This window comes from Streptomyces sp. NPDC046876 (genome assembly GCF_040645035.1).
GTDB lineage: Bacteria > Actinomycetota > Actinomycetes > Streptomycetales > Streptomycetaceae > Streptomyces.
In genome coordinates, this window is record NZ_JBEYXK010000003.1 from 152,270 (window position 1) to 209,940 (window position 57,671).

General features: G+C 74.3%; 42 protein-coding genes (2 of these 42 running past the window's edge). 20 read left to right on the forward strand and 22 right to left on the reverse strand.

Annotation, left to right across the window (positions count from 1 at the left end):
* The 15 genes from ABZ924_RS03365 to ABZ924_RS03435 form a co-directional block, all read left to right on the forward strand.
* Positions 1-1,304 carry the 3' portion of an AMP-binding protein gene (locus tag ABZ924_RS03365; protein ID WP_361903330.1) on the forward strand. The gene continues 310 nt to the left of window position 1, outside the view, so the window shows 1,304 of its 1,614 coding nt (coding positions 311-1,614); its start codon lies beyond the left edge, outside the window; the stop codon is at positions 1,302-1,304.
* 32 nt (positions 1,305-1,336) lie between these two features.
* The gene (locus ABZ924_RS03370; protein WP_361903333.1) at positions 1,337-1,636 is read left to right on the forward strand and encodes a phosphopantetheine-binding protein; all 300 of its coding nucleotides are present in this window, start codon (positions 1,337-1,339) and stop codon (positions 1,634-1,636) included.
* The gene (locus ABZ924_RS03375) at positions 1,633-3,219 is read left to right on the forward strand and encodes an amidohydrolase family protein (RefSeq protein WP_361903336.1); all 1,587 of its coding nucleotides are present in this window, start codon (positions 1,633-1,635) and stop codon (positions 3,217-3,219) included. The genes ABZ924_RS03370 and ABZ924_RS03375 overlap by 4 nt, the downstream gene beginning before the upstream one ends.
* Positions 3,216-4,022 (forward strand): 2,3-dihydro-2,3-dihydroxybenzoate dehydrogenase, encoded by an 807-nt coding sequence (locus tag ABZ924_RS03380; protein ID WP_361903339.1) that lies wholly within the window; start codon positions 3,216-3,218, stop codon positions 4,020-4,022. The genes ABZ924_RS03375 and ABZ924_RS03380 overlap by 4 nt, the downstream gene beginning before the upstream one ends.
* Before the next feature lie 20 nt (positions 4,023-4,042).
* Entirely contained in the window at positions 4,043-4,702 is a 660-nt protein-coding gene (locus ABZ924_RS03385; protein WP_361903342.1) for an isochorismatase family protein, read from the forward strand.
* Complete coding sequence (locus ABZ924_RS03390) at positions 4,699-6,672, forward strand: anthranilate synthase family protein (RefSeq protein ID WP_361903345.1); 1,974 nt, start codon at positions 4,699-4,701, stop codon at positions 6,670-6,672. The genes ABZ924_RS03385 and ABZ924_RS03390 overlap by 4 nt, the downstream gene beginning before the upstream one ends.
* A gap of 5 nt (positions 6,673-6,677) precedes the next feature.
* Positions 6,678-7,061 carry a chorismate mutase gene (locus ABZ924_RS03395; RefSeq protein WP_361903348.1) on the forward strand — a complete coding sequence of 128 codons (384 nt, stop codon included), beginning with the start codon at positions 6,678-6,680 and terminating at the stop codon, positions 7,059-7,061.
* Positions 7,062-7,560: 499 nt separating this feature from the next.
* The gene (locus ABZ924_RS03400) at positions 7,561-7,842 is read left to right on the forward strand and encodes an acyl carrier protein (protein ID WP_361903351.1); all 282 of its coding nucleotides are present in this window, start codon (positions 7,561-7,563) and stop codon (positions 7,840-7,842) included.
* Positions 7,826-8,704, forward strand: a complete 879-nt coding sequence (locus tag ABZ924_RS03405; protein WP_361903354.1) for an alpha/beta fold hydrolase — start codon at positions 7,826-7,828, stop codon at positions 8,702-8,704. The genes ABZ924_RS03400 and ABZ924_RS03405 overlap by 17 nt, the downstream gene beginning before the upstream one ends.
* A gap of 85 nt (positions 8,705-8,789) precedes the next feature.
* Positions 8,790-16,154 (forward strand): SDR family NAD(P)-dependent oxidoreductase, encoded by a 7,365-nt coding sequence (locus tag ABZ924_RS03410; protein ID WP_361903357.1) that lies wholly within the window; start codon positions 8,790-8,792, stop codon positions 16,152-16,154.
* Between the two features lie 107 nt (positions 16,155-16,261).
* On the forward strand, positions 16,262-23,953 hold the full coding sequence (locus ABZ924_RS03415; RefSeq protein WP_361903360.1) for a beta-ketoacyl synthase N-terminal-like domain-containing protein: 7,692 nt from the start codon (positions 16,262-16,264) through the stop codon (positions 23,951-23,953).
* A gap of 37 nt (positions 23,954-23,990) precedes the next feature.
* The gene (locus tag ABZ924_RS03420; protein ID WP_361903363.1) at positions 23,991-25,601 is read left to right on the forward strand and encodes a PfaD family polyunsaturated fatty acid/polyketide biosynthesis protein; all 1,611 of its coding nucleotides are present in this window, start codon (positions 23,991-23,993) and stop codon (positions 25,599-25,601) included.
* Complete coding sequence (locus ABZ924_RS03425) at positions 25,598-27,319, forward strand: acyl-CoA dehydrogenase family protein (protein WP_361903366.1); 1,722 nt, start codon at positions 25,598-25,600, stop codon at positions 27,317-27,319. Before ABZ924_RS03420 ends, ABZ924_RS03425 begins: the two co-directional genes overlap by 4 nt.
* Positions 27,319-29,115, forward strand: coding sequence for an acyl-CoA dehydrogenase family protein (locus ABZ924_RS03430; RefSeq protein WP_361903369.1), 1,797 nt, complete (start codon positions 27,319-27,321; stop codon positions 29,113-29,115). Before ABZ924_RS03425 ends, ABZ924_RS03430 begins: the two co-directional genes overlap by 1 nt.
* A gap of 36 nt (positions 29,116-29,151) precedes the next feature.
* The gene (locus ABZ924_RS03435; RefSeq protein ID WP_361903372.1) at positions 29,152-30,459 is read left to right on the forward strand and encodes an FAD-dependent oxidoreductase; all 1,308 of its coding nucleotides are present in this window, start codon (positions 29,152-29,154) and stop codon (positions 30,457-30,459) included.
* Here ABZ924_RS03435 and ABZ924_RS03440 read toward each other — a convergent pair.
* Positions 30,450-31,100 (reverse strand): MerR family transcriptional regulator, encoded by a 651-nt coding sequence (locus tag ABZ924_RS03440; protein WP_361903374.1) that lies wholly within the window; start codon positions 31,098-31,100, stop codon positions 30,450-30,452. The two genes, ABZ924_RS03435 and ABZ924_RS03440, sit on opposite strands and share 10 nt — an antisense overlap.
* Positions 31,101-31,262: 162 nt before the next feature.
* Between ABZ924_RS03440 and ABZ924_RS03445 the strand changes: the two genes are divergently transcribed.
* Positions 31,263-31,643 carry a DUF3291 domain-containing protein gene (locus ABZ924_RS03445; protein ID WP_361903525.1) on the forward strand — a complete coding sequence of 127 codons (381 nt, stop codon included), beginning with the start codon at positions 31,263-31,265 and terminating at the stop codon, positions 31,641-31,643.
* A 127-nt stretch (positions 31,644-31,770) separates the two neighbouring features.
* Positions 31,771-33,258 carry an MFS transporter gene (locus ABZ924_RS03450; RefSeq protein WP_361903377.1) on the forward strand — a complete coding sequence of 496 codons (1,488 nt, stop codon included), beginning with the start codon at positions 31,771-31,773 and terminating at the stop codon, positions 33,256-33,258.
* Between the two features lie 75 nt (positions 33,259-33,333).
* On the opposite strand, the gene ABZ924_RS03455 is transcribed toward ABZ924_RS03450, so the two are convergent.
* Positions 33,334-33,957: a hypothetical protein gene (locus ABZ924_RS03455; RefSeq protein ID WP_361903380.1), complete on the reverse strand. Its 624-nt coding sequence runs from the start codon at positions 33,955-33,957 to the stop codon at positions 33,334-33,336.
* Positions 33,950-34,486, reverse strand: coding sequence for a hypothetical protein (locus tag ABZ924_RS03460; RefSeq protein ID WP_361903383.1), 537 nt, complete (start codon positions 34,484-34,486; stop codon positions 33,950-33,952). The genes ABZ924_RS03455 and ABZ924_RS03460 overlap by 8 nt, the downstream gene beginning before the upstream one ends.
* Before the next feature lie 212 nt (positions 34,487-34,698).
* On the opposite strand from ABZ924_RS03460, the gene ABZ924_RS03465 reads away from it, so the two are divergent.
* On the forward strand, positions 34,699-35,061 hold the full coding sequence (locus ABZ924_RS03465) for a DUF1330 domain-containing protein (RefSeq protein ID WP_361903386.1): 363 nt from the start codon (positions 34,699-34,701) through the stop codon (positions 35,059-35,061).
* 63 nt (positions 35,062-35,124) lie between these two features.
* On the opposite strand, the gene ABZ924_RS03470 is transcribed toward ABZ924_RS03465, so the two are convergent.
* The 14 genes from ABZ924_RS03470 to ABZ924_RS03535 all read right to left on the reverse strand — a co-directional run bounded on the left by ABZ924_RS03470 (position 35,125) and on the right by ABZ924_RS03535 (position 48,397).
* The gene (locus ABZ924_RS03470) at positions 35,125-36,357 is read right to left on the reverse strand and encodes an MFS transporter (protein WP_361903389.1); all 1,233 of its coding nucleotides are present in this window, start codon (positions 36,355-36,357) and stop codon (positions 35,125-35,127) included.
* A 134-nt stretch (positions 36,358-36,491) separates the two neighbouring features.
* Positions 36,492-37,751, reverse strand: coding sequence for an Nramp family divalent metal transporter (locus ABZ924_RS03475; RefSeq protein ID WP_361903392.1), 1,260 nt, complete (start codon positions 37,749-37,751; stop codon positions 36,492-36,494).
* Between the two features lie 62 nt (positions 37,752-37,813).
* The gene (gene lhgO, locus ABZ924_RS03480) at positions 37,814-39,034 is read right to left on the reverse strand and encodes an L-2-hydroxyglutarate oxidase (RefSeq protein ID WP_361903395.1); all 1,221 of its coding nucleotides are present in this window, start codon (positions 39,032-39,034) and stop codon (positions 37,814-37,816) included.
* Positions 39,035-39,300: 266 nt separating this feature from the next.
* Positions 39,301-40,134, reverse strand: a complete 834-nt coding sequence (locus ABZ924_RS03485) for a class I SAM-dependent methyltransferase (RefSeq protein WP_361903398.1) — start codon at positions 40,132-40,134, stop codon at positions 39,301-39,303.
* Between the two features lie 111 nt (positions 40,135-40,245).
* Complete coding sequence (locus ABZ924_RS03490) at positions 40,246-40,641, reverse strand: VOC family protein (RefSeq protein WP_361903401.1); 396 nt, start codon at positions 40,639-40,641, stop codon at positions 40,246-40,248.
* A 67-nt stretch (positions 40,642-40,708) separates the two neighbouring features.
* Positions 40,709-41,824 carry an Ldh family oxidoreductase gene (locus ABZ924_RS03495; RefSeq protein WP_361903404.1) on the reverse strand — a complete coding sequence of 372 codons (1,116 nt, stop codon included), beginning with the start codon at positions 41,822-41,824 and terminating at the stop codon, positions 40,709-40,711.
* Positions 41,825-41,866: 42 nt separating this feature from the next.
* On the reverse strand, positions 41,867-43,213 hold the full coding sequence (locus tag ABZ924_RS03500) for an ATP-grasp domain-containing protein (protein WP_361903406.1): 1,347 nt from the start codon (positions 43,211-43,213) through the stop codon (positions 41,867-41,869).
* 51 nt (positions 43,214-43,264) lie between these two features.
* Entirely contained in the window at positions 43,265-44,677 is a 1,413-nt protein-coding gene (locus ABZ924_RS03505) for an aspartate aminotransferase family protein (RefSeq protein ID WP_361903409.1), read from the reverse strand.
* A 1-nt stretch (position 44,678) separates the two neighbouring features.
* Positions 44,679-45,110 carry a cupin domain-containing protein gene (locus ABZ924_RS03510; protein ID WP_361903412.1) on the reverse strand — a complete coding sequence of 144 codons (432 nt, stop codon included), beginning with the start codon at positions 45,108-45,110 and terminating at the stop codon, positions 44,679-44,681.
* A gap of 32 nt (positions 45,111-45,142) precedes the next feature.
* The gene (locus ABZ924_RS03515; protein ID WP_361903415.1) at positions 45,143-45,601 is read right to left on the reverse strand and encodes a discoidin domain-containing protein; all 459 of its coding nucleotides are present in this window, start codon (positions 45,599-45,601) and stop codon (positions 45,143-45,145) included.
* Positions 45,602-45,638: 37 nt separating this feature from the next.
* On the reverse strand, positions 45,639-46,331 hold the full coding sequence (locus ABZ924_RS03520) for an HAD family hydrolase (RefSeq protein WP_361903418.1): 693 nt from the start codon (positions 46,329-46,331) through the stop codon (positions 45,639-45,641).
* 119 nt (positions 46,332-46,450) lie between these two features.
* Entirely contained in the window at positions 46,451-47,767 is a 1,317-nt protein-coding gene (locus tag ABZ924_RS03525; RefSeq protein ID WP_361903421.1) for a hypothetical protein, read from the reverse strand.
* A 94-nt stretch (positions 47,768-47,861) separates the two neighbouring features.
* Positions 47,862-48,113 carry a hypothetical protein gene (locus ABZ924_RS03530; protein WP_361903424.1) on the reverse strand — a complete coding sequence of 84 codons (252 nt, stop codon included), beginning with the start codon at positions 48,111-48,113 and terminating at the stop codon, positions 47,862-47,864.
* 98 nt (positions 48,114-48,211) lie between these two features.
* Positions 48,212-48,397, reverse strand: a complete 186-nt coding sequence (locus ABZ924_RS03535) for a hypothetical protein (RefSeq protein WP_361903427.1) — start codon at positions 48,395-48,397, stop codon at positions 48,212-48,214.
* A 243-nt stretch (positions 48,398-48,640) separates the two neighbouring features.
* Between ABZ924_RS03535 and ABZ924_RS03540 the strand changes: the two genes are divergently transcribed.
* Complete coding sequence (locus ABZ924_RS03540; protein WP_361903429.1) at positions 48,641-49,675, forward strand: LuxR C-terminal-related transcriptional regulator; 1,035 nt, start codon at positions 48,641-48,643, stop codon at positions 49,673-49,675.
* Positions 49,676-49,737: 62 nt separating this feature from the next.
* Here the strand turns inward: ABZ924_RS03540 and ABZ924_RS03545 are convergent, their stop codons facing one another.
* Together ABZ924_RS03545 and ABZ924_RS03550 are read right to left on the reverse strand one after the other, a co-directional pair.
* A complete protein-coding gene (locus ABZ924_RS03545; protein WP_361903432.1) occupies positions 49,738-50,601 on the reverse strand; it encodes a 4'-phosphopantetheinyl transferase superfamily protein in 864 nt (287 codons plus the stop codon).
* 53 nt (positions 50,602-50,654) lie between these two features.
* A complete protein-coding gene (locus ABZ924_RS03550) occupies positions 50,655-52,508 on the reverse strand; it encodes an acyl-CoA dehydrogenase (protein ID WP_361903435.1) in 1,854 nt (617 codons plus the stop codon).
* Between the two features lie 228 nt (positions 52,509-52,736).
* Between ABZ924_RS03550 and ABZ924_RS03555 the strand changes: the two genes are divergently transcribed.
* Positions 52,737-53,504, forward strand: a complete 768-nt coding sequence (locus ABZ924_RS03555; RefSeq protein ID WP_361903438.1) for an alpha/beta fold hydrolase — start codon at positions 52,737-52,739, stop codon at positions 53,502-53,504.
* 524 nt (positions 53,505-54,028) lie between these two features.
* On the opposite strand, the gene ABZ924_RS03560 is transcribed toward ABZ924_RS03555, so the two are convergent.
* The 3 genes from ABZ924_RS03560 to ABZ924_RS03570 all read right to left on the reverse strand — a co-directional run.
* Entirely contained in the window at positions 54,029-56,173 is a 2,145-nt protein-coding gene (locus ABZ924_RS03560; protein ID WP_361903441.1) for a condensation domain-containing protein, read from the reverse strand.
* A 206-nt stretch (positions 56,174-56,379) separates the two neighbouring features.
* Positions 56,380-57,336: an aromatase/cyclase gene (locus tag ABZ924_RS03565; protein WP_361903444.1), complete on the reverse strand. Its 957-nt coding sequence runs from the start codon at positions 57,334-57,336 to the stop codon at positions 56,380-56,382.
* 103 nt (positions 57,337-57,439) lie between these two features.
* Positions 57,440-57,671: the 3' portion of an aromatase/cyclase gene (locus ABZ924_RS03570; protein WP_361903447.1), read on the reverse strand. 731 nt of this gene lie beyond the right edge of the window; only the last 232 of its 963 coding nucleotides appear in the window; the start codon falls outside the window, past its right edge; it ends in the stop codon at positions 57,440-57,442.

The window sequence follows — 57,671 nt, forward strand, 5'->3', positions numbered from 1 at the left end:
TCTCCCTGACCTCGCACCGCGCCAGCGAGATCCGCCACCTGCTGGAGATCTCCGGGGCCGCGGCGTACGTCCTGCCGGCGCGGTACCGGGGCTTCGACCACCTGGGGCTCGGGCTCGCGCTGCGGGAGGAGCTCGAGGCGCTGCGGCACCTGTTCGTCCTGGGCGAGGTGCCCGAGGGCTGCGGCGCGGTCCCGCTGGACACCGTCGACGCCGAGCCGGTGGAGCTGCCCGAGCCGGACCCGGCCGACGTGGCGTTCTTCCTGCTGTCGGGCGGTACGACCGCGCTGCCGAAGCTGATCCCGCGCACCCACGACGACTACGCGTACCAGACGCGGACCGCGGCCGCCGTCAACGGGCTGACCGGCGAGGACGTCTACCTGGCCGCGCTGCCGGTGGAGTTCAACTTCACCTGGGGCTGCCCCGGGGTGATCGGCACGCTGGGCTGCGGCGGCACCGTGGTCATCGCCGACGGCCCGACCGCCGAGGACTGCTTCAAGCTGATCGAGGAGGAGGGCGTCACCTTCACCTCGCTGGTGCCCACCGTCGCCCAGCTGTGGCTGGAGACCGCCGAGTGGTCCTCGTACGGGCTGCAGACCCTGCGGACGGTGCAGATCGGCGGCGCCCCGCTGTCCGCGGAGCTCGCCGCGCGCATCGGCCCGGGCCTCGGGGTGCGGCTGCAGCAGGTGTTCGGCATGGCGGAGGGGCTGCTGTCCTTCACCCGCGCCGACGACCCCGAGGAGGCCGTGCTCACCACGCAGGGCCGACCGATCTCGCCCGGCGACGAGGTGCGGATCGTCGGCGAGGACGGTACGGAGCTGCCGCTCGGCGCCACCGGCGAGCTCCACACCCGCGGCCCGTACACGCTGCACGGCTACTACCGGGCCGAGGAGCACAACCGGACGGCGTTCACCGCCGACGGCTACTACCGCACCGGCGACCTGGCCCGGCTCACGGCCGAGGGCCGCCTCGTCATCGAGGGCCGGATCAAGGACGTCATCGTCCGCGGCGGCGACAAGATCTCGGCCCCCGAGGTGGAGGCGCACCTGCTGACGCACCCGGCGGTCTCCCGCGCGGCCGTGATCGGCGTGCCCGACGAGTACCTGGGCGAACGGATCTGCGCGTTCGTCGTCGCCGACGGCGAGCCGCCGAGCCTGCCCGGGCTCAAGCAGGCGCTGCAGGAGCAGGGCCTGGCGGACTACAAGCTGCCCGACCGGCTCGAACTGGTCGAGGAGTTCCCGCTGACCGGGCTCGGCAAGGTCGACAAGAAGGCACTGGCGGCCGGCCTGGCCGCGGCGGCGCACTGACCCGTTCACGGCCACCAACGAGGAGAGCCCCGATGACATCCCACTCCATCGCCGCTGCGGCCGAGACGGCCACGCCCGAGGCGGTGACCGGCATCCTGCGCGGGATCGCCGCCCGGTTCATGAAGGTGGAGCCCGAGACCCTGGAAGCGGACACCAACCTGGTCCACCGCGGCCTCGGTTCGCTGGAGATCATGCGGATCGTCAGCGAGCTGCGCCGGGCCGGCATCACCGCCGACGTGCGGGAGCTGGCGACGGACCCGACGCTCGGCGCGTGGACGGAGCACCTGCTCCGGGCGCACCCGGCGGACGAGATCGCGGCGAGGCTGGCATGAGCGGGCCCGGCATCGGCCAGGCGGGCCCGGGCGCCGGCGGGTCCGGCGGGTCCGACCCGTCCGGCGGCTCCGGCGGCCTGCCCGGTCGGGCGCCGGCGCTGCTGGTGCGCGGCGGCTGCGTCTACACCGCGGACGCCGACGCCCGGATGCTGCCCTCCGGATCCGTACTGGCGGTCGGCGGCACGATCGCAGCCGTCGGCCCGGTCGACGAGGTCGACGCGGCGGTGCGGGCCCTGCCCGAGGAGGTACGGGCCGGGCTGCGCACGGTCGACGGCACCCGGCACCTGGTGCTGCCGGGCTTCGTCAACGCGCACTGGCACGAGATGTTCGCCCTGCGGCTGCCGTTCAAGGGCGCGCTGCGCGACCCGCGCGACGCCGACGACGAGCCGGGCGTGATGGCGCTGGGCGGCGACGTCCGGAAGATCTCGGCGATGTTCGACACCTTCCAGGACGTGGCCGACGGCCTGACGCCCGGCGAGGCCGAGGCGATCGCCCGGTACTCGCTGTGGACGCAGCTGCGCTCCGGGACCACCGCCCTCGGCGACGTCGGCTCCTTCAACCGGCCCGAGGCGCTGGCGGCCGCCGCCCGCGCGGTCGGCATCCGCTGCTCCGTCAGCCACTGGACGGGGGACGCGGTCTGCGCGCCCGGCGAGGGCCGCCACCGCCGCACCCGCGACACCGACGCGGTGCTGGCCCGGCTGGAGGACCTGCTCTCCGACTGCGCCGCGGACCCCTCCGGGCTGGTACGGGCGCAGGTCAGCGCCTCGTACGTCACCAACGTCAGCGATGCGCTCGGCGAGGGCCTGGGCAAGCTGGCCCGCGCCTACGACGTCCCCTTCGCCACGCACGTCGGCGCGCTGCGCGGCGAGGCGGAGGTCATGCGGGCCGGCTACGGCACCACGCCGGTGCGGCGGCTCGCCGAACTCGGGCTGCTCGACGAGCGTCTGGTGGCGGTGCACTGCGCCTTCCTCGATGAGCACGAGCGGTTCCTGCTGCTGCGGGCCGGCGCCCACGTCAGCCACTCCCCCGCCAAGTACGGGCCGACGGGCGAGTCCACGCTCAGCGAGACCCGGGCCATCCCGGAGCTGCGCCGGGCGGGGCTGGACGTGTCGCTGTCCACGGACGGCGGCGCGCTGCCCGTCGGCGGGATGGCGGAGGCGATGCGGGCCGCGTGGCACGGGTACACCGAGCTGTACGCGGACAACACGGCGCTGCTGCCGAGCGACGCCCTGGCGATGGCGACGCGGATCGCGGCGCGTGCCCTGCGCCGGGAGGACATCGGCGCGCTGGCGCCCGGCCTGCAGGCCGACCTGGTGCTGGTGCCGGCCGGGGACTGGCGCTACCTGCTCAACCCGCGGCCGCTGGAGGGGTTCTTGAACCTCGGCGGGTCCGCGGACGTGACGACCGTGATCGTGGCGGGCCGGGTGCTGGTCGAGGACGGGCGGACGGTCCACCTCGACGAGGAGCAGCTGACCGCCGACTACCTGGAGGCGCTGGCGTCCTTCTCGACGCGCCGCCTGGGCATCGCGCCCGCGGCGGTCGCCGGGGTGCTAGCGGCACACGGCAGGGGGGCCCACGCATGACGGCAACGGAAACTGCGACGGCACAGGGCGACATACCGGGGAAGGTGGCCCTGGTCAGCGGCGCGGCCGGCGGGATCGGCGCGGCGGTGGCCCGGGCGCTGGCCGCGGAGGGCCGTGCGGTGGCCCTGCTGGACCGGGACGCCGCGGCGCTGCGGCTGCTGGCCAAGGAGCTCACCGAGGACGGGCACCGGGTGCTGGCGGTCCCCGCCGACGTGGCCTGCCCCGAGGAGGTCGCGGCGGCGGTGGACCGCACCGAGTCCGAACTCGGCCCGGTCGAGGAGCTGGTCAACAGCGCGGGCGTGCTGCGGATGGGCCCGGTGCTGGAGCTGTCCGACGACGACTGGGAGACCACGTTCGCCGTCAACGCGACCGGGGTGTTCCGCCTCTCGCGCACCGTCGGCCGCAGGATGGCCGAGCGCGGCAGCGGCGCCGTCGTCACGGTGGCCTCGAACGCGGCGGGCACGGCCCGGATGAACATGTCCGCGTACGCGGCGTCGAAGGCCGCCGCGACCATGCTCACCAAATGCCTCGGACTGGAGCTGGCCCGGTACGGCATCCGCTGCAACACGGTGGCGCCGGGCTCCACGTACACGCCGATGCTGTACGGGATGTACGACCCGGAGGACGTGGCCCGCAGCTCCATCGAGGGCCTGCCGGAGAACTACCGGAACGGGATCCCGCTGCGCCGGATCGCCGTGCCGCCCGACATCGCCGACGCGGTGCTGTTCCTGCTGTCGGAGCGGGCCCGGCACATCACCATGCACGACCTCGTGGTCGACGGCGGCGCCACCCTCGGCGTCTGACACCCAGAAAGGAGATCGTCATGGGCATCCCGGCGATCGCACCCTATTCCATGCCCGGCGTCGGTTCCCTGCCCGTCAACACCGCGCGCTGGACGATCGACCCCCGGCGGGCGATGCTGCTGATCCACGACATGCAGGAGTACTTCCTGCAGCCCTTCCCGGCCGGCCGGCAGCCGCTGACCGACCTCGTCGCCCACAGCGCGGCGCTGCGCGGGCGGTGCGCCGAGCTGGGCGTCCCGGTGGCGTACACGGCGCAGCCCGGGGACATGACGCAGGCCGACCGCGGCCTGCTGAAGGACTTCTGGGGGCCGGGCATGACGGTGGCCCCCGCCGACCGGGCGGTCACGGCCGCGCTGGCGCCGGCCGAGGGGGACGCGGTCCTCACCAAGTGGCGGCCGAGCGCGTTCTTCCGTACGGACCTGCTGCAGCGGATGCGCGACGGGGGCCGCGACCAGCTGATCGTGTGCGGGGTCTACGCCCACGTGGGGATCCTGACCACCGCCAACGAGGCCTTCGCGCACGACATCCAGACCTTCGTGGTGGCCGATGCGGTGGCCGACTTCACCCCGGAGTTCCACCGGATGACGGTGGAGTACGTGGCCACGCGCTGCGGCATGGCCGTGACCACCGCGGACGTGCTCGGGCAGCTCGCCGGCCTCGCGGTGGAGGCGGTCCGTTGACCGGGCCGGACCACCCGCTGCTGGGCCGCATCCTGGCGGGCGGCCCGGCCCACGCCCCGCACTTCGCGCTGGTCCACCGGCCGGAGGCGGGGGCGGGCGGGGTGGACGTGCTGGTCGGCCGGGCCGCCGAGGTGCCGGACGGGGCGGGGCTGGCCGGGCTGCCGCTGCCGGCGGCGGAGGCCGGGGCGGGGGCGGGGCCGGCGGCAGCAGCGGCGGGGGCCCGCGGCCGGCACGAGCTGCTGGCGCTGCTGCCGTACCGGCAGGTCCGCGAGCGCGGCTTCGCGGCGCCGGACGACGGCACGCCGCTGGTCGCCCTGGAGATCCACGACCAGGCGGTGGTGCCGCTCGCCGAGGTGCTGCGGCGGCTGCCGCGGGCGGCGCTGCGGACCTCGGGCGGCGCCTTCGACATCGACGACGAGCAGTACGCGGCACGCGCGGCGCAGGTCCTGGCCGAGGAGATCGGCCGCGGCGAGGGCGCCAACTTCGTGCTGCAGCGCAGCTGGACGACCACGGTCGAGGACTGGAGCGCGCAGCGGGCCCTGTCGTTCTTCCGGCGGATGCTGCTGGCCGAGCCGTCGGCGTACTGGACCTTCCTCGTGCACCTGGGCGACCGCACGCTGATCGGGGCCACGCCCGAGCGGCACGTCAGCCTCGCGGGCGGCACGGCGGTGATGAACCCGATCAGCGGCACCTACCGCTATCCGGCCTCGGGCCCGACGGTGACCGGGCTGCTGGACTTCCTCGCCGACCGCAAGGAGGCCGACGAGCTGTACATGGTCGTGGACGAGGAACTGAAGATGATGGGCCGGGTCTGCACCGACGGCGGGCGCGTCGTGGGCCCGTTCCTGAAGGAGATGTCGCGCCTGGCCCACACCGAGTACCTGATCGAGGGCCGCACCGGCCTCGACGTGGTGGACGTGCTGCGCGAGACGATGTTCGCGCCGACGGTGGTGGGCAGCCCGCTGGAGAGCGCCTGCAAGGTGGTCGAGCGGTACGAGCCGGAGGGCCGCGGCTACTACAGCGGCGTGGCGGCGCTGATCGGCCGCGATGCGGCGGGGGCGCGCACCATGGACTCGGCGATCCTGATCCGCACCGCGGACGTGGACCGCGCGGGGGCGCTGCGCCTGGCCGTCGGGGCCACGCTCGTACGGGAGTCCTCCCCCGAGGCGGAGGTGGCCGAGACCCGGGCGAAGGCGGCGGGGCTGCTGGCGGCCCTGGAGCGGGAGCCGGAGGCGGCGCCCGCGGCTGCGGCAGAGCCGGCCGCCGGGTCGTTCGCCGGGCATCCCGAGGTGCGGCAGGCGCTCGCGGCGCGCAACTCGGCCCTGGGCTCCTTCTGGCTGGCCGACCCGGCGTCGCGGGCGGAGACCAGGCCCGGGCTCGCGGGCCGGCGGGTGCTCATCCTGGACGCGGAGGACACGTTCACGGCGATGGCGCAGCACCAACTCGCCGCGCTGGGGCCGGAGGTGGCCATCCGCCGCTACGACGAGCCGTACGACCCGGCCGCGTACGACGTGGTGATCGTGGGCCCGGGGCCCGGCGACCCGCGCGAGAGCGGCCACCCCAAGATCGCCGCGATGCGGGCGGCGACGGAGGGCCTGCTGCGCAGCGGCACGCCGTTCCTGGCGGTGTGTCTGGGGCACCAGGTGCTCAGCACCCTGCTGGGCCTGGAGATCAGGCGGCGCCCCGTGCCGAACCAGGGCGTCCAGCTGAAGATCGACTTCTTCGGCCGGCCCGAACTGGTCGGCTTCTACAACACCTTCGCCGCGGTCAGCGCCGAGGACTCCTTCCGCTGCCCGCGCCGCCCGGGCACCGTCCGGGTCTGCCGGGACGGGGAGACGGGCGAGGTGCACGCGCTGGCGGGGCCCGGCTTCGCCTCCGTGCAGTTCCACCCGGCGTCGATCCTCACGCAGAACGCGACGCCGATCCTCGCGGACCTCCTGGACGCGGCCCTCGGCCACCGCATCCCGTGACGACCGTGACGACCGAGCTGCGTGCGACACCCGTGACACCCCTGCCCGGCCTCGAGCACGGCCGTGGCCGGATCCGTGACCGCCGTACGACCGCCACCGACACCGGAGGATCCATGTCCCCCACCGCCCTGCTCGACCTCACCCGCCAGGACGACCGCGTCTCGGAGCTCGACTCCACCATCATCGACCTGGTGCGCCGCCGCACCGAGATGGTCACCGAGCTCCAGCAGGCCAAGGGCCGGGCCGGCCTGCCGCGCACACAGCTGGGCCAGGAGACGGAGATGCTCAACCGGTACCGCTCCGCCCTGGGCGCCCAGGGCACGACGCTGGCCCTGCTCCTGCTCAAGCTGGGCAGCCGGCCCGACCTCCTCCCCGACGGCAGAAGCTGAGCCGTCCCCCGCCAGGGACGACCGCTCGACAACCGCACGAGAGCGCCTCGTCGGCCAATGGCCGAAGGGGCGCTCTCTTCGTTCCCGGGAACGCCCGAACAGTCCGGAATGGTCCGGTTCCCGGCCGCGTATCCCTCGACCTGAACTCAATACGAACTGGAGGCGGGCGGCCGCGTCCCGAACGGCCCCCGGATCTGCTTGCAACGGCCCCCGGCCGCTGCCTAGTGTGCTGAACGAGGGCAGGGAACAGGTACGGGAGAAATTCCATCTCCGATTTCGGGCCACGGGGGGTTTGCGAAATGCCTCGCACCACATTCCTCCCGCCGGCCGGACCCGCGTCCCGCCGGCTCCACCGGACCGTGCACTGACCCGCGTTCCCGTATTTCCCCGGCGCCACCGCCGTGCACCACCCGCCGGCCGTACCGGCGCCCAGGCCGCCGGCCCCTCGCCCGCATTTCAGCACGGGCTTTTTCGGAATTCAGGACCAGGGAGGAACAACGTGCTCGTTGTGACGGCAGCAGAAGCCCAGCAGTGGCTCATCGAGAAGATTGCCCACAAGCTCGGGGTGGAGCAGAGCGAGGTGTCACCCGAGCTGTATTTCGACGAGCTCGACCTCGACTCCACCGAGGCTCTGATCCTCGCCGGGGAAATGGAGAACTGGCTCGGATTCGAACTCGGCACCACGACCCTGTGGTACCACCCCACCATCAAGGACCTGGCCGCCTTCATCGCGGAGGAGTCCGCGACCCGCGCCGAGGAACAGCATGCGGCTGCGTCCTGACCGGACTCCGGCGCCCGTCCGCCGGCTCCGCGCCGCCGACGGCGGCGCGGGCACGGTGTACCTGGTGCACCCCGGCGCACTGGACGCCGAGGTGCACCGGACGCTCGCCGAGGCGCTGCCCGGCGGCACCGGTCTCACCGTGCTCGACCTGTCCGCGCTCCCGGAGTACTGGGAGGCCGCGCTGACCGGCGGCCGCGCCGCCACCACCGTCGAGGACCTCGCCGGCCGGCTGGCGGACGAGCTGGTCCGCGCCCGCACCGCCGACGGCGCGGACGGCCGCCCGTACACCCTCGCCGGCTGGTCGTTCGGCGGTGTGATCGCCCAGGCCCTGGTCGAGCGGCTCCCGGCCGGGCAGCGGCCCCGGCAGCTCGTACTGCTCGACAGCATCGCCCCCACCGATGCCTACAAGCCGTCGGACGAGGAACTGAACCCCGCGCTGCTCCTCGGCTGGTTCGCGCTGTACCTCGGGGCCAAGCGCGGACTTCCGGTGGTCCCGGACGCCGAGCGGCTCGCCGGGGCCGGCGTCGAGGACGGCCTCGAGGCCGTGCTGGAGGCCGCCGTCGCCGGCGGCGCCCTGCGTGCGGACACGCCGGTGTTCGGACTGCGCAAGCTGTACGACACGTACGTGGACGGCCTGCTGCGCAACAACCGGCTGACGGCCCCCTACCGGGCCGTCCCGTCGAGCGTGCCGCTGGTCCTCGTCACGGCCGAGGGCAGCCTGATCCCCGACGACCCCACCCTCGGGTGGGAGCCGCTGGCCCCCCACGGCCTCACCACGCACCGCAGCCCCGGCGACCACTACACCATGCTCAGCCGCCCGGACGCCGCCGCCGTGATCGCCCGGCTCGTGCACGCCGCATGAGCCCGCTCCTGGCAGGCCCTTCTCCACGATGACCGGCGGACCCCGGCCCACGGGCCGATCGCCCCGAGACCTAGAGAGCTCTGTCGTGAATTCTCCGCAGCCCGTCAAGCCGCCGTCGGACAGCCACCTCGACCGTCGGCTCGCCCACGACCCCATCGCCATCGTCGGCCTCTCCGCCCTGTACCCGAAGTCGCCGGACCTGCGCGAGTTCTGGGCCAACGTGGTCTCGGCGGCCGACTGCATCGAGGACGTGCCCGACACCCACTGGGACGTGTCCGAGCACTACGACCCGGACCCGACGGCGCCCGACAAGACGTACTCCCGGCGCGGCGGCTTCATCCCGGACGTGCCGTTCAACCCGCTGGAGTTCGGCCTGCCCCCGAACACCCTGGAGGTCACCGACGTCCTCCAGCTCCTCAGCCTCGTCGTCGCGCGCGACCTGCTGAAGGACGCCGGCGCCGAGCAGCCCTGGTACGACGCCTCCCGCACCGGCGTGGTCCTCGGCATCACCGGCGCCAACCAGCTCACCCAGCCACTGACCGCCCGCCTGCAGACCCCCGTCATCAAGGAGGTCGTCCGCAGCTGCGGGCTCTCCGAGCGGGACGCAGAGGAGATCGCGGCCAAGTTCCGCCTCGCGTACGCCCCGTGGGAGGAGAACTCCTTCCCCGGCATGCTCGGCAACGTCGTCGCCGGCCGGGTCGCCAACCGGCTCGACCTCGGCGGCATCAACATGACCGTCGACGCCGCCTGCGCCAGCTCGCTCGGCGCGGTCCGCGCCGCCGTCAGCGAGCTCCTGGAGCGCCGCTCCGACACGATGCTGGTGGGCGGCTGCGACGCCGAGAACACCATCTTCATGTACCTGTGCTTCAGCAAGACGCCCGCCCTGTCGAAGTCCGGGAACATCCGCCCGTTCGACAAGGACGCCGACGGCACCCTGATCGGCGAGGGCATCGGCATGCTGGCCCTGCGCCGCCTCTCCGACGCCGAGCGCGACGGCAACAAGATCTACGCGGTGCTGCGCGGCATGGGCACCTCCAGCGACGGCCGCTTCAAGTCCATCTACGCCCCGCGCGCCGAGGGCCAGATGGTCGCGCTGCGCCGCGCGTACGAGGACGCCGACTGCTCCCCCGCCAGCGTGGAGCTGTTCGAGGCGCACGGCACCGGCACCGCCGTCGGCGACGCCACCGAGCTGAAGGCGCTGACCTCCGTCCTCGCCGAGGCCTCCGACACCAAGGGCTACGCGGCCGTCGGCAGCGTGAAGTCCCAGATAGGCCACACCAAGGCGGCCGCCGGCGCGGCCGGCATGATCAAGCTGGCGCTGGCCCTGCACCACAAGGTGCTGCCGCCCACCATCAACGTGCAGGAGCCGAACGGCTCGCTGCAGCCCGGCGCCGGCCCGCTGTACGTGAACTCCGAGGCCCGCCCGTGGATCCGCCACCCCGAGCGGCCCAAGCGCCGGGCCGCGATCTCCTCGTTCGGCTTCGGCGGCACCAACTTCCACATGGTGCTGGAGGAGCACGGCGAGGGCGAGGACCTGCGGCCCGCCCACCCGGTGGCCTCCGTCCACCTGTGGCACGCCGCCGACACCGGCGCGCTGACCGAGCTGCTCGCCGCCGGCGCCCCCGCCACCGGGGGTCCGGCCCCCGAGGGCAGCGCCCGCATCGCGCTGGTCGCCCGCACCGCCGAGGAGCTGGCCGCGCTGCGCGAGCTGGCGCTCGGGCAGCTGCGCGCCCGGCCCGCGGAGGAGGCCTGGTCGCACCCCAAGGGCGTGTACTTCCGCCGCCGCGCCGCCGCGGCCGGCAAGGTCGGTGCGCTCTTCTCCGGCCAGGGCAGCCAGTACGTCAACCCCGGCAGGACGGCCGTGATGGCGCTGCCGCCGCTGCGGGCCGCCTTCGACGCGGCCAACCGGCAGTTCGAGGGCGCCGCCGAGGCGCTGTCGGCGGTCGCCTTCCCGCCGCCGGCGTTCGACCAGGCCGCCCGTACGGAGCAGGAGGCCGCGCTGCGGGCCACCGCGTACGCGCAGCCCGCCATCGGCGCCCTGTCCGCGGGCCAGTTCCGCTACCTGAGCGAGCTGGGGTTCACCGCCGAGGGCTTCCTCGGCCACAGCTTCGGCGAGCTGACCGCCCTGTGGGCGGCCGGCTCCCTCGACGACGACGCCTTCTTCGCCCTCGCCCGCGCCCGCGGCACCGCGATGGCCCCGCCGGCCGAGGAGGGCTTCGAGGCCGGCGCGATGGCCGCGGTGTCCGCGCCGGAGGAGCGGGTGGCCGAGCTGCTCGCCGCCCGCGAGGGCGTTGTGGTCTGCAACCGCAACGCGCCCGACCAGATCGTGGTGGGCGGGGCCACCGCCGAGGTGGAGAAGCTGATCGCCGCCGCCAAGGACGCGGGCCTGCGGGCCTCCCGGCTGCCGGTGTCGGCCGCGTTCCACACCCCGTTCGTCGGGCACGCGGTCGAGGCGTTCCGCGGCAGCGTGGACGCGGTGGAGGTGTCCGCCCCGGCCGCGCCGGTGTACGCCAACACGCGCGGCGCGGTCTACGGCGAGGACGTCGCCGCGAACCGGCGGATCCTCACCGAGCAGCTGCTGAACCCGGTCGACTTCGCCGCCCGGGTGGAGGAGATGTACGCGGCCGGGTTCCGGGTGTTCGTGGAGTTCGGCCCGAAGGACGTGCTGGCCAAGCTGGTCGGCCGGATCCTGGGCGAGCGGGAGCACACCGTGGTCGCGCTGGACGCCGGCCCCGGCAAGGACGCGGACACCGCGCTGAAGCAGGGCGTCGCCCAGCTCGCGGTGCTCGGCCTGGCGCTGGCCACCGCGGACCGCTACACCGCGGTCCGGGAGGCGGAGACGGCCCCCAAGAAGGGCATGTCGATCCTGCTCAACGGCATCAACTACATCTCGCCGGAGCGCCGGGCCGCGTACCGCGACGCGATCGAGAACGGCTACCGCATCGCCGTCCCGACCCTGCCGGCCGTTGCCGCGGCGCCCGTCGCGGCCTCCGCACCGGCTCCCGCACCGGCCGCCGCGAAGGCCCCGGCCGCACCGGCCCCGGCAGCCGCACCCGCCGCCGCACCGGCTCCGGCTCCGGCCGCCCCGCAGCCCGTACCGGTGGCAGCGGTGGCCGCGTCCGCCGCACCGGCCGCCACCGCCACGGCGGTCGCCGTCCGGCCCGCACCGGCCCCGGTCGCGGCCTCCGTCCCCGCACCGGCTCCGGCACCCGCGCCGGCGCCGGCCCCGGAACCCGCCGTCATGGAGACAGCCCACGTGGACAACGACCGCCTGGCCGATCTTGTGGCCGACCACCTTTCCCTGCACGACGACTATCTGAGCGGCCAGCTGCACAGCGCCGAGCGCCTGACGAGCCTGCTCGAGCGCGCCGCCGACCAGGGGCAGCTGAGCGAGGTGCTCGAAGCGGTCAACGCCGTCAAGGAGCACGGCCTGGACATCGGCCGCAGCCACCTGCGGGCCAACGAGATCCTGCGCGACCTCGCGCAGCTGGAGCTCGGCGCCGCCCCGGCGTCCGTGGAGCGGCCCGCCGCCCTGACCCGGCAGCCCGCTCCGGCCCCGCGCCCGGCGGTGGCCCCGGCCCCGGCCCCCGCGGCCCTGGCCCCGGCTCCGGTCGCCCCGGCCCCGGCTCCCGCCCCGGCCGCTCCGGCCCCGGCCCCGGCTCCGGCGCCCGCCCTGGTCGCCGCCGCGGTGGCCGCGCCCGCCGCCGCCCCGCAGGCCCCGGCCGCCCCGAAGGCCGCCCCGGCCCCGGCCCCCGCGCCGGCTGCTGTCGCGGCCCCCGCTCCCGCTCCGGCCGCCCCGGCTCCGGCCGTTGCCACCGGGCCGGGTGTGGAGGCGGTCCTGCTGGAGGTCGTCTCGGAGAAGACGGGCTACCCCGCCGACATGCTGGACCTCGACATGGACATCGAGGCCGACCTCGGCATCGACTCCATCAAGCGCGTCGAGATCATGGGCGTCCTCCAGGAGCGGGCGGGCGCAACGACCACCGCCGGACCGGAGCAGCTCGCCGAACTGCGCACCCTGCGCGACATCATCGGCATCATGGCGGGCTCCACGGCCACCGCGGCCCCGGCCGCCCCGCCCGCGGCTCCCGCCGCCGCCCCCGCGGCCGCCTCCGGCCCGGACGCCGGCGCCGTCCAGGCCGTCCTGCTCGAGGTCGTCTCCGAGAAGACCGGCTACCCCGCCGACATGCTCGACCTCGACATGGACATCGAAGCCGACCTCGGCATCGACTCCATCAAGCGCGTCGAAATCATGGGCGTCCTCCAGGAACGCGCCGACGCCACCGTCACCGCCGGACCCGAACAGCTCGCCGAACTGCGCACCCTGCGCGACATCGTCGAGATCATCGCCGGTGCCGCGGGCGCCGCCGCCCCGGCCGCCGCTCCCGCCGCCGCCCCCGCGGCCGCCTCCGGCCCGGACGCCGGCGCCGTCCAGGCCGTCCTGCTCGAGGTCGTCTCCGAGAAGACCGGCTACCCCGCCGACATGCTCGACCTCGACATGGACATCGAAGCCGACCTCGGCATCGACTCCATCAAGCGCGTCGAGATCATGGGCGTCCTCCAGGAACGCGCCGACGCCACCGTCACCGCCGGACCCGAACAGCTCGCCGAACTGCGCACCCTGCGCGACATCGTCGAGATCATCGCCGGTACGACGGCCGGCGCGGCTCCCGCGGCTGCGGCTGCGCCCGCCACTGCGGCGACCGCCCCCACCGGTCCCGATGCCGGCGCCGTCCAGGCCGTGCTGCTGTCCGTCGTGAGCGAGAAGACCGGCTACCCGGCCGACATGCTCGACCTCGACATGGACATCGAAGCCGACCTCGGCATCGACTCCATCAAGCGCGTCGAAATCATGGGCGTCCTCCAGGAGCGCGCCGACGCCACCGTCACCGCGGGGCCGGAGCAGCTCGCCGAGCTGCGCACCCTGCGCGACATCGTGCAGCTGATCGCGGGCTCCGCCCCCACCGCAGCCCCCACCGCGGAGGCCGGCGCCGCCACCGCCGCCCCTGCCGCCGCCCCGGCCGACGGGCCGCAGCAGCCCAAGGCGGGTATCGGCCGGGCGCAGGCCGCCCTGGTCGAACTGCCCACGCCCGACCTGCTGGTCGACGCGTACGCGCAGGGCTCGGCCGCCCTCGTCGTCGACGACGGCTCCGAGCTGGCCCCGGCCGTCGCCGGCCGCCTCGCCGACACCGGCTGGCGGGTGCACGTGCTGCGGCTGCCCGGCGTCGCCGAGCGCATCACCGGCGCCGAGGACCACGCCCTGTCCGGCTGGGGCGTGACCGAGCTCGCCGAGCGGATCGAGGCGATCCTCGCCGACCGGGTCGCCCTGGTGGTCGACCTGTCCGCCGCGCACGGCGGCGAGTGGGCCGACGGCGTCCGCCGCCTGGCGCACACCCTCCTCGTCGCCAAGCACGCGGTCGAGCCGCTGACCGCGGCGGCCGGATCCGGCCGGGCCGCGTTCGTCACCGCCACCCGGCTCGACGGCCGCTTCGGCCTCGGCGGGGTCCCCGAGGAGCAGGTCCCGGCGGGCGGTGTCGCCGGCCTGGTCAAGACGCTGGCCGTGGAGGCCCCGGCGGTGTTCTGCCGGGCCGTCGACCTGGCCCCCGCGCTGGACGCGCAGTCCGCGGCCGCACTCGTCGTGGCCGAGGCGTACGACGCCGTCACCGACACGGTGCAGGTCGGCCACGACGGCACCCGCCGCGTCGGCCTCACCCTGGCCGAGCAGCCGCTGACCGGCTCCGGCACCACCGGGGTCCCCGCCCTCGGCTCCGACGACCTGCTGGTCGTCACCGGTGGCGGACGCGGCATCACCGCCGCCTGTGTCGTCGAACTGGCCGAGCAGTACCGGCCGGGCCTGCTCCTGCTGGGCCGCACCCCGCTGGCCGACGAGCCCGAGTGGGCACGCGGCATCGCGGACCCGGCCCTGAAGGGCGCGGCGGCCGCGCACCTGAAGGCGACGGGCGAGAAGCCGACGCCGAAGCGGGTGGAGCAGCTCAGCTCCGCCGTCATCGGCGCCCGTGAGATCCGGGGCACCCTGGAGCGGGTCCGGGCCGCGGGCAGCGAGGTGGAGTACCTGGCGGCGGACATCACCGACGCGGGTGCGACCGCCGCCGCGCTGGCCCCGTACCGGGAGCGCATCACCGGTCTGGTGCACGGCGCCGGCGTCCTCGCCGACCAGCTCATCGCCAACAAGAAGGCCTCCGAGATCGAGCGGGTCTTCGCGCCGAAGCTGACCGGACTGCGCGCGGTGGCCGCCGCCCTGCCCGAGGGCTCCCTGCGCCACGTGGTGCTGTTCTCCTCGGTGGCCGGCTTCTTCGGCAACCAGGGCCAGTCGGACTACGCGATGGCCAACGAGGTGCTCAACGCCTGGGCGTCCTCCTTCAAGCAGCGCAACCCGCAGGCCCACATCACCTCCCTCAACTGGGGTGCGTGGGAGAGCGGCATGGTCTCCCCGCAGGTCAAGGCGATCTTCGAGGAGCGCGGCATCGTCCTGATCCCGGTGGAGACCGGGGCGCGGCTGTTCGCCGAGCAGTTCTCGGCCGGCCGGGCGGACGACGTCGTCACCGTCCTCGGGCCGACGACCCCGCTGTCGGAGCCGGAGCGGCCCGCGGGCGGTGCGCCGGTGACGGTGCAGCGGTCGCTGGCCGCGGTGGCCGAGGACCTGGTCGTCGTGGACCACGTGATCGGTGACGCGCCGGTGCTGCCCGCGGTGGTGGCGCTCGGCTGGGCGATCGGCGCGGTGGAGCGGACCAGCGGCGAGGAGGTGCGCCAGGTGCGCGACTTCTCGGTCCAGAAGGGCATCGTCTTCGACGGCACCCAGCCGGAGCAGCTCACCCTGACGCTGGCCCCGGCCGGCGACGGCTCGGTGCAGGCCTCGATCCGCTCGGCGGACGCGCAGGGCGCCGTACGGCCGCACTACGGCGCGGTGGTCGCCACGGGGGCGGCACCCGCCGAGGCCACGGTCGCCGGGCTCCCGGCGCTCGGCTCCGGGCGTGACGCGGCGGACCTCTACTCGGACGGCACGCTCTTCCACGGCCCGGCCCTGCGCGGGGTGCGCCGGGTGCTGGCCGAGGCGGAGTCCCGGCTGGTCCTGGAGGTCTCGCTGGCCGAACTGAGGCCGGACGGGGGCGCCTTCGGCGGCTCGCGGTTCGCGCCCGGCACGGCCGACCTGCTGCTCCAGGCGGGCCTGGTGTGGGTGAAGCTGTTCCGCGGGACGGCCGGGCTGCCGCTCGGCGTGGCCCGCGCCGACCTGCACCACCCGCTGCCGGACGGCGAGCCCTTCCTGATCGTGGTCGAGCCGACCGCGGCGAGCAACGGCTCGAGCTCCTCGCTCACCATCACGGCCTGCGCCCCCGACGGCCGCGTCCTGACCCGCTTCGACGGTGTCTCCGTGGTCTCCGCCCCGCAGCTGGCGGCCAAGTTCGCCACCCGGAACGGCATCAGCGGCTGATCCCGCTTCGTACCTGACGACGTAAGCGGTCGCGTCGGCCCGGACGGCACCAGCACCACCCCGGCCGTCCGGGCCGGCCGCCCCTCAGAAGGGACCCCACAGCTCTCATGAGCAAGTACGCGATCGTCGGCCTCTCCTGCCTGTTCCCGGGAGCCGAGACCCCTGCCGCGTTCTGGCAGAACCTCAGCTCCGGGGTGGACAGCCGCAGGGAAGGCGGGGAGGAGGTCTTCGGCCCCGCCCTCGACACCCGGGACACCGACCCCCGGCACGAGATCTACTGCCGCCGGGGCGGCTTCATCACCGACTTCGAATTCGACCCGACCGGCTACCTCCTCGACGCCGGCAAGCTGTCCGGGCTGGACCGGATCTTCCACTGGTCGCTGCACGTGGCCCGGGAGGCGCTGCGCGACAGCGGCTACGCGGACCGCCCGGAGATCCTGGCCCGCACCGGCCTGGTCCTCGGCAACTACTCCTTCCCCACCCTCGCCTCGGCCGAGGTCAGCGTGCCGCTCGTGCAGGAGGCCGTGCTCCAGGGCCTGCGCGAGGCCGGCCACCCGGCCCTCGGCGCCCTGGCCGACCCCGCCCTGCAGATCGACGCGAAGGCCCTGCACCCGCAGGACCTGCGGGTCAGCGGCTCCCCGGTCGGCGTGGCCGCCACCGCGCTGGGCCTGGGCGGGCCCCGCTACGCCCTGGACGCAGCCTGCTCCTCGGCCCTGTACGCGCTGAAGCTGGCCTGCGACCACCTCGCGGCCGGCCAGGCCGACCTGGTGCTCGCGGGCGGCGTGTGCGCGCCGGACCCCACCCTCATCCACCTGTCGTTCTCCGACCTCCAGGCCTACCCGCGCGACGGGTTCAGCCAGCCGTTCGACGACCGCTCCGGCGGCATCCTGACCGGCCAGGGCGCCGGCATGGTCGCCGTCAAGCGGCTCGCGGACGCGCGGCGCGACGGCGACCGCATCCTCGCGGTGGTCGACGGGATCGGCCTGACCAACGACGGGGCCGGGCGGCACCTGCTGGTCCCGCAGGGCGGCGGCCAGCTCCAGTCCTACGAACTGGCGTACGCCGAGGCCGGGATCGACCCGGCGGCCGTGGACTACCTGGAGTGCCACGCCACCGGCACGCCCATCGGCGACGCCACCGAGGCCGGGTCGGTCGCCGAGTTCTTCGGTGCGGCCGGCAAGACCCCGCTGATCGGCTCGGTGAAGGGCAACATCGGGCACCTGCTCACCGTCGCGGGGCTCAGCAGCATGCTCAAGGTGGTCCTGGCCATGGGCCACGGCCGCATTCCGCCGACCATCGGCGTGGAGCGGCCGGTGGCCTCGAAGGACGGCCTGGTCGGCGCCGCCAACCTGGTGCGCGAGGCCCGCGACTGGCCGGCCGGCGAGGGCCCGCGCCGCGGCGCGGTGTCCGCGTTCGGCTTCGGCGGCACCAACGCGCACGTGGTGCTGTCCGAGCACACCGGCGAGGAGGAGGCCGCCGAAGACACAGCCGAGGCCCCCCTGCCGGCCCTCGACGTGGTGGGCCTCGGTGCGCACTTCGGCGCGCTGGACGGCGTCGACGCGTACGAGCGGGCCGTGCACAGCGGTGCGGACGCCCTCGTGGAGCTGCCCGAGCGGCGCTGGCGCGGGCTGGACGGGACCCGGGACGGCTCGCTGCAGACCGCGACCGGGGTGAACCCGGACGCTCTGCCGCACGGCGCGTTCGTCGACGGGGTCGGCATCGACCCGATCGACCAGAAGATCCCCCCGACGGACCTGCGCACGTACAACCTCCAGCACGCGCTGGCCACGAAGGTCGCCGACGAGGCGCTGCAGGACGCCGGCTACTCCCGTACGGTGCCGGCCGGCCGGACCTCGCCCGAGCCGCGCCGCATCGCGGTGGTGGTGGCGATGGAGATGGAGCCGACCACCCACCTGCGGCTGACCCGCTACCGGCTCGGGCAGTTCCTGCGCGAGGGCTTCGAGCGGGCCGGGGTGGCGGTCGACGAGGAGCAGCTCGCGGCGCTGACGGCCGTGGGCCGGGACGCGGTCGTCGACCCGATCGTCGCCAACGAGGTGCTCAGCTACATCGGCAACGTGATGGCGAGCCGGATCTCCTCGTTGTGGAACCTGACCGGCCCGTCGTTCACCGTCTCCGCGGACGGCTCGGGCACCGCCGAGGCGCTCGAGGTCGCGCGGCTGCTGCTGCTCGACCCGAGCATCGAGGCCGTCCTGGTCGGTGCGGTCGACCTGGCGGGCTCGGCGGAGAACCTGCTGCTCACCCCCGAGGTGGTCGCCGGGGCCGGGCTGACGTTCGGCGAGGGCGGCCGCGGCCGCCGCATCGGCGAGGGCGCCGGCGCGGTCGTGGTGACCCGGCCGGGCGGCGCCGCGCAGGGGGCGACGGTGTACGCGCGCCTGGAGTCCCTGGCGGTGCGGCATGCGGCCCCGGTCGACGGGGCGCTGCCGGAGGCCGACCGGGACGCGTTCGCGGCAGCGGCCGAAGCGGCGCTGGCCGCGGCGGGCGTCACCGCGTCCGACATCGGGTACGTGGAGGCCCACGCGGGCGGCACCGAGGCCCAGGACCGGGCCGAGATCGCCGCCCTCGCCTCGGTCTACCCGGCCGGTACGGCGAGCGTCGCCCTCGGCAGCGCCAAGGCGCAGGTCGGCGACGCCGGGTGCGCGGCGGGCATGGCCGCGCTGATCCGGTCGGTGCTGGTCCTGCACCACGGCTACCTGCCGGGGACGCGGGGCTGGGACCGGCCGGCCGCGGACCTGGCCGGGGAGTTCGAGGCCTCCGGCCTGTACGTCCCCGAGGCCTCGCGGCCGTGGCTGCGCCCCCGCAAGGACAGCCGCCGGTACGCGGCGGTGAGCTTCCTCGGCGGCAGCGGGGCCCACGGGCACCTGGTGCTGTCCTCGGACACCACCCGCGGCAGGGTCAGCCCCGCGGACTGGCGCCGCGCAGGCGGGCCGGTGGTGCTGCCGCTGGCCGCGGACTCCCTGGAGGAGCTGCTCACGCTGGTCGCGCTGCACCGGGACCTGATCGGCGAGGGCCGCGACCCGTACGAGCTGGCCCGCGCGGCGGCCCGCACCCTGCACGGGAAGGCGCTGCGCACGGTGCTGGTCGGCAAGGACGCCGCCGAGCTGGTCGCACAGCTGGAGCTGGCGGCCCGGGACCTGCCCGGCGTGCACGCCCGGGGCGGCGAGTGGGCCACCCCGGCCGGCAGCTTTTCCACCGCCGCGCCGATCGGCCCGGACGGGCGGGTCGCGCTGGTCTACCCGGGCGCGTTCAACTCGTACCCGGGCCTGGGGCAGGACTTCTTCCGGGCCTTCCCCGGGCTGCTGGACCGCTTCGAGAGCCAGGCGGACGAGCCGGCCCGGCTGATGCGGGCCGCCGCGCTGTACCCGCGCACGCGGGTGGCGCCGGGCCGCCGCGAGCTCATGGAGCTGGAGTCGCGGCTCGGCGAGGACATCCCGTTCATGCTGGCGACCGGCACCAGCTTCGCGATGCTGTACACCGACCTGGTGCGCGAGGTCCTCGGGATCCGGGCGCACGGCGGCTTCGGCTACAGCCTCGGCGAGTCGAGCATGCTGTTCGCCACCGAGTGCTGGCTGCCGGAGGGCCGCCGCGACGACCTCATCAGCAACACCCCGCTCTTCCGGGACCGGTTGACGGGGCCCCGGCGCACGGTCCGCGAGCTGTGGGACCTGCCCGAGGAGACCCCGGACGCGGACGTGTGGGCCAGCCACGTGCTGCTGACCGACGCGGACACGGTCGGGAAGGCGCTGGCCGCCGGGTACGACCGGGTGTACCTCACGCACGTCAACACCCCGTCCGAACTGGTGATCGCCGGTGATCCGGCGCAGTGCCGCGCGCTGATCAAGGAGCTGGGCTGCCCGGCGGCCCGGTCCCCCGTCAACGCGGTGATGCACTGCCCGGCCGTGGACGCCGAACTCGACGGCCTGGCCGGGCTGAACGACTACCCGACCGGCTCGACCGGCGGCCTGGAGCTGTTCAGCGCCTACGACTACGGGGTGCTGCGCAGCCTGGACCGTACGGAGGTCAGCCGGCGCATCGCGCACACCCTGCGCTCCGCGATCGACTTCCCTCGGCTGGTGCGGGGCGCGTACGAACGGGGGTTCCGCTACTTCCTGGAGGTCGGGCCGAGCGCGACCTGCTCGCGGTGGGTCAAGGACACCCTGGGCGACGCCGCGCACGTCGCGGTGCCGGTGGACCGGCGCGGGGTGCCGGCCGCGCGGTCGGTCGCGCAGCTGGTGGCCCGGCTGGTGGGCCACGGCCTCGACGTCGACCTGACGGCGCTGCTGGCCCCCGCCGGGGAGTCGGCCCCGGTCCTCGCGGCCCGCAACTCCCGCTTCCGCGTGGGCGGCGGCACCCCCGTCCCCGCCCGCATCGCCAAGGCCCTGGCGGCCGACGGGCCCGCGGCTCCCGCCGCAGGCGCCCCGGCCGGCCGGGGCGGCCGCACCCCGGCCACCGCCACCGGGGGCACCGCCACCACCGCCGCCACCGGGGGCACCGCCGCCCCGGCGCCCGGCTCCCGGACCGCCGCGTCCCGGGCCGGCGGGGCCGCCGACCGACCCAGCACCCGGACCACCGCCCCGGCCGCCGGCAACCCCGCCGGGCCGGCCACCGTCGCCCCGGCCGCCACGGCCGCGGGCACCACCGCACCCGGCAGCCCCGCCGGGCCCGGCACCACCGCCCCGGGCGCCCCGCGCGCCGGGGGGTCCGCCGGGCCGGGAACCGCCGGTCCCGTGGCGCCGGCCGCTGCGGCGGCCCGTCCCGCACCCGTCCCGTCCGTACCGCCGGAGGACCCACGCCTCATGCCTGCCGACCCGACCCTGGCCGATCCGGAGGTCATCGCCTTCGACGGCGAACCGATCTCTTTCCTGCCGTGGGCGCCCCCGGTGCCCGCGGCCGTGCAGCCCGCCGCCGCCGTGCCCGCCGCACCGGCCGCTCCGGCCGCCCCGGCCGTGCAGGAGGCCCCGCTCCCGGCCGCCGCCGCGGCCCCCGCACCCGCACCCGTCCGCCGGGCGCGCCGGACGGCCGCTCCCGCGGCGGCCGGTGACCCGGCGTCGGCCGCCGCCGACCTGGTGCGCGAGATCCGCCACCAGATGGTGAGCACCCACTCGGTGGTGATGGAGACGCAGCGCATCCTCCAGGACGCCACGCTCAGCCGGGCCGAGGCACTGCTCGACGGCGGCCCGGCGGCGGCCGCGGCGCCCACGGCGGCCGCGGTGGGCGCGCCGCCCGCCCGGGCCGCCCTGCCCGCCGCCCCGGCGGCACCGGCGGCGGCCCCCGCCCCGGCCACCGCGCCGCAGGAGGCGCCCCGCGTGGTGGAGGCCACGGCGGTGCTCCCGCCGGCCGCCCCGCAGAGCCCGCACGCGCCGCAGCCGCCCGCATCCGCCCCCAAGCCCGAGGGTGTGATCTGGGACGAGGCGGACCTGATGGAGTTCGCCGTCGGCTCCGTCGCCAAGGTCTTCGGCCCGGAGTTCGGCGTCATCGACGGCTACGCCCAGCGCGTCCGGCTGCCCGCGGAGCCGTACCACTTCGTCAGCCGGGTCACCGCGCTGTCGGGCACCACCCACGAGTTCAAGCCCGCGAAGATCACCACGGAGTACGACGTCCCCGAGGACGCCTGGTACGCGGTCGACGGCGGCGTGCCCCCGGCCGTCACGGTCGAGGCCGGCCAGTGCGACCTGCTCCTCGTCAGCTACCTCGGCATCGACTTCCGCAACAAGGGCGAGCGGGTCTACCGCCTCCTCGACAGCACCCTGGTCTTCCGCGGCAACCTGCCGCGCGTCGGCCAGACGCTGAAGTACGACATCTCCATCGACCGCTTCGTCCACAACGGCGACACCACGCTCTTCTTCTTCAGCTACAAGTGCTACGCCGACGGCGAGCTGATCCTCGAACTCCACGACGCCTGCGCCGGCTTCTTCAGCGCCGCCGAGCTGGAGACCCCGATCGGCGTCGTCATGACCGACAAGGAGAAGGCCGAGCGGGCGGCCCTGCCCAAGGGCTACTTCAAGCCCCTCGCCTACACCGACAAGAACCACCTGGACGCCGGCGACCTGGAGCTCCTCGCCCAGGGCCGCCCCGGGGACGTCTTCGGCCCCGACCACGCCCAGGACCCCGGCATCAACCCGGCCCTGCGCCTGCCGGTCGAGAAGCTGCGCATGGTCGACGAGGTCACCATCGACCGCAAGGGCGGCCCGCGCGGCCTCGGCACGCTCAGCGCCGTCAAGAACCTGCAGCCCGACGCCTGGTACTTCGAGTGCCACTTCCCCGACGACCCGGTGCTCGCCGGCTCCCTGGTCGCCGAGGGCGCGGTGCAGCTGCTGCAGATCTACCTGCTGCACCAGGGCATGCACCTGACCCTCCCGGACGCCGCGTTCCAGTGCGTCACGGACACCCCGATCGAGGTCCAGGTCCGCGGCCAGATCACGCAGAAGCACACGCAGATCCGCTACGAGGTCGAGGTCATGGAGCTCACGCTCCTGCCCCGCGCCACGGTCATCGCGGACGTGCTGATCTACATCGGGGACCTGCCGGTCATCCGGATGAAGAACCTCGGCCTGCAGGTCCGCGAGAAGCCGGGCACCCCGTACCGCCCGGAGGCCGGCGGCATCCCGCAGTTCCTGGGCCGCCGCAACCGCAGCGGCGAGGCCGCGATGATCAACGAGATGCACCTTGCGCACGCCGCCAAGGGCGACCTGGACATCGCAATGGGCCCCGAGTTCGAGGTCTACCGCACGAGCCGGGCCCCGTACATCCCCAACGGCGCCTTCCAGTTCGTCGACCGCGTCATGTCCCTCAAGGGCACCCGCGGCGACCTGCGCCCCGGCTCGGAGATGGTCACCGAGTACGACTCCCCCGCGGACGCCTGGTACTACGAGGAGAACTCCTTCCCCCACATGCCGAACGCCGTGTACATGGAGTCCTCCCTCCAGGCGGCGATCTTCCTCGGCTACTACCTGGGCGCCACCCTCAAGAACACCGACGAGCAGTACGCGATCCGCAACCTGGACGGCCGCGCCACCCTGGTCAAGGACATAGACCTGCGGGGCAAGACCATCCGCCACCACTCCAAGCTCCTGATGACCAGCGCCGTCACCGGCGCCGTGCTGCAGAACTTCTCCTACGAGCTGTCCGCCGACGGCGAGGTCTTCTACACGGGCGAGTCGCTGTTCGGGTACTTCAGCGACGCGGCCCTGGCCAACCAGGTAGGCCTGGACAACGGCACGTACGTCGCCCCGTGGATCGAGACCAACGAGGTCGACCCGGCGAAGGTCCGCCGCATCGAGCTCCCCGAGGGCGCCCCGGCGTTCACCGACCCGACCGGCGGCCACCTGCACCTGCCCGGCGGCCGCTACGCGCTGGTGGACCGGGTCGACCTGGTGCAAGGCGGCGGCCGGCACGGCCGCGGCTACCTGCACGGCCACCGGGCGATCCGCCCCGACGAGTGGTACTTCGACTGCCACTTCCACCGCGACCCGGTGATGCCCGGCTCGCTCGGCGTCGAGGCGATCCTGCAGGCCCTGCGCCTGTACGTGATCGAGGAGAACCTCGCCGAGGGCTACGCGCGGCCGCGCTTCGCGATGGCCACCGACGTGGAGATGGCCTGGAAGTACCGCGGCCAGATCCTGCGCCACGACCCCGAGCTCAACTTCGACGTGCACGTCAAGGAGGTGCGCCGCGAGGAGGGCCGCCTGCTGGTCATCGCCGACGCGGAGCTGGCCAAGCCGGGCCTGCGCATCTACGAACTCACCGACGTGGCCATCGAGGTCCGTCCCACCGAGGCCTGACGGCCCGACAGCTGAGCCCAAGGAGCTTCGTTTCCCCATGGACACTCTCGAGACCCCTCTCCGGTGGTACGGAGAGCGCAATCCCAGCATCGACCCGGCCGGGATCTACCAGGTGCTGGCCGACCTGGAGCACCCGTGTTTCATCACGGTCACCCGTGAGGGCATCGGTGCCGCGGCCGGCGGGTTCGCCACCGCCGACGGCGACGGCCTGCCCCTGCTGGCCGCCGCGCAGCCCCTCGCGCCGGAGCGGCTGGGCTCGGCCGCGTTCCTCGCCGCGCATGGTGTGAAGTACGCGTACATGGCCGGGGCGATGGCCGGCGGGATCGCCTCCGCCGACATGGTGATCGCCCTGGCCAGGGAGGGCTTCCTCGCCTCCTTCGGCGCGGCCGGGCTGCTGCCCGAGCACATCGAGCGGGCGCTCGCCCGGTTCGCCGCGGAGATCCCGGGGCTGCCGTTCGCGGTGAACCTGATCCACAGCCCGAGCGAGGACCGCCTCGAGCGGGAGGCCGTCGAGCTGTTCCTGCGGCACGGGGTGCGCTGCGTCGAGGCGTCGGCGTACATGGACCTCACCCCGCACGTGGTGCGCTACCGGCTGGCGGGCCTGCGCCGCGACGCGGAGGGCCGGGTCATCGCCGACAACCGGCTCATCGCCAAGATCTCCCGGCCGGAGACCGCCGAGCGGTTCATGCGCCCGGCGCCGGCCGCGCTGGTCACGGCCCTGCTGGAGCAGGGGCTGGTGACGGCGGAGCAGGCGGAGCTCGCCCGCCATCTGCCGCTGGCCGACGACATCACCGTCGAGGCCGACTCCGGCGGCCACACCGACCGCCGTCCGCTGCCCGCGCTGCTGCCGTCGATCCTGCGGCTGCGCGACACCGTCCAGCGCGAGTACCGCTACGCCGTCCCGATCCGGGTCGGCGCGGGCGGGGGGCTCGGCACCCCGGTCGCGGTGGCGGCGGCCTTCGCGATGGGCGCGGCGTACGCGGTGACCGGCTCGGTGAACCAGTCCTGCCTGGAGTCGGGTGCCTCGACGGCGGCCAAGGCGATGCTCGCCGAGGCCGGCATCGCGGACTGCGAGATGGCCCCGGCCGCCGACATGTTCGAGATGGGCGTGGACCTGCAGGTCCTGAAGAAGGGCACCTTCTTCCCGATGCGGGCCAAGCGCCTGTACGAGCTGTACCAGGCGTACGACGGCCTGGACGCGATCCCGGCCGCGGACCGGGCCAAGCTGGAGACCCAGGTCTTCCGGCGGCCGCTGGAGGACGTCTGGCAGGAGTGCGTGCAGTACTTCACCCGGCGCGACCCGGAGCAGCTGGCCCGCGCCGCCGACAACCCCAAGCGGAAGATGGCCCTGGTCTTCCGCTGGTACCTGGGCATGGCCTCGCGCTGGGCGGTGGTCGGCGAGGCGGACCGGGCGATGGACTACCAGGTCTGGTGCGGTCCGGCGATGGGCAGCTTCAACGACTGGGTGACCGGCAGCTATCTGAAGACCCCGGGCAACCGGCGGGTCGCCGAGGTGGCGCACCACTTGATGCGGGGCGCGGCCTTCCACACGCGGCTGGCCCAGCTGCGCAACGCCGGCGTGCACATCCCGGCGAGCGCGGCGGACTACCGTCCGGTCCCGCTGGAGACCGCGGGCGGGATGCCGTGAGCGCGCTGACCGCGGAGGCGCTGGAGGAGCTGCTCGGCGATCCGGCGGACGATGCCAATCCGTACGGGTTCGCCGCGGCCGTGGGCCGCGACGAGCGGGAGGAGTTCCCGGCCGCGTTCTGCGCGGAGCTGGCGCGGGCCGGGTTCCACCTGAACTACCTGCCCAAGGAGTGGGGCGGGGCGTTCGAGTCCTTCGACCGCAGCCTGACGCTGGTGCGCTCGGCGGCCCGCCGGGACGTCAACATCATGCCGGGCACGATGTTCAGCATCATCGCGGCGACCTGCCTGCAGCTGCACGGCAGCGTGGAGCAGCAGCAGCTCGCCGCGGAGATCCTGCGCGGCGGCGGCGCGGTGGGCTTCGCGCTGACGGAGGCCGCCCACGGCAGCGACCTGCTGGCCAACGAGGTGTCGCTGAGCCCGGACGGCGTGCTGGACGGCGAGAAGTGGATGGTCGGGCTGGGCCTGCGGTGCGAGGCGGTGTACGTCGTCGCCCGCACCGGGGCCCGCGGCCCGGGGGCGTTCTCGGCGGTCCTGCTGGACCTGCGCGGCGCCCCCGAGGGGCAGCTGGAGCGGCTGCCCGCGGCGGCCACGAACGGGATGCGCGGGATCGACCTGGCCCGGCTGCGGTTCACCGGCTTCGCGGTGCCCGAGGGTGCGCGCGTGGGCCGGGAGGGCGAGGGGCTGGAGGCGGCCGTCAAGGCGCAGCAGGCGGTCCGGCTGATGAGCATGGCCGGCAGCCTGGGCATCGCGGACAGCGCGGTCCGCCTGGCCCTGGACTTCGCCGTCGGGCGGAAGGTGGGCCGGGCGCAGCTGGCGGCCTCGCCGTGGCCGCGGCGCGAGCTGTCGGTCGCGGCGGCCGCCCTGCTGGCGGCGGACGTGGCGGCGCTGACGGCGGCCCGCGGTGTGCACGTGGTGCCGGAGGCGTTCTCGGTGTGGGCGCTGTCCGCCAAGCACGTGGTGGCGGAGGCCTCGGACGAGCTGATCCGGCGGGCGGGCGCGGTGCTGGCCACCCGCTCGGTGCTGCGGGAGGGCGAGCGGGGGGCCGGGCTGTTCCAGAAGCTCCAGCGGGACTCCGCGGTGGTGCGGGTGATCGATGCGAGCACCCTGGCCAACCTCAAGTCGTACGCGGGCCAGGTGCCCACCCTGACGGAGGGGCCGGCCCCGGCCGATCCGGCGGCGCTGGCCTCGGTGTTCGGGCTGGGCGCGGAGCTGCCCGCGTACGAGCCGGCCCGCCTCGACATGTTCGCCCGCGGGGTGGACCCGGTGCTGACGGGCCTGCCGGAGGCGGCGGCCGCCGTCTCCGGGGCCCTGGCCGACGGGGAGGACGCCGGGGTCGCCGCCCTGGTGGCGGAGCTCGCCGAGGGCGTCGCCGGCCTGGGCGACCTGACGCGGGCGGCCCGCGGGCCCGGCGCCGACCCCAACGCCCTGGTGGACGCGGCCGAGCGGTACGCGTGGCTGCACGCGGCCGCCTGCGCGGTCCACCTGTGGCGGGCCAACCCGGACCGCGCGCTGTACGGCACGGAGCCGGGCTCCGCCGGCTGGCTGGGCGCGGTCCTCGGCTACCTGCTGGCCCGCGCCGACGGCACCGACCCGCGGCGGCGCGGCGCGCTGCTGGAGCCCGCGCTGGACGCGGCGCTGGCGCTGCGGGAGTCCGGCCGGCTGTTCACCGCCCTGCCCGTGCGGCTGGCGGGGGCCCCGAACCGACAGGAAGAGTCCTGATGTCCAAGTCCGATCTGACCGCACTCGCCGCGGAGCTCGAGGCCTACCTCGGCGACCCGCACGACCCGGACAGCCGGATGCCGTTCTCCGGGGTGCTGGAGTTCGACGAGAGCGGCGCGTACCCGGTGCACTACGTGAACCTGCTGCGGCGCTGGGGCGCGCACCTGCGGGGCCTGCCGGCCGAGCAGGGGGGCCTCGCGGGCAACGTGGAGACCGGCGTCAACCTGATGCGCCTGGTCGCCCGGCGCGACCCGTCGACGGCCGTGGGCACGGCGCTGAACAACCTCAGCTTCATGCCCGCCTGGATCACCGGCACCGAGGAGCAGAAGCGCGCCCTGATCGCGGACATGCGCCGGGGCAGCTCGATGTCCTGGGGGCTGTCGGAGCGGGTCCACGGCAGCGACCTCGTCGCCAACGAGGTGCGGGCCGAGAAGACCGAGGGCGGCTGGCTGCTGACCGGCGAGAAGTGGCCGATCGGCAATGCGACGGTCGCCGACAAGATGGTCGTCTTCGCCCGGACCGGCGAGCGCCCGGGACCGGCCGCGTACTCGCTGTTCGTCGTGGACAAGTGGGCGGCGGACGCCGCCACGATCGAGGACACCCCCTTCGAGAACCTGTACGGGGTGCGGGCCCTGGACCTCAGCGGCGTCCGCTTCGACGGCACCTTCGTGCCCGAGTCGGCGATGCTCGGCGGCCGCGGGCAGGGCCTGGAGATCGCGCTGAAGGCCAGCCAGACGGCGCGCGTGGTGCTGATGCACCTGGCGCTCGCGGCCGTGGACACGAGCCTGCGCCTGGCCATGGACTTCGCCGAGGGCCGGGTGCTGCTGGGCGACACGATCGCCGACGTGCCGTACACCCGGCGCCAGCTGGCGGAGGCCTTCGCCGACCTGATGCTGGCGGACTCGGTGTTCCTGGGCGCGACGCGCAGCCTGCAGGCCGCGCCCGAGCAGGTCAGCGTCTGGTCGTCGGTGATCAAGTACCTGGTGCCGACGAAGCTGCAGAAGACCCTGTCGCAGCTGACGGTGGTGCTGGGCGCGCGGACGTTCGTACGCGACCACCCGCACTACGGCATGCACCAGAAGATGGTCCGCGACATCCTGATCACCGACATCGCCGACGGCAACACGGTGGTCAACCTGCGCAACCTCGGCCACCAGCTGGGCAGCCTCCTGGCCTCGGCGGCCGACCCGGACCCGGCGGCCGTGGCGGTGGCCGAGGAGCGGGCCGCGACCCTGTTCGGGATGGACACCGAGCTGCCGGTGTACGCGCCGTGGAAGCAGGAGCTGTTCAGCCGCGGCGGCCTGGACGACGCGGTGCTGGCCGCGCCGGACGGGGTGCGCCGGCTGCGCGCGCTGGCGGGCGCGGCCAAGGAGGGCGAGCGCGAACGGCTGCTGGCCGCGGCGGACGTGGCCGAGGAGCTGATCGGCCGCACCGGCTCCCTGAACGAGCGCGCCGGGGCCCTCAAGGCGCGGCTGGGGCGGGCGTACGGGCAGTCCCCGGAGCTGTTCGACCTGGCCAAGGAGTACTGCCTGGTGCACGCGGCGGCCGCGGTCGTGCTGACGTACGTGCACTCGTACGGGGTACTGGAGGACCCGCTCCCCAGCGCCGCTCTACTGCTGCTCCAGTTGGAGCGCGTACGCAGGGAGTTGTACCCGCACGAGGCGGTCACGGACCAGTCCGTGATCGACGAGGTGATGCAGGTGCTGCGGCATCTGCACCGGGAGAACCGGCTGTTCTCGCTCTGGCAGTTCCCGCTGGCCGAGCGCACCGCCGATTCCTCCGCCGCACGCATCTGACACCGCCGTAGAACCTGACTGTGAAGGACGTCTCCCATGTCGCAGAATCCCACTCCCCGCGTCGCGATCGTCGGCGCCGGCGTCGCCGGGATCTCCGCTGCCTACCACCTGCGTGACCACGCACAGATCACGATCTTCGAGCGGGAGGACCGGCTCGGCGGGCACGCCAACACCGTCGAGGTCGAGGAGAACGGCAAGGTCCTCGGCATCGACACGGCGTTCGTCGTCTTCAACCGGCCCGCGTACCCGAACCTCTTCGGTTTCTTCGAGGAGCTGGGCGTGGAGGCCGTCGAGCACCTCGGCGGGTTCAACTTCTTCGACCTGGACAGCGGCCTGGAGTACGGCACGCAGGAGCTGGACCTGGGCGAGGAGGAGGTCGTCGGCCGCTACTCCGACGAGTTCGTCACCATCTGGCGCGAGGCCCGCCGCTTCCACGAGGAGGGCCGGCGCGACTTCCTGCGCAAGAAGGCCGACATCCCGCTCGGCGAGTACCTCGACCGCGGCGGGTACAGCGAGGCCTTCCGCTACTCGTACGTGATCCTGCTCTGCTCGGCGGTGTGGTCCGTGCCGGCCGAGCTGATCTGGGAGATCCCCGCCTCGACGGTGATCGCCTTCTACCTGGGCCACGACGAGGGCGGCCTCGGTGGGCGCAAGGTGGACTGGCGCACCGTCGGCGGCGGCTCCATCTCCTACGTCCGCAAGGCGATCGCGGCGATCGGCGCCGAGCTGCGCACGGCCGAGCCGGTCACCTCGATCCGGCAGGACGCCGACTCGGTCACCGTCACGACGGCGAAGGGCAGCGAGACGTTCGACCACGTCATCGTCGGCGCCCACGCCGACGAGGCGCTGGCACTGCTGGAGAACCCCTCCGCCCGCCAGAAGGAGGTGCTGGGCCCGGTGCGCTACAGCTCCTCGCGCGTGGTGCTGCACACCGACACCTCGGTGATGCCGGCGACCAAGGAGCGCTGGGAGGCCTGGAACTACGGCCAGGTCGAGGCCGGCGGCCAGGCCCGCCAGTACGTCGCGTACTACATGAACAAGCTGCACGGCTTCACGGCGGAGAAGGACTACTTCGTCACCCTCGACTACCCGCTGGAGGTGGACCCGGAGTCGGTGATCGCGGAGTTCCCGTACACGCACCCGATCATCGACATCAACGTCCGCAACCTCCAGGCGGACATCTACAACGTCAACGAGGGGACGCGGCTGAAGCTGGCCGGCTCCTACTTCCACTCCAGGAAGCTGGGCTGGGACCAGATCGGCTCGCACGAGGCGGCGTTCTCCTCGGGCGCCGAGGCCGCGGCCCAGCTCCTGAAGGAACTGAAGGCGTCCGATCAGGGCTGACCGGGGCCGGCGCCCCGCCGGGCCGCGGACTGGCTCTCCTGCGCGAGGCGGCGCAGGGCCATCAGGACCGGCTCCAGCAGGACCGTCAGCACCAGGGCCCGCTCGGCCATCTCGAGCGGGTCCCGGAGGTCCTCGATCCCGTCGAGGTCGACGGCCGCGATCCGGCCGGCGAGTTCGCCGTACGGGAGCAGCCGGTGCCAGTCGTAGTCCATGCCGAGGTCGGCGAGGGTCTGCAGGGTCCGGGCGATGACCGCCTTGCCGGCGGCGTCGTCGGACACCTGCCAGCCCAGGGCGTCCAGCAGGGCGTCGACCTCGGCGAGGCGGGACTCCTCGAGGTCCGCGGCCTCGCTCCCCTCGGCGTCGGCCGCTTCGGCGGTGGCGCCGAGGACGAGGCCGAGGACCTTGTGCGGGTCGTCCTCGCGCTCGTACACGCCGCCCAGGACCTCCTTGGCGGCGCCCACGCTCAGCCCCCGCACCCCGACCAGGGCCCGGACCAGCCGGAGCCGCCGTACGTGCGACTCGTCGTACTCGGCCTGGTTCGGGGCGGTGGCACGTCCGGGCGGCAGCAGCCCCTCGCGGAGGTAGTACTTGATGGTCGTGATCGGCACCCCGCTGCGGCGGCTCAGCTCAGAGATTCGCATCGTCTTCCGTTCTCGGCTTCTTTCACCGTCGATTGGCCAGTGGACAGTTCCACTCTCTATCATGGATACTGCAACTCTCCATTATTGAAGGCGAGGCTCACGGTGCCGAAACTCTCCTGGAAGGGCCGCAACCCGGTCCCCACGACCGCCCGCGTCCATGTCATGGCGTCCCGCTTCGAGGTGAAGTCGCTCTCCGACGTCCCGCGCTTCTTCGTGCGCGCCCTGGCCGCCTGGGCCCAGCTGAAGACCTCGCCCGGAGCGGTCGAGGCCTCGCTGATCGCCGAACCCCTCAAGCGCACCTTCTGGACGCTGTCCGCCTGGGAGAGCCGCGAGGCGATCTACGGCTACGCCAGGGCCGAACCGCACCGCGGCATCATGGGCGAACTCCGCTCCACCATGCGGACGTCGGTCTTCACCTTCTGGGAGATGCCCGTCTCCGTGCTGCCGCTCGACTGGGACGACGCCCGCACCCGCCTCGACGCCCAGCTCCGGGCCGACGCCGAGAACGCCGAGAACGCCGGCAGCTCCGACAACCACTCCTGACGCCGCGCCCGGACCACGACTCCCGGCCCGGGACACCCCCGCCCCGGGCCGGGGCACGTACTGCGCACCCCGCACCGCGCACTGCGCACCGCCCGGTGAACCCCGTCTTCCGTATGGAGAACCCCCTATGAGCACCGACACCAGCACCAGCGCCCGAGAAGCGGCCGGCGGCGCGCCTCCCGCACGCCGCGGCGCCACCGCACCCCTGTGGCTGTCGATCATCGCGACGAGCGTCCCGATGTTCATGGTGGCGCTGAACAACCTCGTCGTGTCCACCGCCCTGCCGACCCTGGCCAAGGAGCTGAAGGCGGACACCCAGGACCTGCAGTGGTTCGTCAACGCCTACGTTCTGGCGTTCGCCTGTCTGCTGCTCACCGGCGCCGCCCTCGGCGACCGATTCGGGCGGCGGAAGGTCTTCCTCCTCGGCATCGCCGTCTTCACCCTGTCCTCGGTGTACTGCGGCCTGTGCGACACCACCGCCGAGCTCATCGTCGGCCGCGTCGCCCAGGGCGTGGGCGCGGCGGCCGTGATGCCGCTGTCGATGACCCTGCTCGCGCAGGCCGTGCCCGCGAACAAGCGCAGCCTGGCGCTCGGCCTGTGGTCCGCGTTCAGCGGTCTCGCCGTGGCCTTCGGCCCGCTCGTCGGCGGCGCCGTGGTCGACGGCATCGACTGGCACTGGATCTTCTGGATCAACGTCCCGGTCTGCCTGATCGCCGTTCCGCTGGTGCTGAAGGTGCTGGACGAGAGCAAGCTGGCCGGCACCCGCCTGGACCCGCTCGGCATGGTCCTGGCCACCGGCGGGCTCGTCGCCCTCGTCTGGGGCATCGTCAACGGCGCCGAGGACGGCTGGACCGACGGCCGCATCCTCGGCGCGTTCGCGGGCGGCGCCGTCCTGCTCGCCGCGTTCGTGGCGTGGGAGGCGCGGGCCAAGAAGCCGATGCTGCCGCTGTCCCTCTACCGGCTGCGCGCCTTCGTCATGTGCAACGTGGTCTCCGCGACGATGTACTTCGGCGTCTTCGGCTCCATCTTCCTGCTCTCCCAGTACCTCCAGATCGCCCCCGTCCGCACCCCGCTGCACGCCGGTGTCCTGACCCTGGCGTGGACCCTGATGCCGATGTTCATCGCGCCGGTGGCCGGCGCCCTGACCGACCGCGTCGGCGGCGGCCGCCTGATGGCGCTCGGCCTCTTCCTCCAGGCGGCCGGCCTCGCCTGGATCACCCTGGCGGCCACGGACAACACCCCGTACTCCCACCTCGTCGGGGCGATGGTCCTCGGCGGCACGGGCATGGGCTTCGCCTTCGCCCCGACCGCGGCGGTCGTCCTCGCCTCCGTCTCGCAGGACCTGTACGGCACGGCCTCCGGCGCCAACACCACGGCCCGCGAGATCGGCGGCGCGCTGGGCATCGCCGTCCTGTCCACGGTCTTCGTCCGCAACGGCTCGATGGCCAACGCCCAGGAGTTCGTGGACGGCATGCACCCGGCCGTCTGGGTCGGCGTGGCCGTGGTCTTCCTCGGCGGCCTGTGCGCCCTGGCGATCCCCCGCACGGTGAACCGCCCGACGGAGGCACCCGCAGCCCCCCGGAAGTCCCCGGAATCCGTCCCGGCCACGGCCTGACCCCGTCCGCCGAGAGCCCGGCCGCGGCCCCCGCCGCGCCGGGCTTTCGCGCTGCACCCCGCCCCACGGCCGGGGTCAGGGGCGCGGAGCGTCCAGCGCTGCCTCCAGCAGGTGCGCGTACCGCCTGAAGCCGCGCTTGACTGCCTCGGGCGAGGCGGAGGACGGCATGAGCACGCTCGGCAGGAACGCCGTCCGCCACATCAGGAACACCTCGCGCGGGGTGCGTTCGTGCGCCGGAGCGGCCAGGCGGGCGGCGGCCGCGAGGACGTCGACGATCCGCGCCGCGGTCTGCCCCGTGTCGCCGGCCTCGGCCCGGAAGGCGGCCGTGCCGACCAGCGCCTGCAGCAGATGCGTGAGCTGCAGGTCGCATCCCATCCGGGCCATGCGCCGCACGGCCTCGTCCCCGCCCAGGTCCGGCGAGAACGCCTCGATGCCGCCCGACCACAGGAGCAGGGAGGTGGGGGGCACCTCGTGCTCGCGCAAATAACCCAGCTGGTCGAGCAGCGCCATGGTTCCGGGGCGGAAGGAGCCGACGCCCTGCACACCGGCCAGGATCCCGTCGAGCTCGCCGCGCCGTTCGGCCGCGAACTGCCCGACCGGCAGGCCCCCCAGGGCGGCGGCACATTCGACGATCCCGCCGAGGGGCCCGAAGACCTCCCGGGCGAGCGAGCTGTCCGACGCCGCGGGCCCCTCATCCACCGTTGCCGCCCAGGTAAACCCGGGTGATCCCGCCTCCGAGGTCCTGGAGGGTGATGCCGATGCTCTGGAGCTTGGGCCTGCGCTCGTCCCCGACGCACGGCGGACACACGCTGCCCGTGCGCGCGTTCGGCACGGTGTCGGGGCTGGGCAGACCCAGATGCGCGAACGACACCGGGCCCGGGGGCTCCCTTGGCGGAAGCGGGGGCTGGTGCTCCAGCGGCTGGTCGAGGCGGAGATCGGCGGCGATCGCCTCGGCCTCGGCATGCGGCACGGTGAAGGACAGCAGGTAGCTGTCGGCATCCCAGCCGTCCACGGCAGCCCCCTTGACGTCCTCGGCGTCAGCCGGAACCGTCACGCGCAGGTAAGCGGCCGCCTCCTTGCCGCCCACGCCCTCCAGCCACCGCGGCGCAACGGCCCGGTTGTCCTTCGGCTCCGGCAACCAGCCGACCGCGATCCCCGGCCCCAGGGCGGTCGTCGTCACCACTGCGACCCCGACCGAGATCGCGACCGCGACCGTCCTGGGTCTCACCGGTTCTCCTCCTCGCCGCGGAACGGGGCCGCGGGCAACCTCGCGGGACAGCGGCATGTGCCCCGTTCCTCCTGGCCGTTCAGCGCATCCTATGCAGGGCCGTGCTCACGGCCGCCGGCCTTCGCGGCCATGACCTGCGAGGTAATCGCGGCTGCGGACGGGGGCGGATAGGTTTCGGGGACCGCCCGCGCCCCGGATCCAGGAGTCCGACCATGCCCGCATTCGGCTTCGCCCATCTCCGTGGCCGCCGCCACCACTCCGACGTCCTCGAGTACCTGGAGCGCATCCAGGCGACCCTCGACCCCTTCGGCGGCCGCTTCGTCATCCACGGGCCGCCGGCCGAGGTCCTGGAGGGCGACTGGCCCGGCAGCATGGTGCTGATCGAGTTCCCCGGCCGGGCCGAGGCCCGCGCCTGGTACGACTCCCCCGCTTACCGGGCCATCCTGCGGCTGCGCACCGACCACATCCAAGGCGATGTGCTGCTGATCGACGGCGTCGGCCCGGACTATGACCCGGCCGAGCGGGCCAGCACCCTGCGCGCCGAGGCCGAACGGGCAGGGCAGCCGGCCGCGTAGCGGCGCCGTCACACCCGGACCGCCGTCCTGGAGCCGGGTGGCGGCATCGGTGAGCGCCAGGGCTCAGGTGGTTGCCGCGGCCTGGTGCGCCGCGGTCTGCTGCGTCGCGTACCCGCGGCGGCGGGCCCAGGCCACGGTCGGCGGGGCGGCCAGGCCCGTCACGGCGAACAGGGCGCCCACCACGTACCAGCCGGGCCGCCCCCAGGTGATGCACAGGGAGATCAGCAGGGCCGGCCCGACCGCTTCGGCGAGGCCGGCGCCGAGGCCGAATACGCCGAGGTACTGCCCGGTGGCGTGCCGCGGGGCCAGGGCGAAGGAGATCTCGAACCCGGCTGCGGAGTGCCACAGTTCGCCGAGGGTGTGGACGGCGACCGCGGCGAGCAGCAGCGCCGCGGCGGCCCAGGCCGGGAGCCCGGCGGACAGGGAGATCAGCACGCAGGCGACGAGGAAGGCGACGCCGGAGCGGCGGTAGGCGAGGGCGCCCGCGGCCGGGGTGTCGATGCTGCGGCTGGCCCGTACCTGGCAGGTGACGACCAGGACGGTGTTCAGGAGCATGGTCCCCGAGATCAGCCACGGCGGCGCGTCCGTGGCGGCGACCAGCCACAGCGGGATGGCGACGGTGAGCACCTTGAACTGGATGGCCATGATGCCGTCCAGCACGGTGAGGGCGAGGTAGGGCCGGTCGCGCAGCGCGATCCAGCGCGGGCCGTCCGCGGCCGGTTCGGGTGCGACGGGGCGCAGGCGCAGCACGATCACCGCCGAGGCGGCGAAGGCGAGGGCGTTGCCGATGACGAGGAGGCGGTACGCGTTCTGCGTGCCGGCCTGGACCGCCCAGCCGGCCAGCACGGCGCCGAGGGAGATGCCGATGTTGGTCACGGCGCGCAGGTAGGCGCGGAACTCCTGCGGCCGCTCGCCCCCGTGGTGCCGGATGATCGGGCTGCGCGCCGCGAGCCCCGCGCCCTTCGCCGCGGTGGCCGCGCAGACCGCGGCCACGAACGGCCAGAAGCTGTCGGCCAGCAGGAAGCCGGCCGTGGCGAGCGCCTGCACCACGAGCGTGGCGGCGTACACGCCGCGCGCCCCGCGCCGGTCCGCGAGGTGGCCGGCGGCGATGCCGACCGCGAGGGCGAGGATCCCGGCGATGCCGAGCCCGAGGCCGACCTGGGCCGCCGGGAGCCGGACGGCCTCGGTGAAGTAGAGGACGCCCGCGGTCAGGTAGAGGCCGCTGCCGACGGTGTAGACGAAGTTCGAGGCGGCGATGGTGCGCTGCGGTCCGGGCTCCGGCAGCAGGTGGGGCATGGTGCGCTCCGTATCCTGACAGGACTGACGGTAAGGGGCGTGGGGCAAGGGCTGCGGTTACATTGGATTGCATGTTGGTTGCTATTGCAAGACCTAGGCAATAAGGGCGGTGGTGCGGGCCCCTGTTGCTTCCCTCAGCCCGTGAGGACCTGCCCGACGAGGTAGAGGTTCAGGCCGATCACCAGGGCCGCGACCACCGAGGCCGCCGCGGTGGTCAGGGGCCGGTTGGCCAGCGGGCCCATGACCGTACGGTCGCGGGTCAGCAGGATCAGCGGTACGAGGGCGAAGGGGATGCCGAAGGACAGCACCACCTGCGACCACACCAGCGCCCGGGTGGCGTCGACCCCCAGGCACAGGATGGCCATGCTCGGCAGGAGCGTGATCCCCCGGCGCACGGTGAGCGGCAGGGACCGCCCGAGGAAGCCCGACATGATCACCTGGCCCGCGTAGGTGCCGACCGAGGAGGAGGCGAAGCCGGAGGCGAGCAGGGCGACGGCGAAGGCGAGGGCCGCGCCCTGGCCCAGCGTGGCGGCGATGCCGGTGTGGACGTCGTCGATGGTGTCGGCGGGCCGGCCCGAGGGGTGGAAGAGCCGCGCGGCGATGACGAGCATGGCGGCGTTGGCGACGCCGGCCAGCCCGAGCCCCACCATGACGTCGCGGCGCACGGAGTGGACGAGCGAACGCCGCTCCTTCGGGACCCCCGCATGGCCCGCAGAGCCCCCCAGCCCCCGCGTGTGCGCACCGGTGAGGCTGGAGTGCAGGTAGATCACGTGGGGCATGACGGTGGCCCCGAGGATCCCGGTGGCGAGCAGGACGCTCTCGGACCCGGAGAAGCGGGGTACGGCGCCGCCGGCGATCGCGGGCAGGTCCAGCCCGGCCAGCGCGGTGTCCAGCACGAACCCCGCGATGATGACGAAGAGCAGCCCGGCGATCGCCACCTCGAAGCGCCGGTAGCCGCGCGTCTCCAGGCCCAGCAGCAGGAACGCCGCCGCGCCGGTGACGAGCCCGCCGACCGGCAGGGGCAGTCCGAACAGCAGGTGCAGGGCGACCGCGCCGCCGATCACCTCCGCGAGGTCGGTGGCGATGGCGACGAGTTCGGCCTGCGCCCACAGGCCCAGCACCACGGGCCGGGGAAACCGGCGGCGGCACATCTGCGGCAGGTCGTGGCCGGTGGCCAGCCCGAGCTTCGCGGACAGCATCTGCACCAGCAGCGCCATCACGTTGCCCGCGATGATGACCCACAGCAGCAGGTGGCCGAACCGCGAGCCGGCGGCGAAGTTGGTGGCGAAGTTGCCCGGGTCCACGTAGGCGATGGCCGCCACGAACGCGGGTCCGTACATGAGTGCCCGGCTTCGTCGGGCCGTTGGCGGGGCGGGCGTGAGCGTCGCCGTCACGGGGATTCACCTCGGTGGGGGTCGTGGAGCCGGAACGAACGGTCGTGCACTGCCCGGGCCCTTCAGTCCTCCAGGACCTGGTCCGCGATGTGCCGGGCGATCTCCAGGGCGGCCGTGGCGGCCGGGGAGGGGGCGTTGAGGACGTGCACCTGGCCGGGTCCGCGGACGTGGAGGAAGTCGTCGACGAGCGTGCCGTCGGCCCGCAGCGCCTGGGCCCGCACCCCGGAGCCCGCGGGCACGATGTCGTCCGCCCCGATCGCGGGCACCAGCCGTGCCAGGCTCGCCGCGAACCGCCGCCTGGACAGCGAGCGCGCGACCTCCTCCACGGCGGTCCGCGGATAGCGCCGCGCCAGCCGCCACAGGCCCGGGTGGCGGGCCGCCTCCGCCAGGTCCCGTACGCAGAGGTCCCGCCGGCGGTAGCCCTCGCGGGCCAGCGCGAGGACGGCGTTCGGCCCTGCGTGGACCGTCCCGTCGAGCATCCGCGTCAGGTGCACCCCCAGGAACGGCAGGCTCGGGTCGGGTACGGGGTAGACCAGGCCGCGCACCAGGTGCCGGGCGGCGGGCCGCAGCTGGTGGTACTCCCCGCGGAACGGCACGATCTGCGCGGGCGGCCGCAGTCCGGCCATCCGGGCGATCCGGTCCGCGTGCAGGCCGGCGCAGTTCACGAGCCGGTCGGCGCGGACCACACCGCCGGGCGTGGCGACCTCGAGGGTGCCGCCCCGCCGGCGGATGCCCAGCACCGGGGTGCCCAGCCGGAGGTCGGCCCCGGCCGCGGTCAGCTCCTCGACGAGGCTGTCGCAGATGCCGGGGAAGTCGACCGACGCGGTCGAGCGGACGTGCAGGGCCTGCACGCAGGCCACGTGCGGCTCGATCTCGCGGGCCTCCTGCGGGCCGACCAGCCGGGCCGGAACGCCGTTGGCGGCGGCCCGCTCGGCGAGGACGCGCAGGCCGGGCAGCTCGTCGGCGGTCGTGGCCACGATGAGCTTGCCGCACACGTCCACGGCGATGCCGCGGTCCCGGGCGTACACGACGACGGAGCGGTTGCCCGCGACGGCCAGCCGGGCCTTCGCCGAGCCGGGGGCGTAGTAGACGCCGGCGTGCGCGACCTGGGAGTTGCGGCCGGTCTGGTGGGCGGCCCAGCGGTCCTCCTTCTCGCAGAGGGTGACGCGTGCGCCGCGGGAGACGAGTTCGCGGGCCACGGCGAGCCCGACGATGCCGCCGCCGATGACGACGGCGCGGGGGCGTGGAAGGGACAGCGAGGGCGGTCCGGCGAGTGAGTCCATGGTGGGGTGTGTTCCGGCTCTGTAGCGCGTGGGGGAAGGGGGAAGAGGGGGAAGAGGGGACGGGAGATAAGGAAGGGAAGGAAGGGAAGGCAGGGAAGGGGAGGCCGTACGGACCAGGACCCTTCGTCACCGCAGGAGCCCGTACGCACGCGTCGCGACGGCGGCGGCCACGGCGAGGGCGAACACGGTCCGGACGATCCTCAGCAGACGGACCTCCGGCGGTGTGCGCGTCCGCGCGCCGACGCTCCGCCCGGTCCGGTCACCCGTCACACGGCCCGGGCCACGACGACGGGCTGGTAGTAGCTGCTGCGGCGGCCGGGTTCGGGCGCCACTCCCTGCGGGTCCTCGTGGTCGGGCAGGTACCACCGGATGTCGTCGAAGCCGGTGGCGGTCAGGGCGGCGTCGAACTCGGCCCGGCGCAGGGCGCGGTAGTCCGTGGTGCGCACCGTGGAGTCCCAGGCCTCCCCGTCCCCGTCCTCGCCCTTCTTCTTGAGCAGCAGCACGTGGTGCGCGGTCAGCGTCCGGCGGTCCTCGGACCAGTCCCACGCCTGGACGACGATGCTGCGCTCGTCCCCGCTGCCGAAGGTCTCGGGGACCAGTCCCTGGACGTTCTCGCGGGCGAGCCGGTCGTAGTCCCGGATGGTCGCGAGGAACACGCCCCCGGGCCGCAGCCGGCGGTGCACCGAGGACAGTGCCTGCCGCAGGTCCTCGTCGGTGAGCAGGTGCGTCAGGGAGTTGCTGCCGGAGATGGCGGCGTCGTACTTGCTGTCGCCCTGTTCGGCGATCCGGCGGACGTCGCCGGTGACGAACTCGGCGTCCAAGCCGCGGGACGCGGCCTCGCGGCGGGCCCGCCGGACGGCGCCCTCGCTGAGGTCGGAGCCGGTCACCCGGTAGCCGAGGGCGGCCAGCGGCAGGGCCTGGGTGCCGATGCCGCAGGTGACGTCCAGGACCTCGGCGGGCGGCTCGACCCCCTCGGCGGCCAGCAGTTCGGCGAGGACTCCGGTGTAGTGGGTGGCGAAGGACCACCAGTCGTCGTACATGCGGTGGTAGTTCTCGGCCAGGCCGTCGTAGAACTCGGCGTTCGGATCACGGGGCGGCATCTCGGTCCTCCTGGGCTGGGCGGGTCACCGTGCCCGCCGGCAGTGGTGGGGGAGGCGGGCGAAGGCCCCGGCGCGCAGCCCCGGGGGGCCTCGCGCGCCGGGACCGGCGGGTCAGCGCTCGATGTGGTTGCTGAGTTCGAGGAGGTTCCCGTCCGGGTCGCGGACGTACACGCTGTTGATCGGGCCGAGGACGCCCACCCGCTCGACGGGGCCGGATTCGATCACGGCGCCCTCCGCCTCCAGATGGGCGATGACCTGCTCGATCGGGTCCGAGACGATGAAGCAGAGGTGCTCGGTGCCCGGGCCGGGGTGCGCGGCGTGCGGGGCGATCTCCTTGCCGACCTCATGCAGGTTGATCTTGGTGTCGCCGAACCGCAGGGCCTTGCGGTCGTTGACGAGCATGCTGAAGGTGACGACCTCCATGCCGAGGACGCGGCTGTAGAAGTCGACGGTGGCGTCGATGTCGTTGACGGTCAGGACGGTGTGGTCGAGCCGCTCGTACTTCATGGGAGCTTCCTCCTGTAACGGTGGACGAGTGCGGGACGGGAGGGGGAAGGGGAAGGGGAAGGGGAAATCAGAGGACGCAGGTCTGGCCCCGGACCGGGTCGATGCCGACGAAGGCGGCGATGTCGTCGAGGTCGGCCAGGACGGATTCCAGGACCGGGATCCCGTCGGCGGTCCGCTCCGCGGTGAGGCGGCGGCGCCGGTCCCCGGGGAGGCGGACCGGGTGCGCGGGGTCGACGGGGGCGCCCTCGCGGACCTCGTGGGCGAGGCCGTCGACGCCGGCGCGGATGGCGTCCGCGTCGCCGAGGGCGTCGAGGGCGAGGCAGAACACGAAGTGGCCGAGGCCGCCTTCACCGTCCTGGTACGTGTGGCGGCTCCACTGAGCACCGGCCAGCGGGCCGCACAGCAGCTCGATGAAGAGGGACAGGGCCGATCCCTTGTGCCCGCCGTGGTCGCTCTCGCCGCCGCCGAGCGGCAGCAGCGCGTACCCCTTCCGGTGGATCAGGCCCTGGACGGTCTCGGGGATGTCGGTGGTGGGCTGCCCGTCCGGGCCCAGGGCCCAGCCCGGCCGCATCGGCCCGCCCAGGCGGTCCAGTTGCTCCAGCTTGCCGCGGGAGACGGTGCTGGTGGCGCCGTCGAAGCACAGGGTGCCCCCGGGGGTGGGGAGGGCGTAGCAGAACGGGTTGGTGCCGAACATGGGCTCGTTGGTGCCCATCGGTGCGACCTGGGGGACCGCGTTGGTGGAGACCAGGGCGAGCATCCCCGCCCGGGCGGCCCGCTCGGCGAACCAGCCGGCGATGCCCATGTGGTTGGAGCGGCGGACCATCACCGCCGAGGTCCCGAACCGGCGGGCCCGCTCGACGGCGAGGTCGACCGCCGTGCACAGGGCCGGCTGGCCCAGGCCGTTGTGCGCGTCCACGACGCACACGCTGTCCCGGTCCGAGACGACCTCCGGCACGGCGTGCGGGTTGATCGCGCCGCTGTGCAGTCCTTCGACGTAGCGGCGCAGGCGGGCGACGCCGTGGCTCTCGACACCGCCCAGGTCGGCGGCGACGAGGACCTCCGCGGTCACCCGGGCGTCGTGCGGGGGCGCGCCCGCGGCGCGCAGGGCCTCGACGGTGAACCGGGTCAGTTCGGCGGCGTCGACCAGGTGCCGCCAGGCGTGGTGGTTGTCGGCACGTGTCATGGTGGGGGACCTCCTGTCCGTGCTGGCGGAGCGGCGGCCGCGTCAGCCCGCGGCCGGCTCGGTCTCGATCGTGACCGCGGCGCGGACCCGCGCCTCCTCGGCGTCGATGTCGCCGTCGATCGGCACGTCGAAGACCGCGGTGACCGCCCGGTTCGAGGACTCGGTGAGCCGTTCGAGCCGGAAGCCGCGCGGCTTGATCACGAACAGCTCGTGCACCGTCGCCGGGGCGTGCTCGTCGACCGCCGCCAGCTCGGGCCAGATGCCGGTGGTGTCGGCCAGCCAGCGGGGCGTGATGCCCTCCAGCCCCTCCGCCTTGACGTCGCGCAGAAGGCCCGGGGTGTGCTCGAAGTACACCTGTCGGCCGCGGCGCTTGAAGACGGCCGGGTACTCGGTCGGCCGGCCCAGGGCGATGTCGATGAGCACCGGCTCGATCGGCCTGCCCGTCGACAGGTGGTACAGGTGGAGGCAGCCGTCGCCCGGGGCGCGGGCCGCGATCTCCATGAGCACCACCCGGCCGTCGTCGGTGATGCGGTACTCGGCGTGCGCGTACCCGTTCTCGAAGTCGAGCCGGTCGACGACGCCCAGCTGCGCCTCGGTGATCAGCGCGGTCTCGTGCTCGTCGAGGTTGGCCGGCGGGGTGGTGTGGACGAGCTCGACGAAGAACTCGGTGCGGTCCTCGTTGGTGCCCTTCTGCGTGAGCAGCGTGACGATCGGCTTGCCGTGGCTGACCAGGGTGTCGACGTTGAACTCGCGTCCCTGCACCCGCTCCTCGACCAGCAGGCGGCTGCCGGGCGCGAGGGCGGCGACCGCGTCGACGAGCGCTTCGGTGTCCTCCACGACCCGCACGCCGATGCTGGACTCGCGGTCCAGCGGCTTGATCGCCACGGGGAACGGCCCGTCGTACTCGGCGGCGAGCCGGGCCGCCTGGCCGCGGTCGGCGATGCCGTCCTCGGGGGCGGTGACGAGCACCGAGACGGGGCTCCAGCGGCGCAGGTAGCGGCGCTGCAGGAGCTTGTTGCGGCAGACGGTCGAGGCCCGCCAGCCCGGGTTGGGCAGGCCGAGCATGTCGGCGACGACCTGGCCGGCGTCCACGTACACCTCGGCGTTGACGAGCACGCCGCGCACGTCGTACGCCTCGGCCCAGCGCGCGGCCTGGTCGGCGATGCCGCTGATGTCGGTGGCGTCGCGCAGGCTGACCTCGGTGAGGTCGGCGAAGGGGTGGCCCGGCGTGCCGAGGAGCTCGATGCCCTTCTGCACCATGGCCGAGCCCTGCCGCTGGGAGACGGCCAGGACCGCGAGGCCGCGCCGGCGCAGCTCGGTCAGGGACGGGCCGATCTTGGACAGGTCGCTGAAGATGATGAAAGCCGGCTGCTGTGCGGCTGCACCCACGGGAATGCACATCCCTTTCGTCGTGGAATCAGTGGCGGGAGAGGAGGCGCGTCAGCCGCGCTGGACGGCGTCGGCGGCCGCGTCGAACCGGGCCAGCGCCTCGGCGAGTTCGGCCTCGGAGGTGGTGACCGGCGGCATGATCTTGAGCATCGCGCCACCGAGCGTGGAGGGAACGCAGACCAGCAGCCCGCGCTCGATGCAGGCGGCGGCCAGGCGCTTGGAGGTCTCCGGGTCGAGCGAGCCGTCCTCGCGGGTGCAGGCGATACCGGCGATCAGGCCCATCGTCCCGATGACCCGGCGCCGTCCCGGCAGCCGGGCGGCCCAGTCGGCCAGCCCGTCGGCGAGCTGCCGGCCGCGCCGGGCGGCCTCGGCGACGAGCTGCCCGTCCGCGTAGAGGGCGAGGTTGGCCTCCGCGGCGGCGAGGGAGATCGGGTTGCCGCTGTGGGTGCTGGTCAGCTCGCCCGGACGGACGTCGCGGGCGAAGCGCTCGTCGCCGATGAGGACGGCCGAGACCGGCAGCGAGCCCGACAGGCCCTTGGCCACCAGCAGCAGGTCGGGGCGGACCCCGACGTGCTCGTACGCGAAGAGCGCGCCGGTGCGGCCGAAGCCGGACTGGATCTCGTCGAAGACGAGCAGGGCGCCGTGGCGGGTGCACCAGGCGCGCAGCTCCCGCGCGGCCGCCGGGTCGAGCTGCTGCAGGGTGGAGCCCTGGTAGATCTCGCCGATCACGCAGGAGACGTCCTCGGGCCGGGCGCCGGCCGCGCGCACCGCGCTGTCGATGACGTCGGTGCTCCACGCCTCGCCGCGCGCCGGGAAGGGCACGTGGAGGAAGGCCTCGTCGAGGGCCGGAGCCCAGTCGCGCTGGGCCGGCAGGCCCCCGGCCAGCTGGGCGCCGAGGGTGCGGCCGTGGAAGGAGCCGTCGAAGGTGACCACGACCGAGGGGCGGCTGCCCTCGCCCCCGCCCTCGCCCGCGGCGCGGCGGGCCTGGGCGTGTCGGGCGGCGATCTTCATGGCGCCTTCGACGGCCTCGGCCCCCGTGGTGTAGAGGACCGACTGCGGGAAGCCGGAGAGCTCGGCCAGGGCGCGGACGGTACGGGCCCGTACGCGGGTGGGGAACATGTACGCGTGCAGCAGCCCCTGCCGGGCCTGCCGGGTGATCGCGTCGACGACCTCGGGGCGGGCGTGTCCGGCGTTCGCGGTGAGGATGCCGCTCGTCCAGTCCAGCCAGGAGCGGCCCTGCCGGTCGAAGACTCGGCTGCCGCTGGCGTGGTCCCAGACCACCGGGTGCTGGGTGTGCATGGTGGCCGGCTCGTGGCGCCGCAGCGTCTCGATCACCCAGGCGTCGTCCTCGCCGTCGTCCCCGGGCAGGGCGGCGAAGGCGGGGCCGGTGAGAGCGGGGTCGGTGAGAGCGGGCCCGGTGAGAGCGGGGTCGGCGAAGGCGGGGCGTTCATCCGTGCTCGTCATCTCAGCGGACCGTCCAGGCCGTCCCGCTGGTGTCCGAGGCGGTGACGGCGACGGCCACCAGCTGCTCGTCACCGGTGTTGACCAGCCCGTAGAACAGGCCGGCCGGGGCCATGCAGACCATGCCGGGGCCCACCTCGTACCGGCTGGGCTCGGGCAGCGACCGCTTCGGCGGCGCGTCCAGGGGGTAGTGCGCGGACGGCACGTACGCGCCGGCCGCCTCGGGCTCCTCCCCGTCGAAGACCTGGAACTCGCCCCGGCCCTGGAGGACCAGGAACATCCCGTCGGCCTGCGGGTGCATGCGCGCCGAGATGTCCTGTCCCGGGCTCACGCGCCACGCGGAGGCCTGCATGTGCTCGCTCGCCCACAGGCCCAGCTTGCGCGGCACGGCATCGGAGACGGGCGCCGTCGGCACGGCGAAGGCACGGACAACCATGGAAACTCCCTTTGTCGCGGGCGGTGGGGGGACTACTTGGCCTCGAGGAACTGCATCTGCATGATCTGCGTGAAGTACTTGCCGCTGGGGCGGATGGCGACCCCGCCGGTCTCCACGCGGATGCGCCGGGTCGCCACCGGCTCGAGGTCGGCCTCGAACCAGCCGCCGGCCTCGACCTCGATGCCCTCGGCGGTCAGCACGGTCTTCTCGCCCCCGCCCTCGGGGTAGGCGATGACGCGCAGGGCGATGGGGAAGCCCGTCTTGATCACGGGGACGGCGCGGCGCTGGAGGCGGATCCTCAGCGGGACGCTCACGTCGCCGAGGTCGATGTCCAGGTACTCGGGCTGGGAGGCGTTGCGGCTCGCCGAGCCCCAGCCGGTGTGCGGGCTGCCATCGAAGAGGAACTGCTCGTTCCAGAAGTCGTACCGGTGGCAGCCGGAGGAGTCGGTGACGTAGCAGCCCTCGATGAGGCGGAGCTGGTGGTCGGTCATGCCGGGTTCCTTCCGGGAGTGGGGGTGGGGGCGCGGGCTAGGCGGGCGCGGCGGTGGCCAGGTGTTCGAGGGCGCCGGGCACCCCGGCCAGGCCGTCGAGGACGACGTCCGCCTCCGCGCGGGCGGATTCGGTGTGCGACAGGCCGCGGTCCAGGAGGACGGTGGCCATGCCGACGCCGCGGGCGCCCGCGAGTTCGTGGTGCTGGCCGTCGCCGACGAAGGCGCAGGCCCGGGCGGAGACGCCGAGCTGGTCGGTGGCGTGCAGGTAGATGCCCGGCTGCGGCTTGAGGATCCTGACCCGGTGGGAGAAGACGGTGACGTCGAAGTACTCGCGCAGGCCGAGCCGGTCGAAGATCCACTCGGCGTGGTCGGATGCGTTCGACACCAGGGCCAGGGCCAGGCCCTGCTCGCGCAGGTGGCTCAGCAGCGGCACGGCCTCGGCGTCGACCTCGAAGCTCGCCGCCATCCCGGGGAAGTGGCGCGTGACGGCGGTGCGCACCGCGTCCGGGGAGCAGGTGGCGCCGGTCGCCTTGGCGGCGAGCGAGATGCGCTCCACGATGCCGGGTACGGTGCCGGCCATCGTCTCGTCGTGCAGCTTGTCGTAGGCCGGCTTCCAGGCCTCCAGGTCCAGGCCGAGGTCCTGGGCGACCTCCCGGAAGAACGGGTTGCCCGGCTTCCTGTGCACCAGGGTCGAGAACAGGTCGAAGCAGACCCCTTGGAACGTGTGCATCTTCTTTCCTCACTGTGGGGCTGTGGGGCTGTGGGAGTGCGGGGCTGTGGGGCTGAGGTGTGGGGGGGGGTGGGGTGGGGTGCGGGCCGGCGCGTCGGCGGGTTGCCGCGCGCCGGCGGTCACACGGACTGCAGCGCCCTGTCGTCGGCAGGCCTGGCGGGGCGGCCGAGCGGACGCTGCCGCTGCTCGTGGAAGAGGTTCCGCTTGACCCAGTTCAGGCCCATGCGGTCGAAGATCGTGTCGTGGTCGGTCTCCACGGACGCGCCGTTCACGGCGAGTTCGTTGATGACGATCTCGGCGAGCTCGCAGTTGTCGGCCAGCCGCAGCAGGCCGCCGCGGTCCCCGCCCCCGGCCTCGGTGACCGCGTACGGGGTGTCCTCCATGCCGAAGCGCAGCACGTCGACACCGCTGTCGGGCTGGGCCGCGTACGTCGCCAGCCGGCGCAGCGCGCAGGCGGTGCGGCCGCGCCGGGCCCCCACGTCCAGGGGCGCGACGTGCTGGCCGGCCTGCTCGGGCAGGACGGCGGCGCCGACCGTGACGGTGACGTGGCGCTTCTTCACGCCCGGTTCGGCGAGGTCGTACTCCAGCTTGCGCGCGGTGTCGACGACCTGCTTGAACTCGGCGTAGCTGCGCGGGAAGGGCAGGCGCGGGGAGAACCCGAACAGCAGGGTGACGTTCAGCTGGCCGCTGCCGCCGAGCCGGATCTGCGGATGCTCCACCGCGTACCGGGTCATCGCGTAGCTGCGCGGGAACTGGACCCATTCCACTTCGTGGAAGAGGCCGAGCTGCTGGCGGGCCCGGACGGCACTGCGGTAGACCTCGAACTGGATGAGCGGCGAGGTCCTGCCGTAGTCGGCGCCGTTGCTGGTGGAGTAGGTCTCCAGGCTCGTCGTGGTGAGGCGGTCGGACGGCCGGTAGTCGGCGACGATCTTGGCGAACCGCTCGCTGTCGACGAAGTCGAGGCCGACGTCGCCGTACTGGCGCTCCACCTCGCACATCAGCTGCAGTTCGACGGCGGCCTGGATCGTGACGAAGTGCGCGCCGCCGAGGTGGAGGGGGAGGCTGCTCTGGCTGATGCGCTCCCATTCGCCGAACCGCGCGATGGCCTCGCGCACTTCGGGGCCGTTGCGGCTCGCGCCGAAGCTGATCAGCATCTCCTTGCAGCGGCGCTGCAGGGGGCGGCTGATCTGCTGGTAGATGTCGTTGCTGGTGGACTGCTCGTGCGTCCGCGGATTCCTGGCGTGGTAGTGGTAGTAGCGGCAGCCCATTCCGTACAGGGCCTCCGCCTCGGCGATCAGCGCGAGCGGTGAGTTCTTGATGGTGGTGCCGGTGCTGATCTGGTCGAGCAGCACATCGCCGGTGGCACGGTGGTTGCCGGGTGTGAATTTGGCGCCGGTGGATGCGCAGCCGAGTATCAGGCTCTTCCCGCCGGTCACGGCTTCCATATTTCCCCAAACATCGCTGTTCGTATGTCCTTGCAGTGGCGGTGCGGCCGGGCCGCCCGTGCCGGTGCGGTGCCGTGCGGTGCCGTCAGGGCAGCGGTTCGCGGATCCAGCCGTACAGCGCCGGCGTGGCCAGGGCCTCGTCCACCGCCTGCGACACCTCGGCGGGCGAGCACGTCACGGGCGGGGTGAGGGCCAGCGTGGCGGTGCCGCCCGCGCAGCCGAGCAGGGTGGCCCCCCACAGGGCGGGGAGGCGGGCGATCAGCCGCACGGCAGCGGTCTCGGGTACGGCTCCGGCTGTCCCGCTGATCCGCAGCCGGTACGTGGGGCCCAGTCCCATGGTGGTTTCCTCAGACGGGGAGTTCCGGTCGGGGGAGGGTGGCGCGGGGCGGTGTCTCACGGCCCGCCGGGGGCGGCTCGGGCCCCACGCGGGGCGGCTCAGCCCCAGTCGTGGACGTCGCGGGTGGGAACGACGGTGGCCGTGGGCTCGTCGCTTCCGGCGCCGTCGGCGTGGGCGGCGCCCGCGCCGAGGCAGGTGAGGGCGAGGGCGCCCATGAGGGAGAGTGCTGCGAGGCGGGCCGCCTTGTGGGCGGGCTGCGCAGCGGTGCGGTGGGTTGTTCGCATGAGGACCCCGTCTCGATCGGCTTTCGGCCGTGGTGCGATCTCGTGGCGGGTCCCACTCTGGCGGCGTTCGAGCGGTCGATCGATAGGTAGCCCCGGCATCTTCCTGCACCCCCGGGGGCCACTTACGGCACACCCCTTCGCGCAGATAGTCCGGTGTGCGCCTTGTTCACCGGCCGTAAATCAGGACGGAGGGAATGGTTCGATATCGAATGCGTGAAGGAATCATGGGTAAATAGGGTGATCATGAGCGCGAACATGCGGTTCCTGGGCACCAGCCCCGATGACGAAGAGACCTATCGGCTGCTGCTGCGCCGCGGTGGCTTCAGCCAGGCCGAACTCGCCCGCCACCTCGCCGCCGACGCCGCCGACGGAGACTCCGACACCGCGCAGGACCCGCAGGCCACCCACCGCCGCCTGGTGGAGCTGGGCCTGGTCAGGGAGACCCCCGGCGGGCAGCTGGCACCCGTCTCCCCCGCCAAGGCCGTGGAAGGGCTCGTCGAGGCCAAAGTGGCCCGACTGCGAAAGGAGTTGGAGGAGGAGGCCAGCCGCACCGGCATCGTGGACTCACTGCTCGCCGAGCACGAGAAGTCCCTCGAGGGCGGTGGCCAGACCCCCGACATCAGCGGCACCACGCAGCACATCGAGGGCATGGCCTCGGTACGGGCCGTCATCGACGAGCTGACCTTCTTCACCCGCACCGAGAGCCTCACCACCAGCCCGACGGGCGTCCTCAGCCCGGAGAGCATCAGCCACGCCCGGCTGCTGGACAGCCGCATCCTGCGCCGCAAGGTGCACATGCGCACGCTGATGGCCTCGCCGGCCCTGGAGGACGCCCCGACGATGGCGTACTTACGCGAGCTCGCCTCGAAGGGTGCCCACATCCGGATCTCCTACGAGCCCCTCGAGCGCCTCATCATCTGCGACCGGGCGGCAGCCCTCACGCCCATCGACCCCGCCCGCAGCTCCAAGGGCGCGATCCTCACCCGCGACCCGGGGCTCGTCGCCGCGCTCGTCTCCCTCTTCGAGCGCATGTGGCAGACCGCGCACGACCTGCCCGCCTCCGCGGACGGCGAGAACCCCGACACCGGGTTCGCCAATTCCTTCCAACGGCAGATCCTGCGCTCCCTGTACGCCGCGGAGAAGGACGAGATCGGGGCGCGCGAGCTCGGCATCGCCGTCCGCACGTACCGCAAGCACGTGGCGTCGATCATGCAGCGCCTGGGCGCCTCGAACCGCTTCCAGGCGGCCCTGCTGGCCCGCGAGCGCGGCTGGATCTGACCGCTGACCACGGGCCGGGGCCGCCGACCGCATCGGGGCCGGCGCCGCCGGGACGGGCCCGGTCAGCCGGTGGCGAGGGCGTCCTCGACGGCGTCCATGAAGGCCGGGTCCAGCATGGTGTGCACGGCGGTGTCGCGGGCCGGGTCCAGGCCGGTGTCGTGGCAGGCCGTGCTCAGGAGGTAGCGGCCCAGGACCGGGTGCGTGGTGAAGGCCCATTCGCCGCTGCCGGCCGGGGTTCCGTCCGGCGCGATCAGGCCGCCGCTCTCCAGGCCGAAGCCGAACTCCGTGAAGCCGAGCTGGAGTCCCTGGCCGAGTGCCTTGGTGTAGGCCTCCTTCAGGGTCCACAGGCGCAGCAGTTCGGAGGCCTGGCGGTCCTGGGACATCCGTTCCAGCTCCTCGTGCTCGGCCGGGGTGCACATGTGGCCGCGCAGCAGCTCGAAGGACATCCGCCGGTCGGCCGGCTCCACGTCGACGCCGATCCGGCCGGTGCGGCTGACGCCGACCGCGATCAGGTCGTCGGTGTGGCTCAGGCTGATGTCGATCTGGTCCAGGCCGCGGATGAACGGCCGCCCGCCCAGCTTGTACGCGAGGTCGAACGCGGCCGGGTCGGTGCGCAGCGCGGCCGCCGCCGTGTACTTGATGATCATCCGGGAAGTGACGAAGCGGTAGCGGATCGCCGCGTCCGCGGTGCCGCGGTAGCGCTGCCAGTCCCGGCCCAGCAGCGGGCGCAGGCCCGGTTCGGCCAGGGCCGCGGGCAGCCATTCGCCCCAGGTCGCGTACACCACGGCGCTGCCGCGCCGGTCGAGGCCCCGGTGCACCTCGTCCCACGGTCCGTGCGGGCCGGGGACGTGGACGGGCGGGGCGGTGCGCGGCTCGTCCGCAGGCGCGGTGCGCTGGTCCGGCGTGGGCGGCGGCGTGGGCGGCATGGGGTGGCTCCTCCTGTGGGGTCATCGGATCTGCGGCTGCGCCCGGCGGGGTGTCAGTGCGCGAGCTGCAGGCCGTCGAGGTCGCACGAGCGGCCGTCCTCGTAGCGGCCGACCAGCTCCCGCAGCACCCGGTCGAGGACGCCGTCGGGCAGCTCGGGCACCGCGATGCCCATGCGGCGGCCGAGCCGGGTCAGGGCGAGGACCGCCCAGGCCGGGTCGGCGAGGAACGGGTCGGCGCCGTCGGCGCCGTGCCGGGCCTCCCATACGCCGAGCACGGCGGCCGCGGCGAGGAGGAGGGCGTAGCGGTCGCTGAGGACGACGACGGCGGGGTCGGTGAGCGCTTCGCGGCCGTCCGGGATCCGCCGGCACCGGGCGCGCAGGCCGCGCAGTTCGCCGACGAACGTCTCGGCGAGCTCGGCGAGGACGGCCGTGTCGCCGCCGGCGGCGGACCGGTGGTCCGCGAGGCGGGCGGCGGAGCCGATGAGCGAGGCGGAGAGGAAGTCGTCACCGCTGGCGATGCCGAGCAGCCGGTAGTCCAGCGAGGGCAGGCCCGCGCCGCCGGAGAACAGCTCGGCCGGCGGCTCCTCGGCGCGGAACCAGGACCGTTCGGCGAGGCTGCGCAGCTGCGGGACGATGACGGCCTGGCAGGCGGCCGTACCGGTGTGCCCGAGGCCCGCCACGGGCAGGTCGCGCACCAGCTTGTCGAGGGAGCCGTACTGGGGGCTGCCGTGCTCGTAGCCGTGCGAGCCGAGGACGGAGGCCAGCGCTTCGAGGTCCTCGCGCAGCAGGTCCGGTACGACGTACTTCACGGCGGCGGCCAGGACGTGGGCGCGCTCGGGCAGCAGGCTGAGCGAGCGCAGCGCGACGGTGGCCATGCTGTCGCAGGCCAGGAGATCGGCGAAGACCCCGGTCAGCGGCTTGTGCCAGCGCCGGACGGTGCGGCCGCCGCGGCCCGGGGAGACCGCGCGGACGGCGGAGTGCAGGACGGTGTCGGCGGCCGAGACGGCCAGGGCGGGGATCAGGCAGCGGTTGACCTGGAAGGTGCGCAGCGCGAGCGCCACGCCCTCGCCGGGCCGGCCCACCAGGGCGGAGGAGGGCACGGGCACGCCGGTGAACTCCAGTCCGGAGAACAGCCCGCCGCGCATGCCGGGGGTGGGCACGCGGGGCAGCCGGGCGACGGTGCCGGCGGGCAGCTCGTCGGGGCGCAGCAGGAGCACGGAGTGGCTGCGCGGGCCGCGTTCGGGGGCGGTGCGGGCCCAGACGACCCAGGCGCCGGAGCGGTCCGCGTTCATGATGACGTCCTTGCGCCCGCTGAGCGTGTAGCCGGAGGCTCCGGGCACTCCGGGCGCTCCGGGGGCGGCGGTGAACTCGTCCCGCAGGATGGCGTTCGCGTGCGCGACCTCGTGGTGGACGATCGAGGCCCGGCCGCCGCCGAGCAGCAGCGCGGCGGTGTCGGCGCGCTGCCGCTCGGTGCCGGCCGCCCAGACGGCGGCGGTGCCGAAGAGCGAGGTGATGCCGTAGCCGAAGCCGAGGGCGACGTCGCGGCGGAAAACCGGGCGCAGGACCTTGGCGAGCAGGTCGGCGCGGGTGAGGCGGCCGCCGAACTCGGCGGGTACGAACTCGGCGCCCAGGCCGGTCTCGGCGAGCAGCTGCTCGGTCGCCGCGGGCGGCTCGCGCCGGGCGTCGGCGGCGATCAGGGCGGCGAGGCCGTGCGGGTTGGCCGGGTCGAGGGGGGCGCCGAGGAGCGCGTCGAGCCGGCCCGCGCGGGCGAGGGCGGCTTCGTGCTCGGCGTCCCGGGCGGGTGCCGGGGTGGTGCCGGCGGCCCGGCCGGTGAGGGTCTGGGTCTGGGTCTGGGTCTGGGTCTCGGTGAGGGTGGCCATGGTGGCGTGGATCAGCTCCTTCGTCACAGGGCGCGGGCCGGGCCGTACGGACGTTCAGCGTCGTGGCGCATGCTCGACGTCCGGTCGAGCCCCCCTCGAACTCCGGCGGGGGAACGCCGCACGCACGGCTCAAGGCCGGTTCGAAGGCGACCCCACCGCGGGGCCGGACACTGCCGGTGGGCTCCGCAGGTCCGCAGGCCCTCAGGCCCGTAGGCCGGAAGGCGGGGCAGGCACTGGACTCACAGGGAGGGCGCGATGAGCGCGACGACCGCGGCGGCCGGCACATGGGTGCGCCGGTTCCATCCGGCACCGGAGGCACCCGTACGGCTGATGTGCCTGCCGCACTCGGGCGGCTCGGCCAGCTACTTCCACCCGCTGTCGCGGGCGCTGTCACCCGCGCTGGACGTGGTCACGGTGCAGTACCCGGGGCGGGGGGACCGACGCGGGGAGCCGTTCGTCACGGACGTACGGGAGATGGCCGACCGGCTCTTCGCGGAGCTGCAGGGGTGGGACGACCACCGGCCGCTGGCCCTGTTCGGGCACAGCCTCGGCGCGACCGTCGGCTTCGAGCTGGCGCTGCGGCTGGAGGCGGCGGGGACCGCGCCGCTCACGTTGTTCGCGTCGAGCCGGCGGGCGCCGTCCACGCACCGGGAGGGCGAATACGCGAACATCGAGGACGACGACTGGGTGCTGTCGACGGTGAAGGAGCTGGGCGGCACGCCGCAGGAGCTGCTCGTCGACGAGCAGCTCCTGCGGATGAACCTGCCGGTGCTGCGGGCGGACTACCGGGCGGCGCAGGGGTACCGGTACCGGCCGGGGCCGGCGCTGGCCTGCCCGGTGGTGGCGATGATCGGCCAGACCGACTCGAAGGTCTCCCTCCAGGAGGCGGCGGCGTGGCGCACGCACACCACCGCGGAAACCACGTTCCACTGGTTCCCGGGCGGCCACTTCTACCTCAACACCCAAGTTCCGGAGGTGGCGTCCCTCCTGCGCACCCACCTCCTGCCGCCGGCTGCCGGGTAGGACCGCTCGCCTCACCGGCGTTTGAGGCGCCGGTCCGGGGCAGCGCCCCAGACAACCCGGCTCCGCCGGGCACCCGGCTCCGCCCGGACCCTCCCCCAGACTCCGTCCGGGGGGACCCCCACTCAATCGCCGGCGAGGCTGGATTTTGCCGACCCTCGGCTTCGAAGGTCAGCGGAGTTGGCTGGCGATTGACGCGCGGGGCCTGGGGCGGAGCCCCAGCACATCCGGCCGCCACCCTCGAGGCCGAGGGCCGGCAAATCCAGCCCCGCCGGCGTTTGAGGCGCGGGGCTTGGGGCGGAGCCCCAACGCAGCCGCCGCCACTCTGGAAGCCGAGGGTGGGCAAACTCAGCCCCGCCGGCGTTTGAGGCGCGGGTCTGGGGCGGAGCCCCAGCACACCCAGCCGCCACCCTCGAAGCCGAGCGTCGGCAAAATCCAGCCCCGCCGGCGATTGAGGCGCGGGGTCTGGGGCGGGGCCCCGGCGCAGCCGGCCCGTCTGCATGCGCAGCCAGGGGCAGGGCTCCGGGTCAGTGGGTGGCCCTGTGGAGGGTGGGGGGCAGGGCCGCGGGGGTCGGGGCCACCGCGATCAGGGGTGGGGGCCAGCCGTGGGCGGCGAGGCGGTGGGCCATCTCGTACGCGAGTTCGCCGCCGCCCGAGACGCAGCCGAGCAGGAGGGGTTCGCCGGCGGCGATCAGGGGCCGGAGCACCGCGAGGCACGTCGGCGCGTCGGCCGCCCCCCGCACGGTGAGCAGCGCCTGCGGCCCCCGCCAGGCCGCCGCGAGTCCGTCGTGGCAGTCGGCCCCGGCGGCTGCCGGCGGCGCAAGGAGCACGACCGTCCCGGCGCGCGGGCGTGTGGCCGGGCGGAGCACGGCCGCGGTGGCGGCCTCCGGCCGGGGCCGGGCGGGCCCGGCCTCGGGGAGCAGGGACAGGTAGTCCCGCGCCGGCGCCGAGCCGTCCCCGCTGCACGGGAGTTCCCTCAGCAGCAGCGCGGTCTGCGCGAGGGCCGCCCCCGCCTCCGCATCGCCGATCCGCGACCGGTCGTTGACGGCCGTCAGGACCAGGCCGCCCTCGCAGTCGTGGTGGGCCCGTACGCTCAGCGGCACCGGCGTGTACGCGTCCACCGCCTGCGGCCCCCCGAGGTGCACGCCCTCCTCGGCCAGCTCCTCCTCCAGGGCCGTCGGCGGCCCGTCCGGCGGGTCGAACGACACCACCGACTCGGTGAGTTCCTCGTGCGCCCCGCGCCCGCTCCACGCGTGGATCTGCCCCTGGGAGACCCACTCGTACGCCGAGGCGCCCAGCATCCGCTCCCCGAGCTCCGCCAGCAGCTCCGCCACCGGCGCCGCCGGGTCGACGCGTACGTGCAGCGGCAGCGGGCCCTGGAGCGGCGCGGGCATGCCGGCCGCGCCCTCCAGCGCGATGCCGCGCCCGGAGACGCCGACGGCGAAGGCGACGGGGGCGGGCCGGGAGCCCGAGCCGGTCGCGCGGTGCAGCAGCAGCGCCCAGGCCGCGCCGAGAGCGGTGCTCTCGGCGGCGCCCAGGTCCGCGGCCCAACGCCGCAGCCGTACCGCCTCCTCGGGGGTCAGCCGGTGCCGGGTCCGGCCGTGGCCCCGGTGGGCCGGCCCGGCCCCGGCCGGCCCACCGACCGGGGCCGGCACGGGCAGCGTGCGCGCACCGGGCGGCGGCGCGGCCCCGGCCCAGTAGGCGCGGGGCGCGGTGTCGTCCTGCCCGGCGAGCCAGCGCAGGTGGTCCCGTACGTCGGGACGCCGCTCCCCGCCCCGGGCGCGCCCCTCGGCCAGGTACGCGCGGTGGAAGGCGCGCAGCAGCAGCCGTACGCTGCGGCCGTCGAGCAGGGCGTGGTGGTAGGTCAGGATGACCCGGGTCGGCCCGGCGGGCCCGGCCTGTTCGTCGAGCAGGGCGATCCGCAGCGGGGCGGGGCGGTGCAGGTCGAAGGGGCGCAGGCGTTCGCCGACGAGCAGGGAGTGCCAGTCGGCGGATCCGTACGGGTGCCGGACGAGTTCCGGCTCGGCGTGCGGATGGACGACGACGTGCGGGCCGCCGGCGCCGGACGCGAGCGCGGCCCGCAGGACGGGCTCCCGGTCGTGGACGGCCTGCCAGGCGGCGTGGAAGCGGCGGGTGTCCAGCGGCCCGTACCAGCGCCAGTGGAGCTGCTCGACGTGCAGGGCGGCACCGGGCCGGGCGGCGAGCACGTCCAGCAGCACCTCCCGCTGCCGCGCCCCGACGGGCAACGAGGGCGGGGCCGTTGCGGCGACTCCCGCAGGGGCCGGCCCGGCCACACCGTCGCCGCCGACCGCCCGCGCTCCCCCGGCCCGTGCGGCCGGGCCGGCCGGGCCGGCCGATTCGCCCCCGCGGACGAGCCCGGGCAGGCCGGCCCCGCGGCCCGCGGCGGTCGCGGTGGCCGCGGCGGTCACGGTGGCCTCCGCCTTCCCGGACGCGGTCGCCGGTGCGCCCGTGAGGAGGTCGGCCAGGGTGCCCGCGTGGGGGTGGTCCGGCGGGAGGTGGAGGGTGTGGTGCGTGGGGGTGTGCCGGGTCAGCGGGTACGGCGGCAGGGCCGCCAGGGTGGCCTGGTCCAGTGGGCCGTGGAGGTGGAGGACCGGCTCCGGGCCGGGGGCGATGACCACGGTGACGGAGACGGCAGAGGCAGCAGCGGTCATCTCTCCCCCGTTCGGCATCGGACTCCGACTCCAAAGGGGACGAGTATGCATGGCGTGGCCACGTATCGCTGACGGGCCGCTGACGCGCCGCCGGTGCCGCGGCACAGCCCCGCCGGAGCGGCGTGGGTGCTCCGGCGGGGCCCCGGACCGCGGACGCGGCCCCGGCTCTTCCCGGACCGCGGCGAGCGGCCCGGCGGCGCCGGCCCTCACAGCATGCGGACGGCGTTCTCCGCGTGCCGTTTGGCGAGTTCGAGGGTGGCCGTGCTGTTGCGGCCCAGTGCCCCGCGTACGTACGCGCGGGCCTCGGCCAGGGTGGTTCCGGCGCCCAGCACCCGTTCGACGGCCTCCTCGCGCAGCAGGACGCTGTGCTGGGAGACCACCGTGACGCCGGTCTCGTCGGGGATGACGGACCATTCGCCGGTGTGCGCCGCCATCAGCGCGGGCGTGGCGGTCTGCTTGTAGACGATGCGGCCGGCGTGCGGGAAGCAGACCCGCACCGACTCGGTGGTGTGCGCGGAGCCGTCCGCGACCACCGTGTCCATGCTCATGCGCTGCACCCCGGGCTCGTCCTCGGTGACGTCGAGCCGCGCGACGTGCGGGATCAGCCGCGGCCAGTCGGCCACGTCGTAGAGGAATCCGTAGACGAGCTCGGCCGGGCCGTCGACCCGTACCGCGTCCTCGAAGCTCAGCAGCAGCCCGTCCAGGCGGGTCCACTGCTCGGCGGTCTCCTTCAGCCGGTCGAGCTCGGCGCGGCTGTTGTCGTCGGTGGCCCGCCGCACCCAGGCGACGTCCTGCGGCCGGTCCCCGGCGACGGTGAAGTCGTGCTCCAGCACCAGCCGACATCGGTCGGCGCCGCGCGGCTCCACGCTCCAGCTGCCGCCCATCGCCGTGGTGGGGGCGGCCGGCAGCTCGTGCCGGAAGTCGATGCGCCGGGCTTCCGCGTCGAGGGTGCGGCGCGACAGCCAGGACCTGACGGTGCCGTTCGCGGTGGCCCACATGTGGAACCGGTCCTGGACCCCGTCGAAGTCCAGCCGTTCCACGTGGATGCTCGCGGGGACGAACAACGGCCACTGGGTCGTGTCCGCCACCAGTCCGTAGACCACGCCGGCCGGCGCTGCGACGTCCACGGCGTACGACGTCCGGTGCACTCGCTGGACCGCCATCACACACCTCCCTCACTGGTCATCCAGAGTCTGTCCGAGCGTGGTGGAGCACCGTCGGAGCGGCGCCGGAGCCGCGCTTGACAGACTCCCGTCGCCGGCCCCCTCACCGGGACCCGACCGCCGTCTCCGCGTACCGCTTGGCGTACGCCATGGTGGCGGTGCTGTTGCGGCCCAGGGCGTCGCGGACGTACGTACGGGCCGCGGCCAGGTCGGCGGTCGGGCCCAGCACCCGGGTGACCGCGTCGGGGCGCAGGACGACGCCGTGCCGGGAGGTGACCGTCGAGCGGCGGGCGTCCCCGGTGACCGTCCAGGCGCCGGTGTGCGCGCTCATCAGG

Bases quoted from the DNA above. Each gene is read 5' to 3' on its own strand.
- ABZ924_RS03370 (WP_361903333.1), top strand. From the start codon at position 1,337: ATGACATCCCACTCCATCGCCGCTGCGGCCGAGACGGCCACGCCCGAG.
- ABZ924_RS03375 (WP_361903336.1), top strand. From the start codon at position 1,633: ATGAGCGGGCCCGGCATCGGCCAGGCGGGCCCGGGCGCCGGCGGGTCC.
- ABZ924_RS03380 (WP_361903339.1), top strand. From the start codon at position 3,216: ATGACGGCAACGGAAACTGCGACGGCACAGGGCGACATACCGGGGAAG.
- ABZ924_RS03385 (WP_361903342.1), top strand. From the start codon at position 4,043: ATGGGCATCCCGGCGATCGCACCCTATTCCATGCCCGGCGTCGGTTCC.
- ABZ924_RS03405 (WP_361903354.1), top strand. From the start codon at position 7,826: ATGCGGCTGCGTCCTGACCGGACTCCGGCGCCCGTCCGCCGGCTCCGC.
- ABZ924_RS03415 (WP_361903360.1), top strand. From the start codon at position 16,262: ATGAGCAAGTACGCGATCGTCGGCCTCTCCTGCCTGTTCCCGGGAGCC.
- ABZ924_RS03420 (WP_361903363.1), top strand. From the start codon at position 23,991: ATGGACACTCTCGAGACCCCTCTCCGGTGGTACGGAGAGCGCAATCCC.
- ABZ924_RS03430 (WP_361903369.1), top strand. From the start codon at position 27,319: ATGTCCAAGTCCGATCTGACCGCACTCGCCGCGGAGCTCGAGGCCTAC.
- ABZ924_RS03435 (WP_361903372.1), top strand. From the start codon at position 29,152: ATGTCGCAGAATCCCACTCCCCGCGTCGCGATCGTCGGCGCCGGCGTC.
- ABZ924_RS03440 (WP_361903374.1), bottom strand. From the start codon at position 31,100: ATGCGAATCTCTGAGCTGAGCCGCCGCAGCGGGGTGCCGATCACGACC.
- ABZ924_RS03445 (WP_361903525.1), top strand. From the start codon at position 31,263: ATGGCGTCCCGCTTCGAGGTGAAGTCGCTCTCCGACGTCCCGCGCTTC.
- ABZ924_RS03450 (WP_361903377.1), top strand. From the start codon at position 31,771: ATGAGCACCGACACCAGCACCAGCGCCCGAGAAGCGGCCGGCGGCGCG.
- ABZ924_RS03465 (WP_361903386.1), top strand. From the start codon at position 34,699: ATGCCCGCATTCGGCTTCGCCCATCTCCGTGGCCGCCGCCACCACTCC.
- ABZ924_RS03470 (WP_361903389.1), bottom strand. From the start codon at position 36,357: ATGCCCCACCTGCTGCCGGAGCCCGGACCGCAGCGCACCATCGCCGCC.
- lhgO (WP_361903395.1), bottom strand. From the start codon at position 39,034: ATGGACTCACTCGCCGGACCGCCCTCGCTGTCCCTTCCACGCCCCCGC.
- ABZ924_RS03485 (WP_361903398.1), bottom strand. From the start codon at position 40,134: ATGCCGCCCCGTGATCCGAACGCCGAGTTCTACGACGGCCTGGCCGAG.
- ABZ924_RS03490 (WP_361903401.1), bottom strand. From the start codon at position 40,641: ATGAAGTACGAGCGGCTCGACCACACCGTCCTGACCGTCAACGACATC.
- ABZ924_RS03495 (WP_361903404.1), bottom strand. From the start codon at position 41,824: ATGACACGTGCCGACAACCACCACGCCTGGCGGCACCTGGTCGACGCC.
- ABZ924_RS03505 (WP_361903409.1), bottom strand. From the start codon at position 44,677: ATGACGAGCACGGATGAACGCCCCGCCTTCGCCGACCCCGCTCTCACC.
- ABZ924_RS03510 (WP_361903412.1), bottom strand. From the start codon at position 45,110: ATGGTTGTCCGTGCCTTCGCCGTGCCGACGGCGCCCGTCTCCGATGCC.
- ABZ924_RS03515 (WP_361903415.1), bottom strand. From the start codon at position 45,601: ATGACCGACCACCAGCTCCGCCTCATCGAGGGCTGCTACGTCACCGAC.
- ABZ924_RS03520 (WP_361903418.1), bottom strand. From the start codon at position 46,331: ATGCACACGTTCCAAGGGGTCTGCTTCGACCTGTTCTCGACCCTGGTG.
- ABZ924_RS03530 (WP_361903424.1), bottom strand. From the start codon at position 48,113: ATGGGACTGGGCCCCACGTACCGGCTGCGGATCAGCGGGACAGCCGGA.
- ABZ924_RS03535 (WP_361903427.1), bottom strand. From the start codon at position 48,397: ATGCGAACAACCCACCGCACCGCTGCGCAGCCCGCCCACAAGGCGGCC.
- ABZ924_RS03540 (WP_361903429.1), top strand. From the start codon at position 48,641: ATGAGCGCGAACATGCGGTTCCTGGGCACCAGCCCCGATGACGAAGAG.
- ABZ924_RS03545 (WP_361903432.1), bottom strand. From the start codon at position 50,601: ATGCCGCCCACGCCGCCGCCCACGCCGGACCAGCGCACCGCGCCTGCG.
- ABZ924_RS03555 (WP_361903438.1), top strand. From the start codon at position 52,737: ATGAGCGCGACGACCGCGGCGGCCGGCACATGGGTGCGCCGGTTCCAT.
- ABZ924_RS03560 (WP_361903441.1), bottom strand. From the start codon at position 56,173: ATGACCGCTGCTGCCTCTGCCGTCTCCGTCACCGTGGTCATCGCCCCC.
- ABZ924_RS03565 (WP_361903444.1), bottom strand. From the start codon at position 57,336: ATGGCGGTCCAGCGAGTGCACCGGACGTCGTACGCCGTGGACGTCGCA.